This is a genomic window from Lentibacter sp., from assembly GCF_965658795.1.
Lineage (GTDB): Bacteria > Pseudomonadota > Alphaproteobacteria > Rhodobacterales > Rhodobacteraceae > Lentibacter.
In genome coordinates, this window is record NZ_CBFHTG010000010.1 from 1 (window position 1) to 55,967 (window position 55,967).

Here is a 55,967-nt window from a genome sequence, read left to right on the forward strand (position 1 = left end):
ACCGCTTGATACTTTTACGAAGCCGTAATCAGCAGAGCCGTTGCCGTTTACAAGACGCTTGTGAGCAGAAAAAGATACGCCGGCGTCTGTTTCAACTGAAGCATCAGCAACAATGCGAACGCTCTGTGTGAAATCTGTGTCTGCATCTTCAACATTGCGCACACCTGCGTATGCAAAGCCTGAGAATGTTACGTCTGCAGCTGCGACTGATGCAGTTGCCACTAGCGCTGTAGTAGCGAAAAGAATCTTTTTCATGATTTTTCCCTCGATTTTCATGTCATAGGCCCAAGCGGGGAATCCGCGTTGGGTATGAAAAGTGTTTCGCTCCAAACAGGGTCTCATTGCAAGCGCGCCGGGGCGGGGCTTTGGAAAGTGGAAAAAGTTGGTGCACAGATGTCACAGTGCAGCGGGGGCCAGAAAGGCGCCCGAAATAGGCCGTATATATATAGCGCTGTCATAAAGGCTTGCTCAGAGCGTGCTGCTTGGGTAGGACGGTGGCGTAATCGAAGAGTGGAACACACCCTATGCCCAGCCGCGCACTCAGGTTTTTTATCATCCTGCTATTAACCACCACGTTAACTGCCTGTGGCGGTGGAAGCGGTCTGTTTGGCCGTGTTGGCCCCGCAGCCACGCAGCAAGATGACACGGGCAGCACTGTGCGGCGCCCCCTGACGCCCAATGTGGGCGACAATGGAGACGGCTCCACCATTTGGGACGCGTTCCGTGGTGGCAAGACAGAAACGCAGGTGCAGGTGAACCGCTACCTCTGGCAGGCTTCGCTGGATGTGTTGAGCTTTATGCCTGTGCAGTCGATTGATCCGTTTACCGGTGTTATCGTCTTTGGCTATGGCAACCCGCCCGGTGGCGGCACGGCGTATCGCGCCACTGTTTACATTGGCGACCCGGCGCTTGATGCGCGCTCGCTCAATGTGGCGCTGGCCAGCCGTCGCGGCCCTGTGGCCGCCGGAACGCAGCGCGCTGTGGAAGATGCTATTCTGAACCGCGCACGCCAGATGCGGATTGCGGACGGCAAGCTTTAAACCAGCTCTTCGACCCATTTGAGCTGCCGTGGCAGGCAAATATTGGTCAGATCGTAGTTGTCTGTGATGAGCTTGCGCGCCGCGCGGCCCAGCTCTGCGCGCTCCTCTGCGTTGTCGAGCAGGCGTGAGACCTCTTCAACCAGCGCATCTTTGTCAAAGAAGTCTACCAAGCGGCCGTTCACGCCGTGTTTGATGGCTTCTTGCACGGGGGCTGTGTTGCTCGCGACAACTGCGCCTTGCACACTCATGGTTTCAAACAGAGACCAGCTTAGCACGAACGGGTAGGTCAGGTAGATGTGCACGCGGCTGACTTTGAGCAGGGATTGAAACTTGCCGTAGGGGATACGCCCGAGAAAGTGGACGCGGGCCCAGTCTTCATCAGATATCTGGCTGCGCACCTCATCAATAAAGATCTGCTTCCATGTCTGGCCCTTGGGCGGGCGGGCACCGTAGCTCACATCATCGCCGCCGACGACGAGCACACGGGCATTGGGGCGCTCTTTGAGCAGGCGCGGCAGAGCGCGCATAAAGATGTGATAGCCGCGATATGGCTCGAGGTTGCGGTTCACAAAGGTTATCAGCTCGTCCTTGCGGGTGAGCGTTTCGCCTGTGTCGAGTGTGAGCGATGCGTTTTCATCGGGGGTTAGCACGTCGGTGTGGATACCGTCGTGGCAGACCGTAATCTTGTTGCGAAATTCGGACGGGAAGGTGTTGGCCTGAAACTCGGTCGGGCTGATTCCCGCATCGGCAATGTCAAAGTGCTCGTGGTTGTTTACGTTTTTGAGGCGCAGGCGCAGCGCTTCTGTCGGTTTGACCTCGGGTTGGAACTCGGGGTCAAAGCCGGTGTGGGGGTAGTCGGCCTGATGGTAGAGCTCGCAATAGATGGCGAGCTTGGCCTTGGGCCACACATCTTTGAGGAAGAGCGACTCGCCCCAGCCGGGGTGCGCGATGATGAGATCGGGCGTAAAGCCCTGCTCGCGCAGCTCTGAGGCCGCATGATAGCAGGCCTCGGCGCGGGTGACTTTCGTATCGAAATCCACCAGCCACGGGTGCACATTCTGGCCTGCGCGCGCTGTGATCTTGTAGGGCAGAACGCGCACGCCGTTCCAGTTGGTGGGTTTTTCCACCCGCAATGTGAGCGCAACAGTGTCATGACCGAGCTTGGCCAGAGCCGGAGCAAGGTGTTTGAACTGGCCCGGGAAGTTCTGATGGATAAAGAGAATTTTCATATGGTCTGCTCAGCATTGTTTGGCTGTGTTTTGACCAGAGACTATGGCATCTGAACGGCAAGAGGCAGGTTTTTTTGGATAAAATGGTCATTTCAAACAGAAATGGCCAGATGTGCGCACATCTGGCCATGCCCTGTTGGACTTTTTTGCCTTCGACGCAACGGGAGGAGGAGTGCCACGTAGAGAGCTTTTAGTTGCGGTGCACTTCAGAGGGAGGAGAAGAAGAAACACCGTTTGTGAGTTAAGATTTGCCGCAATGCAGCGTGACCTCAAGGTAAAAAATGCTGCACCTGCATATTTCCGTAAATTCGTTACACTGCTGCCAAAAATCTCGGCAAATGCTGCATTTGTAAGCGCTGAATTTTTGGGCTGCTGTCCTGCGCAAGGCATTTGAGGATTTAACCTGCGGCGAAAACCCTTTATCACCGCGCTCAACACCACACATCAGCCGAGAGACACGCCATGAGCCGTTATAACGCCGCCGAGATTGAAGCCAAATGGCAAGAGGCATGGGACAAGGCCGGAATTTTCCGTGCCGAGCGCAAGGAAGGGAAGCCCAAGTACTATGTGCTTGAGATGTTTCCTTACCCGTCGGGCAAGTTGCACATGGGACATGTGCGCAACTACACGATGGGCGACGTGATCGCGCGCTACAAGATATCGACGGGCCACAACGTCTTGCATCCGATGGGCTTTGACGCCTTCGGGATGCCTGCCGAAAACGCCGCGATGGCGATTGGCGGACATCCGAAGACATGGACCTACAACAACATCGACGACATGGTCGAGCAAATGAAGCCTCTCGGCCTCAGCCTGGACTGGGACCGTATGTTTGCCACCTGTGACCCCGAGTATTACGGGCAGCAGCAGGCGCTTTTCCTTGATTTTCTGCAAGAGGGCCTCGTCTACCGCAAGAATGCTGTGGTGAACTGGGATCCCGTGGACATGACGGTGCTGGCCAACGAGCAGGTCGAGCAAGGGCGCGGCTGGCGCTCTGGTGCGCTTGTGGAGCGCAAAGAGCTGACGCAGTGGTTCTTCAAGATCTCGGATATGGCAGATGAGCTTTTGGGCGCGCTCGACGGGCTCGACAACTGGCCTGCCAAAGTGAAGCTGATGCAGGCGAACTGGATCGGCAAGAGCCGCGGTTTGCAGTTTGCGTTTGAGCGGGTGGATGGCGGTGAGCCGATTACGGTTTACACAACCCGCCCTGACACGCTGAATGGTGCGTCTTTTGTGGGTATTTCGCCTGATCACCCCATCGCCAAGGCGATGGAGGGCGATGCGGCTGTTGATGCTTTCCTTGCCGAGGCGCGCAAGGGCGGCACGACCGAAGAAGCCATCGAGACCGCCGAGAAGCTGGGCCTTGATACGGGTATCAAGGTGAAGCACCCGCTGACAGGCGAGGAACTTCCTGTCTGGATCGCCAACTTCATTCTCATGGACTACGGCACAGGCGCGATCTTTGGCTGCCCAGCCCATGACCAGCGCGACCTTGATTTCTGCCGTAAGTATGACTTGCCTGTGGTAGATACCTTCTTTGCTCTTGAGGATGACACGCCCGTTGGCAAAACAGCCTTTGTGCCCACAAAGTCCGAGAAAGTGCGTTGGGTAAACCACTTTGCCGGCCTTGATGTGGCCACGGGTGAAGAGGCGATCAACACGACCATCGACTTTATGGAAGCCAAAGGGCTTGGCGAGGGTGTGACCAAGTTCCGCCTGCGCGACTGGGGGCTGAGCCGCCAGCGCTATTGGGGCTGCCCCATTCCTGTGGTGCATTGTGAGGCTTGCGGCGTTGTGCCCGAGAAGAAGGAAAACCTGCCCGTCGTCTTGCCTGACGATGTGACATTTGATGTGCCGGGCAACCCGCTTGACCGCCACCCGACCTGGCGCGATGTGCCTTGCCCCGCATGTGGCAAGCCCGCCAAACGCGAGACCGACACGATGGACACATTTGTGGACAGCTCATGGTATTTTGCGCGCTTCACAGCGCCGCGTGCCGAGACGCCCACAAATATGGAAGATGCGAAATACTGGATGAATGTTGACCAGTATATCGGCGGTGTGGAACACGCGATTTTGCACCTGCTCTATGCGCGCTTCTTTGCGCGGGCGATGCAGATTTGCGGACATTTGCCAGAAAGCGCGAAAGAGCCGTTTGATGCGCTGTTTACGCAAGGCATGGTGACGCATGCAATTTACAAAACCGAGGGCGCAGACGGGCGGCCTGTGTATCACTACCCAGAGGAAGTGACACTGAAGGACGGCAAAGCGCTGTTGGAAGACGGGCGCGAGGCCGATGTTGTGCCCTCCGCCAAGATGTCAAAATCCAAGAACAACGTGGTGAACCCGCTGAACATTATCGAGGGCTACGGCGCCGATACGGCGCGCTGGTTTGTCTTGTCAGACTCGCCCCCCGAGCGCGATGTGGAGTGGACAGCCTCGGGCGCTGAAGCCGCGCATAAGCACCTTGGCCGTGTCTATCGTATTGCCAGCGAGATTGACGCCGCCGCGACAGGCAGCGAGGCCGATGACACAGCGCTTCTGCGCGAGATGCACAAGGCGATCCATGATGTCACGATGGGTGTTGAAAGCTTTGGCTTTAACGCCGCAATTGCGAAGCTCTATGGCTTTACCAACACGCTGGGCAAGTCAAAGGCGGGTGGCGCAGCCAAGCGCGAAGCCGCGCTGGTGCTGGCGCAGCTGATGAGCCCGATGACACCGCATTTGGCAGAAGCCGTGTGGGAGATGCTGGGCGGCGAAGGCCTCTGTGCGCTGGCGCCTTGGCCTGTGGCTGATGCGGCGATGTTGGTGGAGGATGAGGTGGTGATGCCGATCCAGATCAACGGCAAGCGGCGCGCGGAAATCAGCGTACCCAAGGATATGGACAAAGCCGAGGTTGAAAAACTGGCGCTGGCGCATGAAGCTGTCATCAGAACACTGGACGGGGCGACGCCCAAGAAGGTCATTGTTGTGCCAGGGCGGATTGTGAATGTGGTTGCCTAACCGAAGAGCCTTTTTGCTGAGCGCCTTGGCGCTTGGCGGTTGCGGGTTTACGCCAGTTTATGCGCCCCAGAGCGAGGCGCGGGCGCTGCTGGGCACAATCGATGTTGACCCGCCACGTGACCGCGAGGGCTATTTGCTGGTGCGCCACATTGAAGAACGGATGGGGCGCAGCGCCAACCCGACCTATGCGCTCGCCATCTCGATCGAGCTGACAGACGAGCGTATGGCCATCACGGCTGACAACGTTGCGACGCGGTTCAACCTTGTGGGCAAGGCGACCTATGCCTTGCGCGCGGTTGAGGGTGGCAAGGTTGTCAACAGCGGCACTGTGCAGAGCTTTGTAGGCTACTCGACAACGGGCAGCACAGCGGCAACCCAGACCGCCGAGAAAAACGCCACAGAGCGGCTGATGGTTATCTTGGGTGACAAGATCGTTCAGCGGCTGGCTGTCGCGCAGCTTGAGCCTGCGGCATGAAGCTGGCGGGGCGCGAGGCGACGGGATATTTCAAAAAGCCGGATGCATCTCGCACGGGGCTTTTGATTTATGGCAGTGATGCCATGCGCGTGGCGCTCAAGCGGCAAGAGGTGATCAAGGCGCTGATCGGCCCCAAGGGCGACGAAGAGATGCGGCTTGTGCGGATGCCTGCGGGCGACTTGCGCAAAGACCCTGCGGCCCTGCTGGATGCGGTGAAGGCGGTAAGCTTTTTCCCCGGGCCGCGCGTTGCCTTTGTGGAAGATGCCAACGACACGGCGGCACCCGCTATTCTGGCAGCGCTTGAAGACTGGGCCGCAGGCGATGCGCAGATCATTGTGACAGCGGGGCAGCTCAAGGCGACCTCGAAGATACGCAAGGCCTTTGAAGGCCACCGCAACGCTTATGCTGTGGGGATCTATGATGACCCACCCGGGCGCGACGAGATCGAAGCGATGCTGAAAGAGGGCGGGCTGGCGCAGGTGAGCAGCCATGCCATGACCGACCTTACCGCGCTCAGCCGCGAGCTGGGGCCGGGAGACTTTCGCCAGACCGTCGAAAAGCTCTCGCTCTACAAGCACGGCGACACGAGCGAAGTGAGCAGCGCCGATGTCGAGGCCTGCGCGCCGCAGAGCACCGAGGCTGCGCTGGATGATCTGCTCAATATTGTTGCCGAAGCCAAGATGGGCGACATTCACCCGATTATGACCAAGCTCAAGGCGCAAGGCGTCCAGCCTGTGGGGCTGGTGATTGGTGCAACGCGGCACTTTAAAGCGCTTTACGCGGCGGCGAGTGACCCTGCGGGGGCCAGCCAAGGGATTGCACGGCTGCGCCCGCCGATCTTTGGCCCGCGCCGCGACAGGATGCTGAAACAGGCGCAGGGCTGGGGCGCGGCCAAGCTTGAACAAGCGCTGAGCTATCTCATCGAGACCGACCTGCAACTGCGCAGCGCAGGGCAGACCGCACCGCAGATGGCGCTTGTGGAGCGCACGCTCATCCGCCTCGCAGGGCTTGCGGCGCGGCGTTAGCCGCTGGGCGGGTTGCACCCGCCTTCCAGCGCGTTTGGCTCTTGAAGCTTCTTTCAGTTTGATGTCACTTAACCTGTGAACAAGGGAGAGAAGCCATGTATGAAGTTTTCGGAGGTGTTGCGAGCCGTGCGTTTCGGGTGATTTGGTTGCTGGATGAGATGGGCGTAGAGTTTACCCACCATGATCTGAAGCCCGGCAGTGACGAGATGAGGGCTGTGAACCCTTCGGGCAAGGTGCCTGCGCTGAAGGTGGATGGAGAGCTGATCACAGATTCTTCTGCAATCATGACGTTTCTGGCCGATAAGCACGGGCAGTTTACCTACCCCGCTGGCACGATCGAGCGCGCCAAGCAGGATGCATGGTTTCACCAGATTATTGATGAGGTCGATGCTGTCCTTTGGACGGCTGCGCGCCACTCGTTTATCTTGCCAGAGGAACACCGCGTACCGGCTGTGAAAGACTCGCTGAAGTGGGAGTTCGAGCGGAACATCGGCCGTATTGCCGACCGTATGGAAGGCCCGTATTTGCAAGGTGAAGAGATCACCATTGCCGACTTTTTGCTGCTGCATTGCCTCAACTGGGCGACAGGCGCCAAGTTTGAGCACAGCAGCGCAAAGATGGACGAGTATGCCAAGCGTATTCGGGCGCGTGACGGCTTTAAGGCCGCGCGGGGAAGGCTTGCGGCATGAGCGAGATCCGCGCCGAGATCCGCCTGCCCACTGACGAGCTGCGCGATGATTTGCCGTTTTACACCAAGGTGCTCGGGATGCGGCTGGACGAGATTTTTCCAGCCGATGACCCGCGCGTTGCGGTGCTTTCGGGGCATGGTTTGCGCATTCGCATCGAAAAAGGCGCGCGCGAGCCTGCGGGGACGCTCAGGATTCTGACGACAGACCCTGACGGGTTTGCCGATGGCGTGCGGGAGCTGACCGCGCCCAACGGCACGCGTATCGAAATAGCCGAGCTCAACCCGCCCATGGTTATGCCTGAAACCGAGCATATGTTTGATGTGCGCCGCCTGCGGGACTCAGCCCCTTGGGTGATTGGGCGTGCCGGGATGAACTACCGCGACTTGCTGCCCACACGGCTGGGCGGCGCGATTATTGCCAGCCACATCCGTGTGCCCGGTGGCGGCGATGTGCCTGATATGGTGCATTACCACACCGTCGGGTTCCAGCTCATCTTCTGCTACAAGGGCTGGGTTGATGTGCTCTATGAAGACCAAGGCGATATGATGCGCCTGCACGCGGGTGACTGCGTGATCCAGCCGCCCGAAATCCGCCACCGTGTCTGTCATGCTTCGCCTGATATCGAGGTGATCGAAATTGGCGTGCCAGCCGACCATGTGACGACGATTGACCATGACTTTACCCTGCCCAACGGCGTAGGCGACGCGGCGCGTGAATGGCAGGGCCAGCGCTTTGTGCACCATGTGAAAGACGGCGCTGTTTGGCAGCCCTTCCGCGTGCCGGGCTTTACCTGCCGCGACACGGGGATTGCGGCCGGCACCAAGGGTGTGGCGGGTATTCAGGTTGTGCGGTTTGAGGGCGGTGAGCCGCCTGCGACACGCACGGATGCCGACATTCACTTTACCTTCGTGATGGAGGGCACAATGACGCTTCATGCCGAAGGCCAAGAGCCGCGCGCGCTGCAAGCGGGTGATGCTTTTGTGCTGCCACCGCAGATGGCTGCGCGCTATGCGGACTGCTCGGATGAGCTGGAGCTGCTGGAATGCGCGCTCAGGGGCGACTTTGCGAGCGAGATTGTGGCCTAGTTACACTCAATGAATACAGTAAAAGCGGCGGTGCGCTCGGCGATTTCGGTGGGCGCAAGTGTGTTGTCATCCAGACTTAGTGCAGGCGATACGCCATTTTGTGAGAGGAATAGCTTGGCTATTTCTCCACGCACGGCGAAGTTCACATTTTGAGGCATATCTCCGATGGCGTCAGCGAATTTGAGCACGTCGAGCTTGGAAACGATCACGCCGACGACTTCGCCATCGGCACCCACAAGCGGGCCACCAGAGTTGCCTTGCTGCACGGGTGCTGTGATCTGAAGGCGAGTGGCGTCACCGCCCAGCCCCTTGAGCGAGGAGACTGACCCGCGCGTGACATTGAGGCCGCTGAGCGCGCCACCGTAAGGATAGCCGACAACTGTGACATCGGAGTTGAGGCGCGGAGATGTGGCTGAAAAGACGGCGACAGGCTTGGGCTGCTCAAACGTGGTTTGAAGCAGGGCAAGGTCGAACTCGGGCGAGGCGGCGATGCGCTTTGCGGGCGTGCCATCAATGGTGAAGCTGGTGCAACCGTCGATGACATGATCGTTGGTCAGGACGTGCCCTTTTGAGGAAACAACGAAGCCTGTGCCAGAGCTACCGCCTGATTTGGGTGGCTTTGCCGCGGGCTGAGTGGCGTTATTTGGTTGGGTTTTGCTTTCATCGAGCGCGTCAATTGTCTTGAGGATCACGGCTTCGAGCACGCCGTTCTCTGTCACGGTAATGGGGCGGCCATAGCCTGTTGTTATGCTTGAGGAGACAGCATCAAGCAGTGGCTTGTCTTGCCGTGAGGCAGAGAGCATGACGGTAGACCAGCGCCCATTCACGAGATTGGACCGAGTGTAAAGGTAACTGCCATCGGCAAGCTGTGATGTGGAGATGGCAAAATTTGTTTTGCGCACGGTGTAGGGCTTGCCTGATGCGGCGTGGCGCTTCTGGGTAAAGTCGTGAACGTTTTGTGCTATGTGCTGATCAAGCACGCCGACAGAGTAGGATAAGCTGCTGAGACTATGGCGAAAGTTGATGAAGTTATTGGTCGGCTTATCCGAGACAAGCGTTGTTGATGGCCAGAGATAGGACATGCCAAGCAATTCGGAATGATACATCTGCCAGCCGCTTTTCTCGACCTCGTCAAAGAAGGAAAATGCGAGAGCGGCCATGTGCCAAGGCTCAACACCTGTGTCAAAGTTACGTGCCGAATATCCTTGCATGGCGCTTTGGCTGAGCTTGCCCCAGTCACCATCGAATAGGCCTTTGTAGTGGCCCTGAAAAGCGAGTGCCGCTTGAAGGAAACGTTTGTCGTCACGTGTAAGGGTGCCAGGCTGAAACTGCTGGAACAATAACTTATAGTCTTGTGCAGTGCTTGGCTTTGGCAACACAAGCAAGACCAAGACAGACACAGAAAACAGAAGTGAAAAAATGAGTTTCATCATTGAAGGCCCTTACTTGAGCAAGGTTTGCATAGATGGGATATTGTAGGCAAGCATGATGGTATGGTGCATCCAGCTCTTTTGAACGCTTTACCCGTTTGCCTCTCTGCTTATACAAGCGCTGCAATGACAAGCAGCAGTGAGGGACAAAAGATGACTGCACAGACAGAAAATACGCCAGAAGGCGTGGACTATAAGTTTGGTATCGGCCAGGCGCTTGTGGGCGGACAGATGCTTTTTGTGGCATTTGGCGCTTTGGTGCTTGTGCCTATTTTGACTGGGCTTGACCCAAGTGTTGCATTGTTTACCGCAGGGATCGGCACGCTGATCTTCCAGATTGTGACCAAGGGCCAAGTGCCTGTGTTTCTGGCATCGTCTTTTGCCTTTATCGCGCCCATCATTTTTGCCGTTGGCGAATGGGGTCTGCCTGCCACAACGGGCGCTTTGGCCTGCGCGGGCCTGCTTTATGTGGTGCTGAGCTTTGCCATCCGTATCTTTGGATCAGGCTTTTTGACGCGTCTTTTGCCCCCTGTTGTGGTTGGCCCTGTCATCATGGTGATTGGCCTTTCGCTTGCGCCTGTGGCTGTAAACATGGCGACGGGTCTTGCCGGTGATACGCAGATCATGCCGAAGTCATATGCGCTCCTGCTCGCAGCTGTCGCGCTTGGCGCAACCATGCTCACGGCTATTCTGGGCCGCGGGATCATGCGGATTGTGCCGATTATTGTGGGCGTTGTGGCGGGCTATATTGCGGCTGTTATTCTCGGTTTGGCGACAGGCGAGAGCTACATCAACACCGGCGCCATGAAAGACGCGGCCTGGTTTGCTGTGCCGAACTTCGTGACACCGGAATTCCACTGGGCCGCTATCCTGTTTATGCTGCCTGTGGCGATTGCCCCTGCAATCGAGCACTTTGGCGATATCCTGGCGATCAGCAATGTCACAAAGCGTGACTATATGAAGAAGCCCGGCATTCAGAACACCATGCTTGGTGACGGCCTTGCCACAGCGGCGGCCGGCCTTTTGGGCGGCCCACCCAACACGACCTATTCGGAAGTGACGGGCGCTGTGACGCTGACGCGTGCCTTTAACCCTGCCATCATGACATGGGCCGCGATCTTTGCGATTGTGCTCGCCTTTGTTGGCAAAATCGGGGGGGCTTTGGCGAGCATTCCTATGCCTGTTATGGGCGGGATCATGATCCTGCTGTTCGGGATGATCGCTGTTGTCGGGCTGTCTGTATTGGCCAAGCTGGGCGACGCTTTGAGCGAAGCGCGCAACATGGTGATTGTCTCGACGATCCTTGTGATCGGTCTTGGCGGCATGACCCTTCAGCTGGGCGGTGATTTCACGCTGGCAGGTATTGGTCTTGCGGGTGTGGCTGGTCTGATCCTGAATATGATCTTGCCAAACCCAGACAACGTCTGACGCTCGAAGACAGTATCAAGCACATGCGGGCAGCCTTTGGGCTGCCCGTTTCTGTTTAGCTGCGCGCCTGCTTGCGGGCGGCCCTGTAAGACAAAGGCAGCGACAGCAGGTAGAGGCAGTTGGCCACGATCAGCGTGGGCCAAGGGTAAACGATCACACACATCACCAGCAGCATGGCCGCCACAACGGCAAACGGCAGGTGGCTGCGCTTGATTGTGGCGTGTTTGATCGAAAACGTTGGCACTGTGCTCACAGCAAGCAAACCAACACCAATGATGTAGACTGCGCGTACGATGGGCAGATCGGTCTCGCGAAAGCCGTAGAGGTGCATGAACACAGGCATCAGCGCCAAACAGGCCAGCGCGGGCGCGGGCACGCCAACGAAGTGGTCGTCTTGCTTGAGCGTCACCTCGGCGCTGCGCATCGACAGGTTGAAGCGCGCCAGCCTCAGCGCGCAACAGACCGCCAGAACCAGCGTCGCGAGGAAGCCAAGGCTCGCATAGTCGCTGCCGATGTAGAGCGTGTTGTACAGCAGCACGCCGGGCACGATGCCGAAGTTGAAAAAGTCGGCCAGCGTATCAAGCTCGGCGCCAAAGGGGCTGGCGCTGTCAAGAAACCGAGCCAGCTTGCCATCCGCCGCATCCAGAAAGACCGCAAGCAGCACAAAATAGAGCGCCAGCTCGATATGGCCCTCAAGGCTCATCCGCAGGGCAGACATGCCTGCACAGATGGAAAACGCTGTCACCACACTTGGCACAATGTGGCGCAGCTTGATCTCTTTGGGGGCGTTCATATTGCAAATCCAATGCGCTGGCTGTCGGCGTGAAAGAGGGGAATTTCAGCAAAAACGCCTGAGCCTCTTTTGCCTGTCTTGAGCATATTCATGTCTAGGCTTTCAATTCTGATAAAGAGAGGCGGCGCACATTGTGCCGCCTTTGGCTCATAGCACTCCGCAGCGCCTTGTCCCAGTGTGGAGTGGTTTGGTCAAGACAGCAAAGAGAATGGCGACCCCGGCAGGATTCGAACCTGCAACCTGCCCCTTAGGAGGGGGCTGCTCTATCCAGTTGAGCCACGGAGCCACTGGGCTTGTCTTTAACGGCTCCGGGTAGGGCTGTCAGCCCCAAAGGGTTGACGGAGCGCGCGGGGCGCTCCGCCATGTGGTGGCGGTCTTAGAAGTGGCTGCTACCGACAATGCCCCCAACGATTTCGGTCCGGTTTTGCAGCAGGTCAGGCGCAAGGTGCGCGTAGCGCTGTGTCATCTGCACCGAGCTGTGGCCCAGAAGCGTTTGCACCTCATAAAGGCTGACGCCTTGGTTGATGAGCAGGCTTGCGAAGGTGTGGCGCAAATCGTGAATTCGCAGATCGCTGAGCCCAGCCAAATCACGCGCGACAAACCATGACGCGTAAAAGCTCTGGTAGGCCGTGCGCGTGGTTGGGTTGGTGAAGAGAAAATCATCGGCTTCACTCGGCAACATAAGCATATCTGCTTTTTTGCGAACGTCAGACAGAACTTCGAGGGCCGCATTGCTGAGCACAATACGCCGCGAGCGGCCGTTTTTACTGCGCGGCACTGTCCAGATACGCTTCTCGAAGTTGACATCACACCAGCGCGCCAAGCGCGCCTCGCCTTTGCGTGCGCCCGTGAGAAGCAGGAAGCGCACGAAAAGGTAGAGAAACGGATGTTGGTTGGCGCGGCAGGCCGAAAGCAGGCGCTCGATCTCGTCAGCGCTCAGAAAGCGCTGTGTGTGGTCGCCGATAGAGAGGCGCTTGAGATTTTCCTGTTGCGGATTGTGGGCGGGCAGATAGCCCCAATGGCGCGCGAGGCTGAGCATTCTGTTAACCAAGTGTATGTGCTTGTTAACCGTGCTGCGCTGGTAACCGTTAACAACTTGCTCCCGTACCCAGACATCTAGGATGGGGTTGAGCAGCTCATCAAGCTGGTAGCGCCCGAGCTTCTCGCGCAGGTGTTTGTTGTAGATGCTCCAGTCGTGATGGGGTTGTTTTTTGGTGGCTTTGGCATGGGGAAAATACAGGTCATCAAAGAACTGATTTAGCGTCAGCTTGACTCCCGTGCTACTCTTTTCAAGGTCGGGCCCTGTGGGCCTGTTAAAGAACGATATCATCAATGCTCCTTCTGCCGTTTTAAGGGCAGTGCGCGTATTTTATAGGTCATGTCGCTGGAAGAAGTCCTAGCAACGTGGTTGCATACAATATTCCCACTTTACTAATAACGCGCTAACAGTAGTCTTTTCGCTACCACAGCTCTCGTCGCAACTGCTTCAGTTGCCGCAGCTGATGTAACGTTCGGCGGCTACGGTCGTTTTGGTATCGCGTACACAAGCGACGATGGCACAGGCAGCAGCTCAACAGACGTAACTTCACGTCTCCGTCTGAACGTTGACGTTTCAGCAGAATCAGACGCTGGCGTTACATTCGGTGCACGCGCACGCATGCAATCAGCTGAAGGCTCAGCTCTTAACGGCTTCAACGGCATCCGTTTTTACGCAAAAACAGGTGGCCTCGAAGTTGGCGTTGGCAACATCATCGGCGCTCTCGAAGCAATGCCTGGCCAGTACCCAGTAGACATGGGCCTCACAGGCCTTGGCTATGACTACACAGTTTACGGTGTTGGCGGTGCAGACGCGTACTCATCAACAGGTAACGGCGCTTCAGGCTCAAACGGCGTTGAAGTTATGTACTCAGCTGGCGACCTGTCAGCTCACATCTCGGCTTCAGACACAAACAGCCGCGTTGCCCTTTACGGCGCATACGCATTCAGCGGCTGGACAGTTGCTCTTGGTTACCAAGACTCAAACGCAGCAACAGATGTTGAGTACACAGCGACTGTTGGCGGCACAATCGGCCCAGTATCAGTAGGCCTTGCCTATGCTGAAACAAACGCTGGCGTTGACCGTATCGTTCTGTCAGGCGGCATGGACGTAGGCGCAGCAACAAACGTTGAAGCTTACTACGCCGACGAAGATGGCGCAGCTGACGACAGCTTCGGCATCGACTTCAACCACGACCTCGGTGGCGGCACATCGCTCCGCGGTGGTATCGTGCAGCAGTTCGACGGCGAAACATACGCTGACTTCGGTGTACGTTTTAACTTCTAATTTTAGAAGCTGAACATCCACTAAGTTAAGGGCAGGCCTCGCGCCTGCCCTTTTCTTTTGTGCGCACCTGTTGTTATTTGCTGCCAACAAAGGAGCGTCCCATGTCCCTCACCGAAATCAAATCCCGCATCGCCAAAGCCGAGGCCGCCGCCGGGCGCCCCGCTGGCTCCGTCACGCTGATCGCCGTAAGCAAGGTGCAACCCGACGCGCGCGTCGAAGCTGTGCTCAAAGAGGGGCACCGCACCTTTGGGGAAAACCGCGTTCAAGAGGCCGCTGGCAAGTGGCCCGGCTTCCGCGAAAGCTACCCCGATACAGAGGTGCATCTTCTCGGCCCGCTGCAAACCAACAAGGTGCGTCAGGCCTTCGATTTGTGCGAATTTATCCACACACTTGATCGCATGAAATTAGCGACTACCATCGCTCGAATTGCACAGGAAACGGGGCGCTGCCCGGGGCTTTTTGTGCAGGTAAACACAGGTGAAGAGCCCCAAAAAGCGGGCGTACTTCCCGCAGATACAGATGCTTTCATCGCCGAGTGCGCCAAGCTTGACCTCCCCGTCGCAGGCCTCATGTGCATCCCGCCCGTCGATGAAGAGCCCAGCCTACACTTCGCACTCCTCGCGAAAATGGCCGCACGCAACGGGCTCACAGGCCTCTCCATGGGCATGAGCGGCGACTTTGAAAGCGCCATTGCGCTTGGTGCCACCCATGTGCGCGTCGGCTCTGCCATCTTCGGCGCGCGCGCCTACGAGCTTTAAGCCTGCCTGCATCAAGGCATTTGTGGCCATCGCCATGGTTTCCCGCCTCGTTTCAGTGGGCGCGTCCGCCCGGGTTTTGCACTGGCCCAAGTTGCGTGCTTGGGCTTTGGAATTATTTTTCACCCATAAACCCTAAGAACGGGTTAAGCTCCTGTGGTTTTTCGCGAGTCACTCAAGGAGTAGCCCATGCGCCCCATCACAACCCTTATCGCCGCCTTCGCCCTCACCGCGAGCGCCGCCCAGGCCGAGATGTCGCTTAGCTTCAATGGCTGGGGCAACATCCCCTCCTGCACCACAGGCAGGCCCAACACCGTGGGCAACCCCGCCTTCACGCTCAAAGGCGTTCCCGCGGGCACAACCCGCATTCACCTCAGGCTCAAAGATCTTGACGTCCCAAGCTACAACCACGGCGGCGGTAAGGTCAAAATGAGCAGCGACGGAACAATCCCGGCAGGCACCTTCAAATACAAAAGCCCCTGCCCGCCCTCAGGCCGCCACACCTACGAATGGACAGCCACCGCCAAAAAGGGCGGCAAAACCCTCGCCACAGCGAAAGCCGCCAGACAATACCCCTAAAAATCAGGCGCATCTGGCTCTTTCTTTTTGCCTCAAATATCCCGGGGGTAGGATTCAAAAGCCATAGGGCTTTTGAATCTAGGGGGCTGGCCCCCGCCGCCGCGCTTGGGCGCAGCCTAAGCGCCATCCCTCAGCGCACAATCAGCCGCGCGCCATAGGCGACGCGCGCCGCAATCCAGTGCAGATCATCCCGCGCAAAAGCCACACAGCCCTCGGTCGGGTAGCCCGCACGCCGCCACTGATGCAAAAAAATAGCCGAGCCTTTGCCCGCAGTTGCCGATGGCCAGTTCCAATCTGTCACCAGAAACAGGTCATACAGCGGGTCGGCGCGGCGCATTTGCTCGTGGCTGCCCGCATAGGGCGCGCGCACATGGTGGTTGTAAGCCACATCGCCGCTCTCGTCGCTCCAGAGATCGCGCGGCCCGATCGCCCGCGCCCAGCTGCGCGGCTGAACAATGCGATCAGCCCGATAATACATCCCGAGAATACGGTGTTTACCCAAAGGCGTCGCTCCGTCGCCTTCGCGCTTATCGGCCCGAATACCGCCTTTGCCAATCACACAAGGAAATTTACGCCCCATAAAGCGCAGCCCCGTGGGCGTCAGCACAAGGTCGGCCACACTCACAGCAAATGCCCCGATTTGGCCGCCTTCACCTTGAGGTAATCATGGTTATGCGCCGTCTCGCCCACAACAAGCGGCACGCGCTCAACCACAGTCACACCTGTCTTTTCCATCATGTCGATCTTGGCAGGGTTGTTTGTCATCAAACGGGTCGCGCCAAAGCCCAGCTCTTTCAGAATAGCCGAGCCAACCCGAAAATCGCGCTCATCGTCTTCAAAGCCAAGGCGGTGGTTGGCCTCAACCGTGTCAAAGCCCTGATCTTGCAAAGAATAGGCCCGCATCTTGTTGGCAAGCCCGATCCCGCGCCCCTCCTGATTGAGGTAGAGCAAGATACCCGCGCCCTCAGCGCCCATCTGCGCCAAAGCCCCGCGCAGCTGTGGCCCGCAATCACACTTGAGAGAGCCCATCAGATCGCCCGTAAAACAAGCCGAATGCAGCCGCGCCAGCACAGGTTTTGAGCGGTCGGGGCGCCCAATCTCTATGGCATAATGCTCTTCGCTGCCATCCTCGGGGCGAAACACGTGCAGCCGCGTGTTTTCGGCCACCGTAATCGGCACCCGCGCCGCAACGATCTCTTGCAGCTCTGCGCTCACCTCTAGCGCCAAGCGCGCCGCGTCCGCGTCCACCACCGTCAGCTGCTCGGCACGGGCAAGCGCGAGGGGGTCGGCGACCTCGGCCACCAAAGCTGCGGGCAAAAGCCGTGCCACCTTGCACAGCGTCAGCGCAAGGCGGTGCAGGGCCGCGCCACCCGTGCGCACGCTCTCAAGCGGGCCTTTCATAGGGTAGCGCAAGTCATCCTTGGGGTCGGCCACAGCCAGCACCCACCGCATATCAGCGCCCTCAGGCAGCACAATCCGCGCAACATCGCCGTCATAGGCCCGCGCTTTCAGCGTTTCGGCGCGCCGTGCCGTAATCGCCAACACAGGGCCAAGGCCAGCGGCCCGCAATGCGCTCAGGCGTGTCTCATCGGCTGTCTCGGCCGCCATAACAAGCGCCGCACCCTCCGCACTGGTAAACACCACAGGCACGCCAATGCGCAGATCAGCCCGCGCGCGTGCCAAAGTCTCGTTTATGTCCGGGCCAAGTCTCATGCGCTACCTTTACGCAAACAAATTACAGAATTGAAACAAAAACACCGCCCACTACACGAGCGCGTGAAACTTTGCCACAAAACTTGTCACCGCCGTGATCGGCCCTACTTTGAACACAAGCAACACTTGGAGGCCCCCATGGCGCAACTCAGAAAAATACTGCTTGTCGATGATGATGACGACCTGCGCGAAGCGCTCAGCGAACAACTCGTCATGACAGAAGACTTTGACGTGTTTGAAGCCGACAGCGGCGCCACAGCCATGCAAAAGACAAAGGAGGGGCTCTATGATCTCATCATCCTTGATGTCGGCCTCCCCGACACCGACGGCCGCGAGCTCTGCCGCCTCATGCGCAAACAAGGCGTAAAAGCCCCCGTGCTCATGCTCACTGGCCACGACAGCGACGCCGATACAATCCTCGGCCTCGACGCTGGCGCAAATGACTATGTGACAAAGCCGTTCAAGTTCCCCGTGCTTCTGGCCCGTATCCGCGCCCAGCTGCGCCAACACGAGCAGAGCGAGGATGCTGTTTTCACCCTCGGGCCGTATACGTTCAAACCGTCTATGAAAATGTTGCTCACAGAAGACGAGAAAAAAATACGTCTGACGGAAAAAGAGACCAACATTCTCAAGTTTCTCTACCGCTCGACCGACGGTGTGGTGCCGCGTGATGTGCTCTTGCACGAGGTTTGGGGCTACAATGCAGGCGTCACAACCCACACATTGGAAACCCACATCTACAGATTGCGTCAGAAGATAGAACCCGACCCCTCGAATGCGCGCCTGCTCGTGACCGAGTCGGGAGGATATCGCTTGGTATCCTAAGATACCAAGGGGACTTGATCTGCATCAAAGATGCATGCGAAACACGATTATACAAGTTAACTATCCCGTCGCATATGCGGGTCATCATATGCACCTCCCTGTTGGACTTCGGCCGAGCTTCGCGCTCGGCCTTTTTTTTCAAATGGCCACGCCAAAGAGCGTTCCGACAGCCGCGGTCACCGACATTGCCAAAACCCCCCAGAGCACCACACGCAGCACGGCTGGCCGCGTTGGGGCACCACCCACAAAGGCGCCGGCTGCGCCAAGCACAGCCAACGCCAGCACTGTCACCGCCAGAACAATATGGATAATAAAATCCACAGGTGACAAAACCGCCGCCACAAGCGGAATACCCCCAGCAACCGTGAACGTCAGACCCGAGGTCAAAGCCGCCTGCATGGGCCGCGCGCTCAAAGCCTCACTCAGCCCCAGCTCGTCGCGCACATGTGCGCCCAGCGCATCATGATCTGTCAGCTCGTGGGCCACAAGTTGCGCTGTCTCATCGCTCAAACCGCGCGCACGATAAATCGTGGCAAGCTCCTGAATTTCCCTCTCAGGATTGGCCTTGATCAACGCTTTCTCACGCGCAATATCGGCGCGCTCCGTATCAGATTGTGAAGATACTGAGACATATTCACCCGCAGCCATCGACATGGCTCCAGCGGTCAGCCCCGCAAAACCCGCAATCAGAACAGCCCGCGCCGAAGGGTCTGCCGCAGCAACGCCGACAATCAGCGCAGATATCGAGACAATACCATCGTTTGCGCCCAAGACAGCCGCCCTGAGCCAGCCTGTTCGCCCGACAAAATGTGGCTCTTCGGGGTGTGCATGTGAAAGATATTCCAAGGCCAAACTCCAACGTGTGCTGACCCTTTTCTAAGCCTCGGTGCAACGAAGCACAAACGCGGTTTTCGCCCCCTCGGCCATATGCTACCCAGATCGAGGTTTATATCAGGAGCGCAGCCATGTCTTTTACCCTTGCCACTTGGAACATCAACTCCGTGCGCCTGCGCGAGCCAATCGTGCTGAAGCTTCTCCAAGAAGAGGCCCCCGATGTGCTTTGCCTGCAAGAGTGCAAAAGCCCCGTTGATAAGATCCCCCTCGAGGGCTTCCGCGCGCTTGGCTACGAGCACATGGTTGCCCGTGGCCAAAAGGGTTACAACGGCGTCGCGATCCTGAGCAAAATTCCTATGGTCGAAGCAGGTGCCGAAGACTACGCCCAGCTCGGCCACGCCCGCCACATCGCAGGCAAGCTTGAGAACGGCGTGACCATTCACAACTTCTATGTCCCTGCGGGGGGAGATGTCGCCGACCGTGAGGTCAACGAGAAATTCGGCCAGAAGCTCGACTACCTCTCCCAGATGCGCGATGCCTTCCATGCCGAGCGCCCCGAAAAGGCGATCCTTGTGGGCGACTTGAACATCGCGCCCCGCGAAGATGATGTCTGGGATCACAAGAAGCTTCTGAAAGTCGTGAGCCACACGCCCGTCGAGGTCGAAGCCCTCGCCCAGACCCAGGACGCGGGCGCTTGGGTTGATATCACACGTCAGGATATCCCCGAAGGCCTGCTCTATTCGTGGTGGTCCTACCGTGCCAAAGATTGGGACGAAGCCGACAAAGGCCGCCGCCTCGACCATGTCTGGGCCACCCCCGACATCTCAAACGCGGCCCATTCCTCCCGCGTCCTGCGCGCCGCCCGCGGCTGGGAAAAGCCGTCAGACCACGCGCCGGTGTTTGCCACGTTTGATGTTTAGGCGTGTTCAACGGCGGCTGTGAGAGACTTAGCTGCCGTTCGCTAAGCCGTGCATCGCCAGACCGTGGGATCGTGATCTGACGGAATTTCGGCTTGATCCCGTGCAAGGCTAAGACCAAACGTCCCGTTTGGCCTCAAAGCCGACATACAATCACCGCTGATCCCGAACATCGCGCTTTGTCAGCGCTCACGACGCCCCACCCCCTTGCAAGCGAGGCGCGCATCCCTCACATAAAGAGTAACACATATTTCTCCGAAGGAGCCTCCGATGGACCTCAATCTCACACCCGCCGCGCCCGCCGCTGCCGACCTTATCTTTGACGCAACCGAAGCCACCTTCATGAAAGACGTGGTCGAGGCCTCCATGGAAACACCCGTCATCGTCGACTTCTGGGCGCCATGGTGCGGCCCCTGCAAAACCCTCGGCCCCATGCTCGAAGAGGCTGTCACCAAGGCCAAGGGTGCCGTCAAAATGGCCAAGGTCGATGTCGACCAGGAGCAGCGCCTCGCGCAGATGCTCGCCCAGCAGGGCCTGCCCATCCAGTCGATCCCTACAGTTGTCGGCTTCTATCAGGGCCGCCCCGTCGATATGTTCCAGGGCGCAGTGCCCGCCTCCGAGCTGGACGCCTTCGTAAAGCGCGTGGTCGATGCAGCCGGTGGCGACGCGTCGGGCGGGCTTGATGAGGCTGTCGCTGCTGCCGAAGAAATGCTCACCGATGGCGCAGCCGCCGATGCCGCACAAACCTTCGCCGCCATCCTTGAAGAAGAGCCCAACCACGCCGCAGCCTACGGTGGCCTCGTGCGCAGCTACATTGCGCAGGGTGACCTCTCAGGGGCCGAAGCCACGCTCAACGGCGCCCCCGCCGAAATCAGCGCAGCACCCGAGCTTGAGGCCGCACATGCCCAGCTCGAGCTGGCCAAGCAAGCAGCCAATGCTGGCCCCGTGGCCGAGCTTCAGGCCGCCTCCGAGGCAAACCCCGATGACCACCAGGCGCGCTTTGACTACGCCAATGCCCTGCAAGCAGCAGGCGAGGTTGAAGAGGCCGTGGCCCAGCTTCTCGAGCTTTTCCGCCGCGACCGCGAGTGGAACGATGGCGCAGCCAAGGCACAGCTCTTCACACTGTTTGATGCCCTTCCCCCCCAAGACCCGATCGCGCTGGCAGGCCGCCGCAAGCTCGGCTCCATGATCCTGATCTGAGGCACATTATGCGCAAGTTCAAAGACCTTCCCAGCGTCATTCCGGTCTTCCCGCTTCCGGGTGCGCTGCTCTTGCCGCGCTCCAACATGCCGCTGCATATCTTTGAGCCGCGCTATCTCACCATGCTTGATGACGCGCTCAAAACACCCGAGCGCCTCATTGGCATGGTTCAGCCCGATACAGGCCCCCACAGCGCCGATAACGCCCTCATGACAATCGGCTCCGCAGGCCGCATCACCCAGTTCAACGAAACCGACGATGGCCGCTACATGATCACCCTTACAGGTGTCTCGCGGTTCAGAATTACCTCTCAGGTAGAAGGCTTCGCGCCCTACCGCCGCGCCGAAGTCAGCTGGGAGGGGTTTGCCGCCGATATGGGCCCCGAAGAGCACGACCCGGCCTTTGACCGCAGCAAGTTTCTGGCGCTTCTGGGCCGGTACTTCAGCTCGAAAAGCCTCAACACCGACTGGGACACACTGGAAGACGCCGACGACGAGCTGCTCATCAACTCGCTCTCGATGCTGCTCGACTTTGCCCCCGAAGACAAACAGGCGCTCCTTGAGGCGCCCTCTCTCTCCACCCGTCGCGAAACCCTCGTGACCCTGATCGAATTCGCCCTGCACAGCGGCGGCGATGGCGAGGATATACTCCAATGAGTGACACACCTACATTTGACCGCCACATGCTTGAAGCGCTCGTCTGCCCCGTGGGCCAAGGGCGGCTGGAATACGATGCCGAAGCGCAAGAGCTGATCAGCAAATCAGCCAACCTCGCCTACCCCATCCGCGATGGCATCCCCGTTATGCTCTTTGACGAAGCCCGCAAGCTGGAAGACTAAGAGCAACAAAGCCGCGCACAGCAAGCACCCGCCGCCCTACTTAAAGGGCCGCCAAGCCCCGCCAAAGCTGAAGTGCCGCTTGGCTGCGCGGCCAAACTCGGGCGCTTGGCGCAGCTCTTTGGCCACCTCGCCTGCAATCGCGCGGCGCAGCTTGCGCGGAGCCGATTTATACTGCACCGAAAGCGCCTGCATCAGCCGCTCCCGTGTCAGCTCGGTGTGTACGCCAGCTCTCTGATAGGCCTCAAACACGCCCGCAACGGCCTCCGCGCCCTCAAGCTCGACAAGCGCAGTCACATAAGCGCCCACGTAAGGCAGCTGGCCCTCGATCGCCTCATCAAGCCCTGTTTTTACAAGCGCACCAAGGGCCGCATCCTGCGAAAGCCCCGCCAGCAAAACGCGGATGGGCATCAAAGCTTCATCTCCCGTTTCCAGCGCGGCCCCCAGACCGTCAATCTTGGGCAACCGCAGCGCCCTGAGCGCCGCATAGGGCGCGCGGTCAAGCTCGCGCAGCGCAATATCACGGATCGCCGGATGCGTGTCATTCACCCGTTTTGCAAAGAATTCGAGCCTGTCCTGCTCATCGCCCAACAGCCAGACAGATTGCTTTTCAGCCACCTGCTCAACAAGGCGGCGGTAGCCTGCATCCAGCACCACAATCTCAAGCCAAGGCCCGTAAGAGCCATCGCGCGCCAAAAGCACAGTGGCCTCGGGCTGGCCCGCAAGCGCACGACGCACCGCATCTGACACCTCAATCGGCACATCGCCAACATCAGGGCCAAGCAAGGTCTCCAAAGCGGTGTAGCCACGTGGCCCAGCGCCAGAGGGGCGCGCAACAACCACCTGCTCGGTGCCGAGAAACAGGTCAACAAATGTCGGGTTGGGCGTATAGCCGTGAAAGGCGCAAGCCGCCGCGCTCTGCACGCCGCCCAGCCAAAGGGCTGCGCTCAACACCACGCCCAGACCTCTGCTTGCCGTCTTCATGCTTCGCCTCGCTCTCTGCCAGTGCCGCCATTTCACAGCCCAATATATGCCGCACAGAGCCCGCGCGCTATGGGCAACCCACCATGTTACAAATCTTCGCTTAAAGCCTGCCGACACCACCGCGCGCTGCCTTAACACTGGCCCGAAGCCACCAAAACCTGTTCAGCCGGTGCACAGGTGGTGCACGCTTTGTGCACGGGTTTCACCCCCCTGCCGTGAGGGCCGCAAAAACGCGTTAACCTTTGGTTCTCACGTTTTCATGAGGTCGGGCAAATCACCGTTCAAACCGGCGGCTTCGCGCATAAATCCGCGCTTCAGGCCGGGCATCGCGTTGATCAGCCCCATGCCAAGGTCACGCCCCGCGCGCAGCAGCGGATTGTCGTTTGAAAACAGCTTGTTGGTCAGGTCGGTGCTGGCGGCCAAGCTGGCCGTGTCAAACCTGCGCCAGCCTTGGTAGCGCTCCAGCACCAAAGCGCTGGCAAAGTCTTCGCCGCGCTGCTCGGCATGGTCGATCACATGGGCCAAAGCCGCCACATCGCGCAGCCCCGCATTAAGGCCCTGCCCCGCAATAGGGTGTAGCCCGTGCGCCGCATCGCCGACCAGCACAAGCCTTTGATCTGTAAAGGAATTCGCGATGGTCAGCTTGAGCGGATAGGCATAGCGCTGCCCCGCCAGTTTGATCTCGCCCAAAAAGTCGCCAAAGCGCGGACGCAGCACTTGCAGATAGTCTTCATCCCTCAGCGCATTGATGCCATCGGCCCGCGCTGTCCGCTCTGACCAGACAATAGAGCTACGGTTGCCGACAAGCGGCAAAATAGCCAGCGGCCCCTCGGGCATAAAAAATTGATGGGCAATGCCATTATGGGGCAATTCATGCTCGATCGCACAGACAAGCGCCGTCTGGCCATAGTCCCAGCCTGTCCGCCTGATTCGGGCGCGCTCAGCCGTGCCCGAGGTGCGCCCGTCGGCCCCCACAATCAGCCGTGTCGAATGCACATCGCCCGAGGCCAAAGTCAGCCACGCGCCACTCTCGTTTGTCTCTTGAGAAACAACCTTGCCTTCAACCGTTTCAATCAGCTCATGCGCGGCAACCGCCTCAAGCAAAGCGCGCCTCAGGTGGCGGTCTTCAAGCATATGGCCCATCGGGCCTTCTTCCAGCTCACCGCGCTCGAAATGCAGGAAAAACGGCGCTGGCCCTTGCCCTGCGCGCCCGTCACTCGCCTTGATTTCAAGCATAGGCTGGGCCTGCTCGGACACCTTGTTCCAAAGGCCCAAACGCGCCAAAAGCCGCACAGAGGCCATCGCCAATGCATAGGAGCGCCCGTCAAAAGCGGCGGCTTTGCGCAGCGCTTCTGGCTGGGCATCAATGAGGCTCACACGCCGCCCGCGCGCGGCCAAAGCCAGCGCCAAAACAGGGCCGTTGAGCCCCCCACCTACGATTGCGATATCACTGTCATATGTCATAGCCCGCACTATGCCAGCCCACGCGGGATTGTCCATGCAGCAGAACGCCGCTACCCTAGCCACAACACGCAAAATCGGGGGCATAGAATGCAAGACTGGCTAACAATGAGCATGGCTGACTTGGGCCGGGGCATCGCCGCAGGCGAGATTGATCCCATTGATTTAACTGAAAAATATCTCACAGCCATCAAAGCCCACCCCTTTGGCCCCCGCATCTACGCACGCCTCACCGAAGCGCGCGCAAGAGCCGAAGCCAAGGCCGCCTCTAAGCGCGCAAAACAAGGCCTGCGCCGCGGTCCGCTCGATGGCGTGCCTATCAGCTGGAAAGACCTCTTTGACACCGCAGGCACCGCCACAGAAGCAGGCTCAGCCCTGCTCAAAGACCGCGTACCAGACCGCGACGCATGGGTGCTCGCCAACGCCACCAAAGCAGGGCTTATCTGCCTTGGCAAAACCCATATGAGCGAGCTCGCCTTTTCTGGCCTCGGCCTCAATCCCGTTACCGAAACACCCCCCTGCGTCAGCGATGAGGCCGCCGTTTCTGGCGGTTCATCCTCTGGCGCGGCCGCCTCAGTCGCCTTCAATCTGGCCCCCTGCGGGATCGGCTCTGACACAGGCGGCTCCGTGCGCATCCCCGCCGCCTGGAACGATCTTGTCGGCCTCAAAACAACGGCTGGCCGCATCCCCCTCACAGGGGTTGTGCCCTTGGCCGCAAAGTTTGACACTATCGGCCCGCTCTGCCGCACCGTTGAAGATGCCGCCCTCATGCTTGCCGCGCTCGAAGGCGGCCAAGCTGCTGATCTTAAAGGCGCTTCTCTCAAGGGGTTGCGCCTTGCCGTGCTTGACACGGTCGCCTTTGACGACATCCGCGAAGCCCCCAAAACAGCCTTTGAAACAGCGCTCCAGCAGCTCGAAAAGGCAGGGGCCGAGATCATCTACATCCAAGCGCCCGAGGTTGCCGAGATCATGCCACTCTCGCCCATTCTCTTCACGTCCGAAGCCTACGGAACGTGGAAATCCGAAATTGAGGCCGCACCAGACAAGATGTTCCCCGAAATCCTCGCGCGCTTTCGCTCAGGGGCCTCGCACACCGCTGCAGACTATGTCGCGGCGTGGCACAGTGTCGAGCGCGCCCGCGCAACATGGGCTGCCCGCGTCGCTGGCTTTGACGCCGTTCTGGCCCCCACTGCGCCGATCTTGCCGCCCAATGCCGCGCGTCTGCTCACCGATAGCGACTATTACATCACAGAAAACCTGCTCGCCCTGCGCAACACCCGCATCGGCAACTTGCTTGGCCTGCCGGTCATAACCCTGCCCACAAGCACACCCGCCTGTGGAATTCAGCTTGTGGGCGCGGCTTTTGGCGAGGAAAAGCTGCTCCGCGTGGCTGCCGCCGCAGAGGCCGCCATGTCCTAAATGCCACAAACTGCCTGAATCCACACAGTTTTTCTGGACGCGGCGGCCTTGCTTCAGTAATTTGGGGTCAAACGGGGCGCCAATGACCCCGAAATTGAGGCAGTCTGAATATGTTTCCCGAGCGGTTCTCGAACCTTCCGGCCTATGCGTTCCCGCGTTTGCGCGCGCTGTTGGATCATCATCCAGCAGGCGGTGAGCCTGTACATATGACAATCGGCGAGCCCAAACACCCCTTCCCCGCATGGGTTGGTGAAGAGTTGGCGGCCAATGTCCAAGGCTTCAACCGCTACCCGCCCAATGACGGCAGCGAAGCGCTCCTCACATCCATTTCAGGCTGGCTCAAACGCCGCTTCAACATCACAGCGGCTGCAGACACGCAGATCCTTGCGCTCAACGGCACCCGCGAGGGCCTCTACAACGCATGCATGGCGCTCATCCCTGAAGCACTGCAAGGCGAACGCCCCAATATCCTGATGCCGAACCCGTTCTATCAGGTCTATGCAGTGGGTGCTGTCTCCGTTGGCGCACGGCCGATTTTTGCCGCAGCAACCGAGGCCACAGGCTTTCTGCCCGACTATGCAGGGCTGCCCACCGATATCCTCAAGAAAACGGCTGCAGCCTTCATTTGCTCCCCAAGCAACCCGCAAGGTGCCATCGCCACCCGCGCTTATCTGCGCGAGCTTATCGCTTTGGGCGAACAGTTTGATTTTCAGATTTTCGCCGATGAGTGCTACTCGGAAATCTACCGCAACGACCCGCCCCCCAGCGCGCTGGATGTGGCCGCCGAAATGGGCGCAAGCCCAGAGCGTGTTGTGATTTTCCATTCGCTCTCCAAGCGGTCAAACCTTCCGGGCCTGCGCTCCGGGTTTGTTGCGGGTGGGCCAGAGAGCATTCGCCGCCTCAAACAGCTGCGCAATTATGCGGGCGCGCCACTCCCCACACCGCTTCAGGCCGTGGCTGCACGCGCTTGGGATGATGAGGCACATGTGGCTGAGAACCGCGCGCTCTATCAGGAAAAATACGAAATCGCCGACAAACTCATGGCTGATTTTACAGGTTACCAAGGCCCCGAAGGCGGCTTTTTTCTCTGGCTTCCTGTGGAAGACGGTGAAGACGCCGCGCTAAAGCTCTGGCGCGAGACGGGCGTACGCGTGCTTCCGGGCGCTTACCTGAGCCGCGACGCCGACGGGCGCAACCCGGGCAAGAATTACATCAGGGTCGCCATGGTGGCCCCAAAAGAAGAAATGCAGCAGGGGCTTCTGGCCCTCAAAAGCTGCTTACAAAGCTGAGGACGAGGGAACATGGCATATCAGACACGCGGACGCGATCCGCTACTCGATAGCAACATGGCAGAAGCCATTGAAAAGCGCGGCAAAGAGCTGATCGGCATCGGGCTGATCGTGGCGGCTCTGGCCGCGGCTGCGATGGTCTTTTCCTACAATCCCAATGACCCGTCGTGGCTTTCGGCCACAGACGCCCCCGTCCAAAACTGGATGGGCGGGATCGGCGCTGCGATAGCGGCCCCCCTCTTCATGATCATTGGCTGGGGCAGCCTCGGCATCGCCGCCGCGCTGCTGGCATGGGGCACACGCTTTGCCCTTCACTACGGTGCAGACCGCGCCGTTGGCCGCCTGATCTTTGCGCCCATCTGGCTTGCGCTGCTGTCGATCTATGCCTCAACACTCGTGCCCGGCGAAACATGGACGCATTCTTTCGGCCTTGGCGGCCTGTTTGGTGACACAGTGCTTGGCAGCGCCCTCAGCATTCTGCCTGTCGGTGCCACCTTCGGCCTCAAAGTTCTGTCTTTGCTTCTTGGCGCGGCCATGCTGGCCTTTGGCCTCTTTATCCTCGGATTCACGCGCCCCGAGCTGCGCTATATCGGCCGCTTTCTGCTGATTGGTACAATCATGGCCTACGCCCTCGCCATGAACCTGCTTGGCAAGACAGCTACGGGTGCGGTCTCGGCCGCGCAGTCGATGCAAGAGCGCAACCGCCTGCGCCGTGAACAGCGCGCCATCGCGCGCGCCGAAGCGGCCGAATGGACCGCAATTCAAGACGCCCAGTCGCTTGAAGCAGACCCCTACGCGCAACCACATTACAACGAGCCAACACCCTCAGAGGCCCCCGAAGCAAAGCCAAGCCTGCGCTCTCTGATGCCCAATCTGATCCGCCGCGCCGAACCTGTGGCAGCAGAGCACGCGCTCGAGCCCGAGCTTGTGGAAATGCAGCCAAACTTTGGCGCAGCAGGCGAGCCAGAAGCGCCAAGCGATGACCGCATCAAAGCCAAGATCGCGGATGTCATCAAGTCGCGCGTGCGTCAGATCCCGTCCATGCAATCCGCCCATGCTGCGCCTCTCACCAAAGGCCGTGGCCATGGCCCGGCACCGCTTATTGCCAACACAACACCCCAGCCGCTCACCCGCGCAGAGCCACCCCTGACCGGGGCTGCTGCTGTTGAGCTGCCGCCAGAGCCACAGCTCACAAACAGCTATTCAGCCGCGGGCTACGCTGCCCCCGTTGAAGCGCCTGCACCCGAAGCGCCTTACCTTGAAGAGACCGAAGTTTTCGAAGAGGTTCTGCCCCTTGCAGAGGCCCCTGCCCCACTGAGCTACAGCATCCCCACAGCCGAGCCAAAAAAGGTTGTGCAGCACGCGCCCAAAAAGCCGGTGCAAACATCAGCCCGCGCACAAGCCGAAGCGCAGCCCGCTTTCACGTTTGATGACAAGCGCCCCGCCTATGAGCTGCCGCCTCTCTCCTTGCTGGCCGATCCGGTTCACATCGAGCGCCACCACCTTTCCGATGAGGCGCTGGAAGAAAACGCCCGCATGCTTGAGTCTGTCCTTGACGACTATGGCGTCAAAGGCGAGATCGTCTCTGTGCGCCCCGGCCCCGTTGTGACGATGTATGAGCTGGAGCCTGCTCCCGGCCTCAAAGCCTCCCGCGTGATCGGCCTCGCCGATGACATCGCCCGCTCCATGGCGGCCCTGTCGGCCCGCGTCAGCACGGTCCCTGGCCGCTCGGTCATCGGCATCGAACTGCCCAATGACAACCGCGAGATGGTCGGCTTCCGCGAGATCCTCTCGGGGCGCGAATACGGCGATGGCAACCACAAGTTGCCGCTCGCTTTGGGCAAAGACATCGGCGGTGACCCCATCGTGGCCAACCTCGCCAAAATGCCCCACCTGCTCATCGCGGGCACAACCGGCTCGGGCAAGTCCGTCGCCATCAACACCATGATCCTTTCGTTGCTCTACAAGCTCACGCCTGAAGACTGCCGCATGATCATGATTGACCCCAAGATGCTCGAACTTTCCGTTTATGACGGCATTCCACACCTGCTCTCTCCTGTTGTGACCGACCCGAAGAAAGCCGTGGTCGCCCTCAAATGGACCGTCGGCGAAATGGAAGAGCGCTACCGCAAAATGTCCAAAATGGGCGTGCGCAACATCGACGGCTACAACTCCCGCGTGGCTGACGCCCTCGCCAAAGGCGAAATGTTCTCTCGCACGGTCCAGACAGGCTTTGACGACGACACAGGCGAGCCCGTGTTCGAAACAGAGCAAATGAAGCCCGAGAAAATGCCCTATATCGTTGTCATCGTTGACGAGATGGCCGACCTCATGATGGTCGCAGGCAAAGAGATCGAAGCTTGCATCCAGCGCCTCGCCCAAATGGCGCGCGCCTCTGGCATTCACATCATCATGGCCACACAGCGCCCCTCTGTTGACGTGATCACCGGCACAATCAAAGCCAACTTCCCCACGCGGATCAGCTTCCAAGTGACAAGCAAGATCGACAGCCGCACCATTCTTGGTGAAATGGGTGCCGAGCAACTGCTTGGCATGGGTGACATGCTTTACATGGCAGGCGGTGCCAAAATCACCCGTTGCCACGGTCCGTTTGTCTCCGATGAAGAAGTCGAAGAGATCGTCAACCACCTCAAGGCTTATGGCCCGCCCGAATATGTCTCTGGTGTTGTGCAGGGCCCGCCCGATGACAACGCAGGCGATATCGATGCAGTGCTTGGCCTCGGCGGCAACACGGATGGTGAAGACGCCCTCTACGATCAGGCCGTGGCCATCGTGATCAAAGACCGCAAGTGCAGCACGTCTTATATCCAGCGCAAGCTGTCCATCGGCTACAACAAAGCCGCAAAGCTCGTGGAACAGATGGAAGAAGAAGGCCTCATCTCGGCCGCAAACCATGTGGGCAAGCGTGAAATCCTCGTGCCCGAGCAACACTGATCTGCGCTTTCGGCAGGTTTCTGCCTCAAAATCTCCAAGAACACCGGCTTGTTATCGCTTAACAGTCGGTGTTTTCGTATTCTAACCCCATATCAAACGTGCAAACACACATCGGGATACTTAGGTAACGGTTATGAAGCTCAAACATATTTTCCTCGCGCCCGTACTGGCGCTCGCTCTTACAAGCCCGGCCATGGCAGAAAAGCTCTCGCTTGCGGCCCTATCCCAATATCTCAACGCGATGAAGACTGCTCAGGGCACCTTCACACAGATCAATGAAGACGGAACAATCGCCACAGGCACGATCTACATCAAGCGCCCGGGCAAAATCCGCTTCGAGTATAACCCGCCCGAAGAAACGCTCGTACTGGCCAGCGCAAATACCGTGGCGATCTTTGATCCCAAAACCAATCAGGGCCCCGAGAGCTATCCACTCGGCAAAACCCCCCTGTCGATCATCCTTGCCCGCAATGTTGACCTCGCGCGCGCCAATATGATTGTGGGGCACAGCTATGACGGCACCGCCACGACCATCACAGCACAAGACCCTGCACACCCCGAATACGGCAACATCCAACTGAAATTCACGGGTGACCCCGTCGAGCTGCGCCAATGGGTCATCAACGATCAGGGCGGATCAAGCACAACGGTGTCTTTGGGCGCGCTCACCAAAGGTGGCAGCCTGCCAAACAGACTTTTTGACATCGCCCTCAACACAAAAGAGCGCGGGCGTTAAGCGCCCGCCACCCGTTCAGCGCAAGCGGCGGCAGCTCGCAAGCTGTGCTTTATACATTTCCGAGCGCTGGCCAACCTCACCCGCAACACGCATCAGCCAAGCTTTCTGGCGGTACGTGCCACGCGCAAAGCCTGTGTGCCCGTCATGATAGGCCAAATATTGGTTGCGCGCGTCATGAAGCGAAACCCCGTTCCGCTCCCGGGTGATATTCATGTAATAGCCCATGAAATCTGTCGCATCGCGAATGTTGTTGCGCTTCGCCATGCGCTTGTTTTCTTTCTGCTGGTACTCTTTCCAAGTCGCATCAAGCGCTTGCGAATACCCAAAGGCGCTCGATTGGCGGCCAACAGGAATCACACCAAGCGAATACTGAAATGGCGTTCGCGCATCAGATTTGAATTTGCTCTCTTGGTAAATGGTGGCCATCTGCACATGCACAGGCACGCCCCATTTACGCTCTGCCGCCTTAAAGGCACGGAAGTATGTCGGGCGCTCTTTGAGGATTGCACAGGCATTATCAAGGTTGCGCGGCGCGCTTGTCCCTCTCGGGCTGCCACAGGCCGCCAAAGTTGCCACAATCATAAAAGCGCAAAGGATTCTGCTCATCTGCCCCTCGCTTATTTGTTTTTTTCAAACATAGCGCATCCGCCAAAAAATCTAAATCAATTTCCCGTGCCTCAAGCGCTTTTCTGCCCGTATTGACCTGTAAAACACAGCACTGTTGGAAAGCCCGTCACACAGTGTTTCCAGCAAAAACGCGCTCAAAAATAGACAGACCCCCATTGAAAGCGTTAAGCTGCTCAGATAGGGGCAATTCTTATGATGATACGCAAACGTGCCAAATACCACCTCGGGCAAGTCGTCCGCCACAAGAAGCACCCCTTCCGCGGGGTAGTCTTTGACGTGGACCCACAGTTCTCCAATACCGACGAATGGTACGAAGCAATCCCCGAAGACAGCCGCCCCAAAAAAGAGCAGCCCTTCTATCATCTGCTGGCCGAAAATGATCAGAGCTACTACGTCGCTTATGTCTCCGAGCAAAATCTCGTCGCAGACTATTCAGGCGAGCCCGTTGATCACCCGGACATCCCCGATCTCTTCGGCCCGTTCCGCGACGGCCAGTACCCGCTTCAGTTCCAAATGAACTGACACGGTCAAAAGCCGGTCAAACTTTCTTTTTGCTAAAAATATCCCAGGGGGTCTGGGGGACAGCGTCCCCCAGCGGGTCGGTGTGTGCAAAGCAAACGCCGATCAGCCCTACTCCACGGGGCGCCCGTCTTTCTTCCAGGCCCCGAAGCCACCCTCCATCTCGGCGACATTTTCAGCACCCATGTCCTGTAGCGCCTTCGTCGCCAGAGCCGAGCGCCACGCCCCCGCACAGAACAGGATAATCTTCTTCTCCGTGACAAACGCCTCTTTGTGGTAGGGGCTGGCAGGATCAAACCAGAACTCCAGCATCCCCCGCGGCGCATGCATCGCACCGGGGAAACGCCCTTCGCGCTCAAGCTCGCGAGGGTCGCGAATGTCCACCACAAGCGCCTCTCCCGCTTCGGCAAGCCGCCAGACCTCGTCGCGGCTCAGCGTCTCAATCTCTTCTTTTGCCCGCATCACGAGCTCTTTCACAGGTGTAATTGCCATGCTCAATACCCCAGCGCCGCGCCGTCTTTGCGCGGATCAGATGCCCCCTCGAGCACACCATCTGCGCGGATGCGGATCGCCTGCGCCCCGCCCAAAGGCCCGTCAGGAACAACAATCTTATGTCCCAGTGCCGCCAGCTCGGTGCGCACCGCTTCGCTATAGCCTTTTTCGACTTTCAGCTCACCGCCGTCGGCAAAGCACCGTGGCGCATCAATCGCGCTCTGCGCGTCCATGCCGTAATCCTGCATGTTGGTCACAAACCGTGCGTGGCCACAGGGCTGATAGGCGCCACCCATCACACCGAATGGCATCACAGCGCGCCCGTTCTCGGCCAGCATCCCGGGGATGATGGTGTGCATCGGGCGCTTGCCGCCACCATAAGCGTTGGGGTGCGCCGCATCGAGCGTGAAACCCGCGCCACGGTTTTGCAGCAGAATGCCGAATTTTTCACTGGCAATACCAGAGCCAAAGCCATGGAAAATAGAGTAGATAAAGCTCACAGCCATACGGTCCTTGTCCACCACCGTGATGTAAACCGTGTCCTTATGTACGGCTTCGCTCAGAGGCGCGGCCGCGTCCATCGCGTGTTTGGGGTCAATCAGCCCCGCCAGCTTCTTGGCCGTATCCATGCTCAGCATATGCGCGAGCCGCTTCGTCATATCAGGATCGGCAATGAAGCGGTTGCGCGCGTCATAGGCAAGCTTCGTTGCCTCTGCCTCGATATGCGCCCGCATCGCGCCAAACGGCTCCATGCTTGCAAGGTCAAACTGGCTCAAAATATTGAGCATGAGATTCGCCGTTGCGCCCTGCCCGTTGGGCGGGTGCTCACAAAGGTCCACCCCTTTGTAATGGCTCTGTACAGGCTCGGTGTAAAAGCTGGTTGCCCCCGCAAAGTCGCTCAGCTCGTGGACACCGCCCAACTCTTGAAGTGCCGCCACCATATCCTCGGCCACTTCGCCCTCATAAAAGCCCTTGCGCCCGTCTTTGGCCACGCGCCGTAGCGCCTCGGCCTGCGCGGGTGAGCGAAACATCTGCCCCACCTCACCCGGCTTGCCATCAATCAAGTAATGCGTTTTGCCATGCCCCTGCAGCGCCTTGGCCGCTTCGGGCCAGTCAAAGGCCACACGCGGCGCAACAGGCACACCCTCTTCCGCATAGCGGATCGCAGGGGCAAGGATCGCGTCAAGCCCGAGCTTGCCATAGTCCTCAGACAAACGGCAAAAGCCGTCCATCGCGGTCGGGATGGTCACCGCCTCGGGCCCGTTGAGCGGCACTGTCTTTTCTCCACGTGCGCGCAGCGCCTCGATATCCGCTGCCGCTGGCGCCGTACCTGATCCGTTCAGCGCGCGGATCGCACCGCCTTCTTTGTCTTGAAAGAGGACAAAACAGTCCCCGCCGATCCCTGTCATCTGCGGCTCACAAATGCCCAGCAGGACCGCACCGGCGATGGCCGCATCCATAGCGTTGCCGCCCCGCTCCATGATATCAACAGCCACTTTGGCCGCCAAAGGATGCGATGTGGCGCACATGCCATTGCTCGCCAAGACGGGCGAACGCCCCGGAAAATGAAAGTCGCGCATAATTTTGGTCACCCCTGTTTCGCTTTGCCAAAAGAGTAAGCGCCACAAAGACCAATGCCAATGCAGTTTTGATAATTTGCGATTTGGGGGGGAGGTAAGTGCCTCGACGCCGCGCACTGGGTGGGGGCTGTTAACACGCGACGCCGAGGGAAGCCATATGCAGCTACGAAACTAGGTATGACGTCTGAATCAGGCGAATCTTCGTGCCGAATGCGGCAATTTCAAGAAATTTGGCCACAGCAAGCCGAAGCAGTTCAAGGGATCACCCCTGACCGTCACAGAAGATCGAGAAGGCAAGCTCGTTGCGCCCCTCGGTGCGCTTGTAGGCCAGATCACTGGCGATGTGGTGGACAAGATACCAGCCAAAGCCGCCCTCAGGCATCTCCTCAAGCGTTCCATCCAGAGCTGGCAGTCGCCCCTCTGGCAAGCGCGCACGCGGCAGCGCCTCACCCTCATCCAACACATGAAAGCGCAGGGCATGCCCCGCGCGGTGCAGACAGACGGCAATCCGTCCACTGCGGCCTGCGCCATATGCATGTTCGACAATATTGTTAAGCACTTCGCCCAGCACAACTTCGGCAGACCCTATGTCGTCAGCGCTTAGCTCCATCTCGCGAAGCGTCTTCGTGAGCTCGCAAAGCGCTTTGCGCACTTCTTCCTCCCCACTGGGAAACTCGAAGCACACATCGGCACTGCTCTGTCGCCTAAGGAGCGTCATCTGCCCATCCTCGCCGAAGCTCAGCCCACTTTGTAGAGCCGCGAAACATCTTCAACCCGCTCATGAATTGTAAAGATCGAGTCCATCCGCGTCAGGCGAAAGACCTTATCAACAGTCGGTGTCAGCTCCGCCAGATCAAGGCGCTTGGTCGTGCCCATCAACTTCATGACCGCCACAACAGCGCCCAGACCACTTGAGTCAATAAAATTGACAGCAGATAGATCCAGAACAACGTGGCTAGACCTCGCCTCACCCGTTATCTCCCGCAGCGAATCCTTGAATTTAAGCGCCGCAGCCGCGTCTATCCGCTCTGCCAGAACCTTTACAAACAAGAGATCACCCGTCTCGGTGCAGCTAAATTCCATCTCGCTCTCCGTTATCGTAGAAATACGCCTTTGATCACAAACACTAGACGGCAATCCTTTCTATTCGGTATTCAGGCCCCAACGGAGGAGACTATTTCATGAAAAAGGTAATGATCGCAGGCGCGGCGCGCACCCCTATGGGCGGCTTTCAAGGTGTGTTTGATGGCGTCCCCGCCTCCACACTGGGTGGCGCAGCCATTCGCGCAGCGCTGGCCAACGCTGGTGCAACAACTGTCGATGAAGTGCTCATGGGCTGTGTCTTGCCCGCAGGCCAGGGCCAGGCACCCGCGCGCCAAGCGGGTTTTGCCGGGGGGCTGGGCGAAGATGTGCCCGCCACCACCGTCAACAAAATGTGCGGCTCTGGCATGAAGACCACTATGATGGGCGCAGATCAGATTGCTCTTGGCCACGCCGACACCATGATCACAGGCGGCATGGAATCCATGTCAAACGCGCCCTACCTGCTAGAAAAAATGCGCTCTGGCGCCCGCATCGGCCACCAGAAAGTCGTTGACCATATGTTTCTGGACGGCCTTGAAGACGCCTATGACAAAGGCCGCCTGATGGGCACCTTTGCAGAAGACTGCGCCGAAAAGTACCAATTTACGCGTGAAGCCCAAGACGACTACGCAATCGGCTCACTCAACGGCGCGCTTGAGGCCATTCGCTCTGGCGCATTTGATGGTGAAGTCGCCTCTGTGACGCTCACAAGCCGCAAAGGCGAGGTGGTCATCTCTGAAGATGAACAGCCCGCCAAAGCCCGCCCGGAAAAGATCCCGACACTGAAGCCTGCCTTCCGCGAGGGTGGTACAGTCACAGCCGCCAATGCCTCATCCATCTCCGATGGAGCCGCCGCGCTGGTGCTTGCCTCAGAAGAGGCAGCCAAGGCACAGGGCCTGACAGTCCGCGCCGAGATCATCGGCCATGCAAGCCACGCCCAAGCCCCAGGATGGTTTGCAACAGCGCCCATCCCCGCCGCACAAAAGCTGCTGAAAAACATCGGCTGGAGCGTCGAAGATGTAGACCTCTGGGAAGTCAACGAAGCCTTCGCAGTCGTGCCGATGGCCTTCATGCACGAAATGGGCATCTCCCGTGACAAGATAAACGTCAACGGCGGCGCCTGTGCGCTCGGCCATCCCATCGGCGCATCAGGCACACGAATCATCGTGACACTGCTCAACGCTCTGGAAAAACGCGGCCTCAAGCGCGGCATCGCCGCAATCTGCATCGGCGGCGGCGAAGGCACAGCCATAGCGATCGAACGCGTCTAAGCGTCTTTGGGCCAAAACACCTCAGGGTGCGGGGCAATGCCCCGCGCCGTCCTATGCACGAAAGCAAACAGATGACTGTAGACTATGGCACACTCGCCAAAACCATCCTGAGCCTCGCCGAAGGCGAAACCGACGCGGTCGCGCTGATGGCCACTCTCGCCTGTGAGATCCACCATGCCGATGACCGCTTCGACTGGACCGGGTTTTACCGCGTAACAGCCCCGGGCATGCTCAAGATCGGCCCTTACCAAGGCGGGCACGGGTGCCTCTCCATCCCCTTCACACGCGGCGTTTGCGGCGCAGCCGCGCGCAGCCGAACGGTGCAGCTGGTCGATGATGTCGAGGCTTTCGAAGGCCACATCGCCTGCGCCTCCAGCACACGTTCCGAGCTGGTGCTGCCCGTGTTCAACGCCGTGGGTGATGTCATCGCTGTCCTTGATATCGACAGTGACAAACCCGCAGCCTTTACCCAAGACGATGCCAACGCGCTTGAGGCGATCCTCTTTGAGGTTTTCGCAAAGCAAGACAGCGCAGAGCTTGCGGCGACCTGACGCTCTCAAAACTTGGCCAACATCGCTGTGAAAAAATGCTTTGAAATTTCACAGAACTGAGCCATCGTGAAATTGTAGGCCAAAATTTCACGAGAGTCGGATGAACCAAACTGCACACGCCGTTCAGACCCTAGGTGCCGATCTGCGCGCCCTGCGCAAAGCCCGCGGGCTGACGCTGAGCGATATGGCCGAGCAGCTCGGGCGCTCTGTTGGCTGGCTCAGTCAGGTCGAGCGTGACATGTCCGAACCGTCTATCAACGACTTGCGCCACATCGCAAAGTCGCTTGGCGTGTCAGTCTCCATGCTCTTCAGCCACGCTCCTGCTCCCGCTGATGAAGCGGGCTATGTGGTGCGCAAAGGCGCGCGCAGGCCCATAGGATCTGGCGAAGCAGGGCTCGTTGAAGAGCTTCTCTCCCCTGATCTCACCGATGATTTCGAGATGGTGCACTCTACGTTCGCGCCACACTCCCGCATCGGCGAGGCCGTCACCCGCCCCACACAAGAGGTCGGCTATCTGCTCGCAGGCAAGCTTGATCTTGTTATCAGCGGAACCCGCTTCACCATCGAACCGGGCGACAGCTTCCGCATTCGCGGCGAGCCGTTTGAATGGATCAACCCCTACGACACACCCGCCGTGGCCATCTGGGTCATCGCGCCACCCGTATATTAAGGCAGTGAATTGATATGAGCTTTGAAGCCTGGAGTATTTTCGCCGTTTTCTGGCTGGTGTTTGTCACCACCCCGGGGCCAAACGCGGTAAACTGCATCCAGACAGGAATGCAGCGCGGCTTCTTGCGCAGCTTGCCCGCCGTTGCCGCGATCCTGTGCCAAGCCTCGCTCTTTCTGGCGCTCTCGGCCTTTGGCATCACAGCGCTTGTCGCCGCATCGCCCACTGCCTTTCTCGTGCTCAAGTTTGTTGGAGCCGGCTTCCTTGTCTATCTCGGCTTGCGCGCAATCCTCATGGCCCATCTGCCTATCAAAGCGGCGACCCAAACAAGCCAGTCGCTGTTTTTCCGCTCTTTCATGATTGCCACGATCAACCCGAAATCAGTGGCTGGCTACCTTGCCGCCTTCAGCCAGTTTGTTGACCCGACCACCCCGATCGCTACGCAAATGTGGGCTATAGTGCCCACAGCGCTCACACTGACCACCCTCAGCTACTGCACCTATACCGCCCTCGGGGCAGGCCTCGGCAAGCTCGCCCTCGGCGCTGTCTTCAATGCGTGGTTCCGCCGTGTGATGGGCCTCTGCTTCATCGCCTATGGCCTTGCGCTCGGCGGCTACACGGGGCGGCCCTCATGAAAGCAGCCCAAAACAAACACAGGGTTCCGCCATGTTAGAGACACTTCTGGCCATGGATCCTGCACTCATCCTCGCCTTCACAGGCGCTGGTGTTTTGCTCAATCTCACGCCCGGCTCGGATGTCGCATTCGCCATGGCCTCCGGCATCTCGGGCGGCCCGCGCACAGGGGTTGCAGCCGCACTCGGCATCACTTTGGGCGGCCTCACCCATGTTATGTTTGCCGTCCTCGGCATCTCGGCAGCGCTCATGGCGATCCCGCATGCCTATGATTCCATCCGCTACATCGGCGCGGCCTATCTCATCTTTCTGGCGGTCAAGACATGGCGCGCGCCTTCAGCGCTTGAAAAAGCCGTCGGGGCCAAAAGACTCTTTTCTGCGCTCAAGCGCGGCTACCTCACAAACCTGCTCAACCCGAAGGTTGCGCTGTTCATCCTTGCCTTCCTGCCACAGTTCACACGCCCCGAGGCAGGACCAATCTGGCAGCAGATCCTGCTTCTCGGCCTCCTCTTCAACGCCACAGGCTTTGTCATCACCAGCGCCTATGGCCTCACAGCGGGCTTTGCAGGCAATCACCTCGCCCGTCTGGGCGGCACGCTCAACAAAATCACTGCTATCGTTTTCGGCGGCTTAGCGGCACGCCTCATCTGGGAGTAAACACCATGTCTGATTTTCCAAGCAAAGCCCGTGTCGTTGTCATAGGTGGCGGCGTGGTCGGCGCATCCGTGCTCTACCACCTTGGCCTCAAAGGCTGGACAGATTGTGTGCTGCTCGAGAAGAACGAACTGACCGCAGGCAGCACATGGCACGCCGCAGGCAATGTGCCCACCTTCAGCACCTCCTGGTCCATCATGAACATGCAGCGTTATTCCACCGAGCTTTACGCCCGCCTAGGCGATGAGGTGGATTACCCGATGAACTACCACCAGTCAGGCTCCATCCGCCTCGCCCATACCAAAGAGCGTATGCAAGAGTTCGAGCGCGCCGCCTCCATGGGCCGCTACCAAGGCATCCAGATGGAAATCTGGACACCAGCCCAAGCCAAAGAGCGCTACCCCTTCCTTGAAACCCACGATCTGATGGGCGTGCTCTATGACCCGACAGATGGCGACATTGACCCGGCCCAACTCACCCAAGCCCTCGCCAAAGGCGCGCGCGACATGGGCCAGAAAATCCTGCGTTTCACCCCTGCCACGGGCGTGACGCAACAGGCTGACAAGTCTTGGGTCGTCCATACCGAGAAAGGCGATATCGCCGCTGACTATGTCGTCAACGCGGCAGGCTACTATGCCCAACGCGTCGGTGAATGGTTCAAGCCTTATGGCGGGCGCACTGTGCCGATGATGGTGATGGAGCACCAATATCTGCTCACCGAGCAGATCCCCGAAATCGAGGCTTGGTCAAAAGAACACGGTGGCAAGCTGCCCCTGATCCGCGATGTTGATGTCTCCTACTACCTGCGTCAGGAAAAAGGCGGCTACAACCTCGGCCCATATGAGCCAAACTGCAAAGCCCACTGGGTCGATCCGAGCGACCCCATGCCAGACGATTTCTCTTTCCAGCTCTGGCAAGAAGACATCGACCGCATAGAAGATATCGTCACCGATGCCATGGAACGCGTCCCGCTCATGGCCACATCGGGCATCTCGAGTGTGATCAACGGCCCCATCCCCTACGCGCCCGACGGCCTCCCGCTCATCGGCCCTATGCCGGGTGTCGCAAATGCCTTTGAAGCTTGTGTCTTTACCTTCGGCATCGCCCAAGGCGGCGGCGCGGGCAAGGTCATGGCCGAATGGATCGTCGATGGGGCAACCGAATGGGATATGTGGGCCGTCGATCCGCGCCGCTACACCGACTATACCGATCAGGACTATTGCAACCTCAAGGGTATGGAAGTCTACGGCAACGAATACGCCATGCACTTCCCGTGGCACCGCTGGCCCGCCGCCCCCGACCGCAAGCTCAGCCCGCTCCACAGCCGCCTGAAAAGCGCAGGCGCACAAATGGGTGCCTACAACGGCTGGGAGCGCGCCAACTGGTTCGCCCAAGAGGGCGACGACACCTCAGAAGCCAGCACCCACACATGGAACCGCACAGGCCCATGGGAGCCACGCATCCGCGAAGAGTGCGAGGCCGTCCGCGACCATTGCGGGATACTGGCCATCTCGGGCTTCAGCCGCCTCGCCGTCGAAGGCAAAGGCGCGCGGGCGCATGTTGATAGCCTGACCTGCTCGCGCCTGCCCAATGCAGGCCGCGTCGGCCTTGCCTATTTCGCCGATCCCCGCGGCCGCATCCTGACAGAAATGTCCGTGATCCCGCGCGATGACGACAACATCTGGCTGATCACCGCTGGCGTGGCCCAGTGGCACGACCGCGACGTCCTGCGCCACAACCTGCCCGAAGGCTTGCAAGTGCAGGATCGCAGCGACAAATACGAGTGCCTGCTGGTCACTGGCCCCAAATCCCGCGAGATCCTCGCCCCCCTGACAAACGCCGACATGGCGCTGCCATGGCTCTCCGCACAGGAGGCCGAAGTCTGCGGCAAACCCTGCATGTTGCTCCGCGTCTCCTTCGCAGGCGAGCTCGGCTGGGAAGTCCACTGCCTGAATGACGACGCCCCCGAAATCTGGGAGGCCATCACAGGCGCAGGCGCCAAGCCGTTCGGCATGTGGGCGCTCAACTCACTGCGCCTTGAGAAGGGCTACCGCGCGTGGAAGGGCGATCTTTCAACAGACTACTCCCTCTTTGAAGGTGGCCTTGACCGCTTTGTAAAACTCGACAAGCCCCAAGACTTCCCCGGCAAAGCCGCCCTTCTCGCCGAGCAGCAACATGGCAGCCAAAAGCGCTTCGTCACCCTCATTGTCGAGGCCGGCGAAGCCGACGCGCCCTATATGTCCTGCATCTATTCGGGCGGCGACATTGTGGGCGAAACCACATCTGGCGGCTGGGGCTACCGTGTCGGAAAATCTATCGCTTTGGGCATGGTTAGAGCCGATCTGGCCACCGCTGGCACAGAGCTGGAAGTCGACATATACGGAACCCGCCACAAAGCCGTGGTGCAAGCTGACACGCCCCTTTGGGACGCCACAAATGAAAGACTCCGCGCATGACCGAAATCACCCTCCTTGACGGCTCCATCGGCCAGGAAATCGTCAAGCGCTCCGGCAGCAAGCCCACGCCACTCTGGTCGACCGCCGTGATGATGGAGCAGCCCGAAGTGGTGCGCGCCGTGCACCTTGAATACTTCAAAGCAGGCGCGACCATCGCCTCAACCAATACCTATGCAGTGCACGTTGACCGCTTGGCGCGCGTCGGCCTTGAAGAGCAGCACAAAACACTGCTCGACACCGCCATGGCCGAAGCCCTCGCGGCCCGCTCCGAGCACGGGTCAGGGCGTGTTGCCGTCACACTCGGCCCCCTCGGCGCAAGCTACCGCCCGGATCTTGCCCCACCGCTCGAAGAGGCGCGCGCAGCTTTCAGCACAATCGTGACAGCCCTCGCACCCCGCGCCGATCTCTTCATCATCGAGACGGTCTCATCCCTCCACGATGCCCGCGGCGCATTGTCAGGATGCGCCGCGACAGACAAACCCGTCTGGCTTTCCGTTACCATAAATGACGACGACGGCACCAAGCTGCGCTCAGGCGAATCCGTCTCTGATCTGGCCCAAATCGTCGCCGAATTTGCCCCCGCCGCACTGCTCGTCAACTGCTCCCGCCCCGAGGCCGTGGCCGCCGCACTTGACCTGATCGCGCCTATGGGACTGCCCTTTGGCGCTTACGCCAACGGCTTCACACGTATCAGCGAAGGCTTCCTCAAAGAGGCCCCCACGGTTGACGCCCTACAAGAGCGCCAAGACCTTGGCCCCGAAGCCTACGCCGCTTTCGCCATGAGCTGGGTCGCCCAGGGCGCAACCATCGTGGGCGGCTGCTGCGAGGTTGGCCCCGCCCATATCAAAGAACTTGCCCACCAGCTCAAAGCCGCAGGCCACATCATCGTCTAACCTTTCTTTTTGCCTCAAATATCCCGGGGGTGCGGGGGCTGGCCCCCGCCGATCTGCCCAAAGCGCCCGACCAGTCTTGGAGTCAATCATATGCCAACTCTCCCCACCAAAGCCCGTGTCGTCATAATCGGGGGCGGCATCATCGGCTGTTCGGTGGCCTATCACCTCACCAAACTCGGCTGGAAAGACGTTGTCCTGCTTGAGCGCAAACAGCTCACCTCAGGCACAACATGGCACGCCGCAGGCCTCATCGCCCAGCTGCGTGCTACCGCCAACATGACCAAGCTCGCGAAGTACTCCCAAGAGCTCTACGGCAACCTTGAAGAAGAAACAGGCGTTGCCACAGGCTTCAAACGCGTCGGCTCCATCACCGCCGCCCTCACAGGCGAGCGGCTGGAAGAGCTGCACCGCTCCGCCGCCATGGCCCGCGCCTTTGGGGTCGCTGTTGAAGAGATCAGCCCAACCGAGATCAAAGAGCGCTACGCGCATCTCAACATCGACGGCGTCACAGGCGGCGTCTATCTCCCGCTCGACGGTCAGGGCGACCCGGGCAATATCGCCCTCGCCCTCGCCAAAGGTGCACGCCAGCACGACGCTCTCATTCAGGAGCGCGTAAACGTCACTCACCTTGCCAAAAAAGGCCGCCGCATCACCTCTGTCAGCTGGCAGGGCGAAGACGGAACCGCAGGCGAAATCACCGCTGATATGGTCGTCAACTGCGCAGGTATGTGGGGCCACGAAGTTGGCCGCATGGCGGGCGTCAACGTCCCGCTTCATGCCTGCGAGCATTTCTACATCGTCTCCGAGCCCATCACTGGCCTCACCCAGCTTCCCGTGCTGCGCGTGCCCGATGAATGCGCCTACTACAAAGAAGACGCAGGCAAGCTCATGCTCGGCGCGTTCGAGCCGCGTGCGAAGCCTTGGGGCATGGGCGGCATCGCCGACAGTTTCGAGTTTGACCAGCTTCAGGAAGATTTCGACCACTTCGAGCCGATCCTCGAAATGGCCATCAACCGTATGCCGATGCTGGGCGAGGCAGGCATTCACACCTTTTTCAACGGCCCCGAAAGCTTCACCCCTGACAACGCCTATCACCTCGGCCTTGCGCCCGAGATGGACAACGTCTGGGTCGCCGCTGGCTTCAACTCCATAGGCATCCAGTCGGCTGGTGGCGCCGGCATGGCGCTTGCCGCCTGGATGGACACAGGCAGCAAACCGTTTGATCTGGGAGATGTCGATATCTCCCGCATGCAGCCTTTTCAGGGCAACAAACACTACCTGTTTGAGCGCTCAAAAGAGGCGCTTGGCCTCCTCTATGCCGACCACTTCCCCTATCTGCAAAAAGCCACAGCCCGTGGTATCCGCCGCACACCGTTTCACGATCAGCTCCTCGCCCAAGGCGCTGTCATGGGCGAAATCGCAGGCTGGGAGCGCGCCAACTGGTTCGCCCGCGAGGGCCAGAAAGCCGAGTATGAATACACTTGGCAGCGCCAGAACTGGTTTGAAAACCGCGCCGCAGAGCACGCCGCCATCCGCGAGAATATCGGCATGTACGATATGTCGAGCTTCGGCAAACTGCGTGTTGAAGGCCCGGATGCCGAAGCCTTCCTCAACCGCGTCTGTGGCGCAAACATGTCTGTGCCCGCAGGCAAGATCGTCTACACCCAGTTCCTCAATGCCAAAGGCGGTATCGAGGCCGATGTGACCGTCACCCGCCTGTCCGAAACGGCTTATCTCGTCGTCACACCGGCGGCTACGCGGCTGGCGGATGAAACATGGCTGCGCCGCCACTTGGGCGGCGACATGGCCATCATCACCGATGTCACAGCTGGCGAAGGCGTTCTCGCTGTCATGGGCCCCAACGCCCGCGCGCTTCTGCAAGCCGTCTCCCCAAATGACTTCTCAAACGAGGCCAACCCCTTCGGAACGGCACAAGAGATCGAGCTTGGCATGGGCTTGGCGCGTGTCCACCGCGTCTCCTATGTGGGTGAGCTGGGTTGGGAGGTCTATATCGGCTCTGATATGGCCCAACACGCCTTTGAAACGCTTTTCACCGCGGGGCAAAGCCTCGGCCTCAAACTCTGCGGGATGCATGCCATGGACAGCTGCCGCATCGAAAAGGCCTTCCGCCACTTCGGCCACGACATCACCTCGGAAGACAACGTGGTCGATGCAGGCCTCAGCTTTGCTGTTGATCTGAAGAAGGATGACTTTATCGGCAAATCCGCCGTTTTGGCCCGCAAGGAAACCGGCCCAAAAGCCCGCATGGTCCAGTTTCTGCTGCAAGACAGCGCGCCGCTTCTCTACCACAACGAACCTATCCTGCGGGATGGCGAGATCGTCGGCTACCTTTCGTCTGGTGGCTACGGCCACACCCTCGGCGCAGCGGTCGGCCTCGGCTATGTCCCATGCGAGGGCCAAAGCGCTGCCGATGTGCTCGCCTCAAGCTACGAAATCGACGTGAAAGGCACCCGCGTTAAAGCCACAGCCTCGCTCAAGCCAATGTATGACGCGAAGTCAGAGAAGGTGCGCGCCTGACACGGCTTCTGGTTTTGGATACCTAAGGCGCAATATCGGCCCCCACCCAGCCCCGTGGCCCATGCAAGGGGTTGGGCGAGGGGTTAGGACTGAGCCATGGGGCTGGCATCTCCACAAGAACCGCCCTAATCAGGCAGGGAAGAGGAGACACCATGCCAGAGAACCGCGACACACCCCAAGGCCTCGCCTTTGCGCTCACCGCCTATATTCTCTGGGGGTTTCTGCCGCTTTACATGAAGCTCCTCAGCCATATCCCCCCGGCAGAAGTCGTCGCACACCGTGTTATCTGGTCACTGCCCATCGCAGCCACCCTGCTCATCCTTCTGGGCCGCACGAATGATATCAAAACGGCTCTAACAAACCCCAAAATGCTTGCCATGGGCTGCGTCACCGCCGCGCTCATCTCGGTCAACTGGGGCTTTTACGTCTGGGCTATCACAACAGGCCATGCGCTTGATGCGGCCCTTGGCTACTACATCAACCCGCTGTTTTCCGTCTTTCTCGGGGCCGTGCTACTGGGCGAAAAGCTCAACAAGCTCCAGCTCGCCGCCCTCGCGCTGGCCGCTCTCGCCGTCATCATCCTCACGGTTGAAGCGGGCAAGCTGCCTTGGGTCGCCATAGCGCTCTTTGTCACGTGGGGCTTTTATGCTCTGGCCAAAAAGTCCCTTCCCATTGGCCCAAATCAGGGCTTCCTGCTGGAAGTCCTCATCCTCACGCCCCCCGCTCTCGCCTATCTTGTCTGGCTCGGGCCAACAGGCAACTTCCTCGGCACAACCTATGATACATGGCTGCTCCTCGGCTGTGGTGTGGTCACGGCTGTACCACTCCTCATCTATGCCAATGGCGCAAAGCTCCTGCGCCTCAGCACCATCGCGATTTTACAATACATCGCGCCCACAATGATCTTTCTCATCGGGGTGTTTGTCTTCAAAGAGCCTTTCGGCGGCGCGCGTATGGTCGCCTTCCCGATGATCTGGATGGCGCTGGTGCTCTACTCGATTGCTATCTTCCGCAATATGAAAAGCGCCCGTAAGCTGGCACGCGAAACAGCCAGCAAAACAGCGACAACACCATGACAAAAACACTCCTCACCATCGGACAGGGCTATACAGCCAACGCGCTCACACGCCGTCTCGCCCCCGAAGGGTGGCAGCTTTTCGGAACCACCCGCTCCGCCGAGAAATGCGCCGCCATCAAGGCGCAGGGTGTCACGCCGCTGGTATGGCCAGAAGGCGACATAAGCGCAGCCCTGGAGCAAGCCACACATCTGCTCATATCCGTTTCACCCAGTGACAATGGCGACCCGTTCTTGGCAAAATACGGCTCTAACCTTGCCCAACTCGCCCCAAATCTCGAGTGGGTCGGCTATCTCTCCACAACAGGCGTCTACGGAGACCACTCAGGCGCATGGGTGACAGAAGATACACCGCTCACCCCAAGCAGCCGCCGCGGGCTCATGCGCGTAGAAGCCGAAGAGCAGTGGCGCGGCACAGGCCTGCCCGTCCATATCTTCCGCCTCGCAGGGATCTATGGCCCCGGTCGCGGCCCCTTCAAACGCCTGCGCGACGGCACCGCCCAACGCATCATCAAAGAGGGGCAGGTCTTTTCGCGCACCCATGTCGAAGACATCGCCCAAGTGCTGCTCGCCTCGATCAACCAGCCCGCACCCGGCACCGCCTACAACGTCTGCGACGACATGCCAGCACCGCCCCAAGACGTGCTCACCCACGCCGCCGAACTGCTGGGCATGGCCCCGCCGCCCGAGGTCGCCTTTGAAGAGGCCGAGCTTTCCCCGATGGCGCGCAGCTTTTACGGCGAGAGCAAACGCGTGAGCAACACACGCATCAAGGAAGACCTTGGCGTGTCCTTGCTCTACCCTGACTATATGACAGGCCTCAAAGCCATTCTCGCCGCCGAGACCGCCGAATAATCCTTGCCTTTCAGCCCACAGAGCCTACCTAACGCTAAACGCTAAGTCACGAGGCCCGAATGTCCCTGCGCGCAACACTCGCCAAACTTGTTGATCACCCCAGAACCGCAACGGTCATCACTGGCGTGATCATCTTCAACGCGATCATTCTGGGCCTTGAAACCTCGCAAAGCGCGATGGCCAACTACGGGACACTTATCAAAGCGCTCGACACGATCTGCCTCACCATCTTCGTGGCCGAACTGCTGGCAAAGCTCCTCGCCCATGGCACCCGCTTTTTCCGCTCGGGTTGGAACATATTTGATTTCGTGATCATCGCCATCTCGCTTGTGCCCGCGGGCCAGGGCTTCTCCGCCATGCGCGCGCTGCGTATCCTGCGGGTGCTCAGGGTCATCTCGGTGGCACCGTCGCTGCGCCGCGTGGTCGAAGGCCTCATCACGGCCATGCCGGGCATGGGCTCGGTCTTCATGCTGATGGGGCTGATCTTCTACATCGGCGCCGTCATCGCCACCAAGCTCTTCTCCGAAAACTTCCCCGAATGGTTCGGTAGCTTGGGCGCATCGGCCTACACGCTCTTTCAGATCATGACGCTTGAAAGCTGGTCAATGGGCATCGTGCGCCCCGTGATGGAAGTCTACCCGCTCGCGTGGGCCTTCTTCCTGCCGTTCATCCTTGTGACAACCTTCGCAGTGGTCAACCTGCTGGTCGGCCTCGTGGTCAACTCCATGCAAGACGCCCACCACACCGAAGACGTCGCCAACACCGACGCCTACCGCGACGATGTCAAAGCACGGTTGGACGGGATCGAAAAGAAACTCGATGCATTGGCGAGCGAACGGAAGGGTTAAGCCTTATCGCTCTGGAAAATAGTCTTCATCAATGGAGTGGATTACATATTGAGCACGCGCTCGAACCCCAACTCCATGCTGCACCATCAACCTTGAAAGCATCGCGCCATCAATCAGCACAATACGCTGCTGAACACGGCTGATGTAATCTTGAGCTTCCCGAGAAAACCCCGAAGTCGTCACAAAGACACCCTTAGTAGCACTTTCGCCAGTCAACGATCCGACAAATTTTTGAATATCAGGCCGCCCAACCTTATTGGCTGGATCGTATCGTTTAGCCTGCACGTAAACAGCATCAAGCCCAAGTGCGTCTTCATTGATCACCCCGTCAATACCGCCGTCGCCAGATTTTCCAATACTTTTACCCATTGCTGGGTCTCCGCCACCATAGCCCATAGCAACCAGCAGATCGACAATCAGTTGCTCAAACTGTGCTGGCGAAACAGATAGCACCGCTTCCAATAGCTCGTTCCTCAAAAGCGCTTCTATTTCGCGATGACTCTTCGCCATCAAGTCTTCAGGCGTTGCCGCGTCACTTGATTTGTCGGCCTGTTGCGGGCTGCTTAGGCCGCCATCTTTCGTTGGAGCCGACCGTTGAAGAAATTCTAAGAACGGCTCGTAGTTTCTAAGGAAAGCAGAATTTAGCTCTTCAGGCGGATTTGCCAGCAAAGCCTCGCCATCCATAGTCAAACGATAATGGCCCCGCTTGATTGCTTCAACAAGACCAGCTTGAGACATATAATTACGAGCCCAATGCGCCCTGTTTGCGAGAAGTGTTTGCTTTCCGCTTGGCAATAGCTCTTCAAACTCATCCTGCGTCAGTCCAAACTCTAACCTCAGCGGCTCAAGACAGCTTGGAATGGTTTCGTGCCCTTTGGCAATTAGCTCTAATACGGGCAACATGAGCGTCTGGTAACCTGGAACTGGCATAATAATACTTCACTTCAAATAAAAACTAAGCCCGCTTCACCTGAGCGACACCCAGTACATCCAGCACTTTCGCGACAATATGCTCGGCCTGAAGCCCCGCTTCAGCATACATCTCCGCAGGCGAGCCTTGGTCGATAAACCAGTCAGGCAAAACCATGGAGCGGAACTTGAGGCCCGCGTCAAACGCGCCCTCTTCGGCCAGAAGCTGCGCAACATGCGAGCCAAACCCGCCCACAGCGCCCTCTTCCAGCGTGATGAGCACTTCGTGATCACGCGCCAGCTTCAAGATCATGTCGCGGTCCAGCGGCTTGGCAAAACGCGCATCCGCAACAGTCGCTTCAATGCCCTTGGCTGCAAGCTGCTCGGCGGCCTTTTCGGCCTCGGCCAGACGCGTGCCAAAGCTGAGCAGCGCCACGCGGTTGCCCTCGCGCACAATGCGGCCCTTACCGATCTCAAGCGCCACGCCGCGCGCAGGCAGCTCAACGCCCACACCCTCCCCACGAGGATAGCGGAAGGCAATCGGCCCGCTGTCATGCGCCGCCGCTGTGGCCACCATATGCTTCAGCTCGGCCTCATCCGCCGCCGCCATCACAACCATGTTGGGCAGGTTCGCAAGATAAGCAATGTCATAGCTCCCCGCGTGGGTCGCACCATCGGCGCCAACAAGCCCCGCACGGTCGATCGCAAAGCGCACAGGCAGGTTTTGCAACGCCACATCATGAACAATCTGGTCATAGCCGCGCTGCAAAAAGGTTGAATACATCGTGCAAAACGGCTTCATACCGCCCGCCGCCAAAGCGCCGCAAAAGGTCACACCATGTTGCTCGGCAATACTTACATCAAAGCAGCGCGAGGGGTAGCGCTCGGCCATCAAATCAAGCCCCGTGCCGCTCGGCATCGCTGCCGTCACAGCACAAATCTTGTCATCTTCAGCCGCCAGCGCAACCAGCTCGTCACCAAAGACAGCCGTGTAGCTCGGCGCATTGCTTGGCGTTTTTACCTGCTTGCCGGTGATCACATCAAACTTCGCCGTTGCATGGCCCTTGTCGTCACGCGCCTCGGCAGGGGCATAGCCCTTGCCCTTCTTCGTGATCGCATGAATGAGGATCGGCCCCGTGGCCCGTGCCTTGACCGTGCGCAACAGCGAGAGCAGCTGATCCATGTCGTGGCCATCAATCGGCCCGATGTAGCTAAAGCCCAGCTCCTCAAAGAGCGTGCCGCCCACCGTCATGCCCTTGAGCATCTCCTTGGCGCGCTTGGCACCCTCTTGAAAGAACGGAGGCATCAGGCTCACCGCGCCCTTGGCGGCGGCTTTCAGCTCTTGAAACGGCTCTTCCGCATAGAGGCGGCTGAGGTAGCTCGAAAGCGCACCCACGGGCGGCGCAATGCTCATCTCGTTGTCGTTCAGAATCACGATCAAGCGTTTGCCGAGGTGGCCTGCGTTGTTCATCGCCTCAAAGGCCATGCCCGCGCTCATCGCGCCATCGCCGATCACGGCAATCGCATCGCCCAGGCCTTCGGGGCAGTTACCGCCCAGGTCGCGCGCCACGGCAAAGCCCAGCGCCGCACTGATCGAGGTGGAGGAATGTGCCGCGCCAAAGCAGTCATAGGGGCTTTCGGAGCGCTTGGTGAAGCCACTCAGCCCACCGCGTTTGCGCAGCGTGCGAATCCGGTCGCGCCGCCCTGTCAGGATCTTGTGGGGGTAGCTCTGGTGGCTCACATCCCAGATGATCTTGTCTTTGGGCGCATCAAACACCGCATGCAGCGCAACAGTCAGCTCGACCACACCCAAGCCAGCCCCCAAGTGCCCACCCGTCTCGCTCACCGCGCTGATCGTCTCGGCGCGCAGCTCGCCAGAGAGCTGCACAAGCTCGGCATCGCTCAGCCGCTTCATATCGGCGGGGCTGGCCACTTGGTCTAGCAGCGGGGTGTTGGGGCGGTCATTCATGGTCACCCTTTCGGGGCTGTTACTTACGCCGCGAGATAACGAAGCGCGCCGCCTCTCGCAAGCATTCGGCATCATCTTGATAGATAGATAAGGCCTCACAAGCCTCTTCTACAAGGTTAACAGCCTGACCTTTTGCCGCATCAAGGCCCAGAAGTGACACAAAAGTCGCCTTCCCAGCATCTTCATCCTTGCCCACGGCCTTGCCCGTCTCGGCCGCGTCCCCTTCCACATCCAGCACATCATCCCAGATCTGGAAAGCAAGGCCGAGCCTGTCACCATATGTCTCTAATCCAGCGCAACTGGCCCCCGCCATGACAGCGCCCGCCGTGGCCGACCAGCGGATCAGCGCGCCTGTCTTGCCGCGTTGCACCGCCTCGATCTGGCTCAAATCAAACGGCGCTTCGCTTGTTTCAGCTGCAATATCCATCATCTGCCCGCCGACCATCCCGGCGTGGCCACTGGCCACAGCCAGCCCGCGCAAAAGCGCCAGTGCATTGGGCATATCGTCTTGCGCAAGCAGCTCAAAGGCTTTGGCTTGCAGCGCATCGCCCGCCAAGACAGCGGTGTGCTCATCCCACTTCTTATGCACGGTCGGCTTGCCACGGCGCAGGTCGTCGTCGTCCATACAGGGCAAATCATCGTGAATAAGCGAATACGCGTGGATACACTCCACAGCCAGCGCCGCTGGCTCGGCAGCATCAAAGCTCTGTCCATGCAGCCGCGCTGATTCGATCACAAGAAAAGCCCGCAGCGCTTTTCCGCCCTCAAGCGCATAGAGCATAGCGAGCAAAAGCTGCGCCTCGGGCAGCGACTTGGCCGCCATAAAGTAGCGCATCGGCGCATCTTGCATCAGGCTTTGCGCCCGCTTCAGAGCCGCGTCAAAGCCCAATGGCTCAATCAACATCAAGTGGCTTGATCCCTGTGGGGTTGCCTTCGCCATCCAGCGTGATCGCGGCAACTTTCTCTTCCGCTTCCTTGAGCTTGCCTTCGCAATGCTTCTTCAGCACCGCGCCGCGCTCATAGAGCTTGATCGAGTCTTCCAGCGGCACATCGCCCCGCTCCAGCTGGCCCACAACTTTCTCCAGCTCCGCCATCGCGGCTTCAAAGCTCATCTCTGCAACAGGTGTATCGCTCATGCGTCTCTCCAGCTCATTTTTTGCGACCATACAGGCGCAGCGAAAAGGGTTCAATTCGTATCCTGCCCCGCGTAAGCTTCGCCTATGTCCAAGGTTGAGATCAGCAATATCCAGCTTTACCCCGAAGAGGCCCTCGCCGCTTTGGACAGGCTGGAACATGTCGCGGCCCAAGCCCTCGGCGCGCGCGCTTTCACAGTTGAGAAAGCGCTACACCTTGTGCCCGAGCGCCACGCCGTCTTCCGCGGCACGCTCGAGGGCGCTGAGGTGGTCTTTCGCCTCGCACTGTCCGCCAAAGCGCGCGACGCCTCGGTACAGGAGTGGGCCGAGCTGGCCCGCACATGGCCCTACATGAGCGCAGCTCCGCTCACCGTGCAACAACCGCTCTTTCACAGCGCCGATAGCGGCCTCACCATCACATCGCGCGCCAAAGGCGAGGGGCTTCTCACAGCGCTCTGGCGCATGGAGCCTGCGGCACGACACGCGCCCATAGCCCTCGCGGCTGACTGGCTGCACAAGTTCACCGCCCCCAGCATTGAAACCCGCGCACCCAACCGCCGCCCATGGCGCATCTGGGCCGAGAAAGCAGCCGAAAAGCAGCCGCACGAGGCCCTCCGCCAAGCCGAAGCGCAGGTACTGCAAAAGATGAAAAAGCTCTATCGCCAGATCGATTTTCCCGAATGGCGCGTAGCCCTCGCCCATGGCGATTTTCACCTCAACAACCTGCTTTGGGATGGCCAGATCCTCACAGGGATCGACCTTGGCGCAACCAACCATGCCCCGCTCTACAAAGACATCGCCCGCGCGCTCGTCCATATGGCGCGGCGCGGTATGCTGCCCTCGGGCGCGCGCCGCTTCGGCGTTGATGCGCAAGCCTTTGAGACATTCAGCGCCCGCTTTGAGCTGTCAGAAGACGAGACGCACGGTTTCCTGCCCTACTTCATCGCCTTTGAAACGCTCATAAAAGTCGAGCACCCAGAGATGCCCCAAGCGCGGCTTGATCATGCGTTGGAGATGTCAGAAGCGCTGGTCAGTGATCTCAAGCAAATCACCTGAATTTCCTGCGCAGGTTTGATCGAAGTCAGCGTCAAAAACACATTCTGCCTTTACAATGTATGACGTGGACACATCGGGTTCACGCAACTGCTAAAGGAGACTGAAACGAAAACGCTCAAAATTCTGGCCCTTACCGCCGCCCTTGCCACACCCGCTGCCGCAGCCGATCTTGTCGGATCGCCCATCGTAAGCGACGGCAACACAGCAATCGGCCTCTCCACAGTGCAGGGGGTCAACAAAGTCAACATCTGCCAGACTGATTACTGGATCAACGATTCCAACTCCTACACCATCTACAAGAGCATCCTGCCACGGCTCGAAAACAACGGCGGCTATGTCTACTATCACACCACAGATGCAGGAAAACGCTTCTACTCCTGCGGTTGGGGCCGCTACAGCCATATGCACGGCAAAATCCAGTAAAGCCGCTTACGCGCCCGCCTTGGCCTTCAGCTCGTAAAGCGCCGCAAGCGCCTCACGCGGGGTCATTTCGTCGGGGTATATCCCGGCCAAAGCGCCTTCAACTTCGCTCGCCTTGGCCTTTACAGGCTGAGGCGCAGGGGCCGCGCTAAACAGCGGCAAATCATCAATAACCGCCTTGTTAGAGCCTTCCCGCTCACCCTTTTCCAAAGCATCCAGCACAACACGCGCCCGCGCGATCACGTTTTCGGGCAGCCCCGCCAGCTTGGCGACCTGCACACCATATGAGCGGTCGGCCACGCCTTTGCGCACCTCATGAAGAAAGATGATATCGCCCTCCCACTCCTTGACCATCACAGTGGCGTTGGAGCAGCGCGCCAGCTTGTCAGACAGCTGCGTCATCTCGTGGTAATGCGTGGCAAACAGCGCGCGGCACTTGTTGCTCTCGTGCAAATGCTCAAGCGTCGCCCAGGCAATCGAGAGGCCATCATAGGTTGCCGTGCCGCGCCCGATCTCATCCAGAATCACAAGCGCACGGTCGTCTGCCTGGTTGAGAATAGCGGCGGTTTCGACCATCTCGACCATGAAGGTCGAGCGCCCCCTGGCCAGATCGTCACTCGCGCCCACGCGGCTGAAAAGCTGGCTCACAATCCCCACACGCGCCGCCGCCGCAGGCACATAACTCCCCATCTGCGCCAGCACAGCAATCAGCGCATTCTGCCGCAAAAATGTCGACTTACCCGCCATGTTCGGCCCCGTCAGCAGCCAGAGCTGGTCATCTTCCGCCAGCGCGCAGTCATTTGGCACAAAGCTCGCGCCGCCCTGCCTGCGCAACGCCTGCTCCACAACAGGGTGGCGCCCCTGCTCAATCTCCAGTGCGCGGCTGTCGTCCACCGCAGGGCGCGCCCAGTCTTCCTCGCGCGCAATGGCGGCCAACCCAAGCGCCACATCAATCTCGGCAAGCGCAGCCGTGGCCGCAAAGACAGCCTCCTGCGCCTCCAGAATAGCGCGGCGCAGCTCGCCAAATATGCGCAGCTCAATCTCGGTCGCGCGGCCTCCCGCGTTCAAGATCCGCGTTTCCATCTCGCTCAGCTCGGGCGTGGTAAAGCGCACTTGGTTCGCAGTTGTCTGGCGGTGCTTGAAGCGCTCGTTCAGCGGTGCACTCAGCATTTTCTCGGCGTGGGTCGAGGTCACTTCGATAAAATACCCCAGCACATTGTTGTGCTTGATCTTGAGCGCGCTGATGCCCGTATCGGCAGCATACTCCGCTTGCATCTTGGCAATCACGCTGCGCCCTTCGTCGCGCAAGGCGCGGCTGGCGTCGAGCTCTTCGTCATAGCCCGCCGCCACAAAGCCACCATCGCGCGCAAAAAGCGGCGGCTCCGCCACGAGGGCCGCATCCAGCAAGCGCACCAAAGCGTCATGCCCCAAGAGCTTTTGGCCCGCTGCGGCCAACACATCGGGCAGAGCAAGTTGGGCCATGTTAGAGCCTATTTCTTCCGCTTTCGCGAGGCCATTGCGTATACTCGCCAAGTCACGCGGCCCGCCGCGCTCAAGCCCGAGACGCGACAAGGCGCGCTCCATATCAGGCACATGGCGCAGCCGCTCGCGCGTTTCGCTCAAGAAATGCGTGTCGCTCAAAGCAAAGCCAACAGCCTCCAACCGCTCTGCGATCTCGCTCACATCGCAAGACGGTGCGCTCACACGCCGCTCCAGAAGCCGCGCCCCTTGCGCTGTGAGCGTGCGGTCAACCGCCGCCAGAAGCGAGCCGGCCCGCGCGCCCTGCATAGAGCGCGTCAGCTCAAGATTGCGCCGTGTCGCCGCATCGATCTGCATAACCCGCCCCGCCACTTCGCGGACGGGCTTGGCCAAAAGCGGCAGCTTCCCTTTCTGGGTGATCTCCAGATAATCGAGCACAGCGCCCAGCGCCGATACTTCCGCGCGGCCAAACTGGCCAAAGGCCTCCAGCGTCTCGACCTCGAAGAAATCACAGAGCCGCTTCACAGCCCCCTCGCTGTCAAAGCTGGCCTTGCCCAACTCGCTCACAGCCACGCCCTGCTCTTCGGCTATCTCGGCCAGCTCGCCAAACTGCGCATCGGCAAAAACGATCTCGCTAGGCGAAAGTCGCGCAAGCTCTGGCCCAAGCCGCACACGGCTCAGCTCCATCACCCTGAAGTCACCTGTCGACATATCAAGCCAGGCCAGCCCCGCCTCATCACGTATCTCGACATAGGCCGCCAGAAAGTTGTTGCGCCGCGCCTCAAGCAAGCTGTCTTCCGTCAGTGTCCCCGGGGTCACCAGCCGCACAACATCGCGCCGCACAACAGATTTATAGCCGCGTTTCTTGGCCTCTTCAGGGCTTTCAAGCTGCTCGCAGACAGCCACACGAAAGCCCTTGCGAATGAGCGTCAGCAGATAGTTCTCCGCCGCATGATGCGGCACGCCACACATCGGGATGTCGTCACCATCATGTTTGCCACGCTTGGTGAGCGCGATATCAAGCGCCTCGGCCGCTGCCACAGCATCATCAAAGAACATCTCGTAAAAGTCGCCCATGCGGTAAAACAAAAGCGCCTCGGGGTAATTCCCCTTAATCTCGAGATATTGCGCCATCATTGGCGTTAAAGCTGGCTTGGCAGCGCTCACAGTTGCATCCCCCCGAATGGTTGGCGCCAAACTAACCACGCCACGCGCGGCGCGAAAGGCGAAAGTCGTG

General features: G+C 59.3%; 53 protein-coding genes, 1 tRNA gene and 1 pseudogene. 34 read left to right on the forward strand and 21 right to left on the reverse strand.

The annotated features are described in order from the left end of the window. Positions 1–255 (reverse strand): porin (locus ACTG3X_RS08695; protein ID WP_439110863.1); only part of this gene is annotated, 255 nt, incomplete at its 3' end. Between the two features lie 269 nt (positions 256–524). Between ACTG3X_RS08695 and ACTG3X_RS08700 the strand changes: the two genes are divergently transcribed. Continuing rightward, positions 525–1,040 carry a DUF3576 domain-containing protein gene (locus ACTG3X_RS08700; protein WP_439110864.1) on the forward strand — a complete coding sequence of 172 codons (516 nt, stop codon included), beginning with the start codon at positions 525–527 and terminating at the stop codon, positions 1,038–1,040. Here ACTG3X_RS08700 and ACTG3X_RS08705 read toward each other — a convergent pair. After that, positions 1,037–2,269 (reverse strand): glycosyltransferase family 4 protein, encoded by a 1,233-nt coding sequence (locus ACTG3X_RS08705; RefSeq protein ID WP_439110865.1) that lies wholly within the window; start codon positions 2,267–2,269, stop codon positions 1,037–1,039. The two genes, ACTG3X_RS08700 and ACTG3X_RS08705, sit on opposite strands and share 4 nt — an antisense overlap. 256 nt (positions 2,270–2,525) lie before the next feature. Here ACTG3X_RS08705 and ACTG3X_RS08710 point away from each other — a divergent pair, with 256 nt between their 5' ends. The 6 genes from ACTG3X_RS08710 (at position 2,526) to ACTG3X_RS08735 (ending at position 8,546) form a co-directional block, all read left to right on the forward strand. Further along, positions 2,526–2,663 (forward strand): hypothetical protein, encoded by a 138-nt coding sequence (locus ACTG3X_RS08710; protein ID WP_439110866.1) that lies wholly within the window; start codon positions 2,526–2,528, stop codon positions 2,661–2,663. A 68-nt stretch (positions 2,664–2,731) separates the two neighbouring features. Continuing rightward, positions 2,732–5,272 carry a leucine--tRNA ligase gene (gene leuS, locus ACTG3X_RS08715; protein ID WP_439110867.1) on the forward strand — a complete coding sequence of 847 codons (2,541 nt, stop codon included), beginning with the start codon at positions 2,732–2,734 and terminating at the stop codon, positions 5,270–5,272. Continuing rightward, on the forward strand, positions 5,259–5,747 hold the full coding sequence (gene lptE / locus ACTG3X_RS08720; protein WP_439110868.1) for an LPS assembly lipoprotein LptE: 489 nt from the start codon (positions 5,259–5,261) through the stop codon (positions 5,745–5,747). The genes leuS and lptE overlap by 14 nt, the downstream gene beginning before the upstream one ends. Further along, positions 5,744–6,772, forward strand: a complete 1,029-nt coding sequence (gene holA / locus ACTG3X_RS08725; protein ID WP_439110869.1) for a DNA polymerase III subunit delta — start codon at positions 5,744–5,746, stop codon at positions 6,770–6,772. The genes lptE and holA overlap by 4 nt, the downstream gene beginning before the upstream one ends. 95 nt (positions 6,773–6,867) lie before the next feature. Further along, a complete protein-coding gene (locus ACTG3X_RS08730) occupies positions 6,868–7,461 on the forward strand; it encodes a glutathione S-transferase family protein (RefSeq protein WP_439110870.1) in 594 nt (197 codons plus the stop codon). Then, positions 7,458–8,546, forward strand: a complete 1,089-nt coding sequence (locus tag ACTG3X_RS08735; RefSeq protein ID WP_439110871.1) for a cupin domain-containing protein — start codon at positions 7,458–7,460, stop codon at positions 8,544–8,546. Before ACTG3X_RS08730 ends, ACTG3X_RS08735 begins: the two co-directional genes overlap by 4 nt. Here ACTG3X_RS08735 and ACTG3X_RS08740 read toward each other — a convergent pair. Further along, on the reverse strand, positions 8,543–9,976 hold the full coding sequence (locus tag ACTG3X_RS08740; protein WP_439110872.1) for a S1C family serine protease: 1,434 nt from the start codon (positions 9,974–9,976) through the stop codon (positions 8,543–8,545). The genes ACTG3X_RS08735 and ACTG3X_RS08740 overlap by 4 nt on opposite strands. Before the next feature lie 153 nt (positions 9,977–10,129). Between ACTG3X_RS08740 and ACTG3X_RS08745 the strand changes: the two genes are divergently transcribed. After that, the gene (locus tag ACTG3X_RS08745) at positions 10,130–11,404 is read left to right on the forward strand and encodes a uracil-xanthine permease family protein (protein ID WP_439110873.1); all 1,275 of its coding nucleotides are present in this window, start codon (positions 10,130–10,132) and stop codon (positions 11,402–11,404) included. Between the two features lie 55 nt (positions 11,405–11,459). On the opposite strand, the gene ACTG3X_RS08750 is transcribed toward ACTG3X_RS08745, so the two are convergent. The 3 genes from ACTG3X_RS08750 to ACTG3X_RS08760 form a co-directional block, all read right to left on the reverse strand. Next, on the reverse strand, positions 11,460–12,197 hold the full coding sequence (locus ACTG3X_RS08750; protein ID WP_439110874.1) for a CDP-alcohol phosphatidyltransferase family protein: 738 nt from the start codon (positions 12,195–12,197) through the stop codon (positions 11,460–11,462). Between the two features lie 209 nt (positions 12,198–12,406). Beyond that, positions 12,407–12,483 (reverse strand) — tRNA-Arg (locus ACTG3X_RS08755). Positions 12,484–12,573: 90 nt separating this feature from the next. Then, complete coding sequence (locus ACTG3X_RS08760) at positions 12,574–13,527, reverse strand: tyrosine-type recombinase/integrase (RefSeq protein ID WP_439110875.1); 954 nt, start codon at positions 13,525–13,527, stop codon at positions 12,574–12,576. Between the two features lie 141 nt (positions 13,528–13,668). Here ACTG3X_RS08760 and ACTG3X_RS08765 point away from each other — a divergent pair. The 3 genes and pseudogenes from ACTG3X_RS08765 to ACTG3X_RS08775 form a co-directional block, all read left to right on the forward strand. After that, positions 13,669–14,520, forward strand: a pseudogene (locus tag ACTG3X_RS08765) (porin); the annotation flags it as partial. 101 nt (positions 14,521–14,621) lie between these two features. Further along, entirely contained in the window at positions 14,622–15,278 is a 657-nt protein-coding gene (locus ACTG3X_RS08770; RefSeq protein ID WP_439110876.1) for a YggS family pyridoxal phosphate-dependent enzyme, read from the forward strand. A 186-nt stretch (positions 15,279–15,464) separates the two neighbouring features. Further along, positions 15,465–15,854, forward strand: a complete 390-nt coding sequence (locus ACTG3X_RS08775) for a hypothetical protein (protein ID WP_439110877.1) — start codon at positions 15,465–15,467, stop codon at positions 15,852–15,854. Positions 15,855–15,984: 130 nt separating this feature from the next. On the opposite strand, the gene ACTG3X_RS08780 is transcribed toward ACTG3X_RS08775, so the two are convergent. Together ACTG3X_RS08780 and ribA are read right to left on the reverse strand one after the other, a co-directional pair. After that, entirely contained in the window at positions 15,985–16,479 is a 495-nt protein-coding gene (locus ACTG3X_RS08780) for a L,D-transpeptidase family protein (protein WP_439110878.1), read from the reverse strand. Next, entirely contained in the window at positions 16,476–17,567 is a 1,092-nt protein-coding gene (ribA, locus tag ACTG3X_RS08785; protein WP_439110879.1) for a GTP cyclohydrolase II, read from the reverse strand. The genes ACTG3X_RS08780 and ribA overlap by 4 nt, the downstream gene beginning before the upstream one ends. A 138-nt stretch (positions 17,568–17,705) precedes the next feature. Between ribA and ACTG3X_RS08790 the strand changes: the two genes are divergently transcribed. Then, positions 17,706–18,392, forward strand: coding sequence for a response regulator transcription factor (locus ACTG3X_RS08790; protein WP_439110880.1), 687 nt, complete (start codon positions 17,706–17,708; stop codon positions 18,390–18,392). A gap of 138 nt (positions 18,393–18,530) precedes the next feature. On the opposite strand, the gene ACTG3X_RS08795 is transcribed toward ACTG3X_RS08790, so the two are convergent. Beyond that, positions 18,531–19,244, reverse strand: a complete 714-nt coding sequence (locus ACTG3X_RS08795; protein WP_439110881.1) for a VIT1/CCC1 transporter family protein — start codon at positions 19,242–19,244, stop codon at positions 18,531–18,533. Positions 19,245–19,357: 113 nt separating this feature from the next. Here ACTG3X_RS08795 and ACTG3X_RS08800 point away from each other — a divergent pair, with 113 nt between their 5' ends. The 4 genes from ACTG3X_RS08800 to ACTG3X_RS08815 all read left to right on the forward strand — a co-directional run bounded on the left by ACTG3X_RS08800 (position 19,358) and on the right by ACTG3X_RS08815 (position 22,181). Continuing rightward, positions 19,358–20,146 carry an exodeoxyribonuclease III gene (locus tag ACTG3X_RS08800; RefSeq protein ID WP_439110882.1) on the forward strand — a complete coding sequence of 263 codons (789 nt, stop codon included), beginning with the start codon at positions 19,358–19,360 and terminating at the stop codon, positions 20,144–20,146. A gap of 267 nt (positions 20,147–20,413) precedes the next feature. Then, positions 20,414–21,343 carry a tetratricopeptide repeat protein gene (locus tag ACTG3X_RS08805; protein WP_439110883.1) on the forward strand — a complete coding sequence of 310 codons (930 nt, stop codon included), beginning with the start codon at positions 20,414–20,416 and terminating at the stop codon, positions 21,341–21,343. A gap of 8 nt (positions 21,344–21,351) precedes the next feature. Continuing rightward, on the forward strand, positions 21,352–21,999 hold the full coding sequence (locus tag ACTG3X_RS08810; protein WP_439110884.1) for an LON peptidase substrate-binding domain-containing protein: 648 nt from the start codon (positions 21,352–21,354) through the stop codon (positions 21,997–21,999). Further along, positions 21,996–22,181 carry a Trm112 family protein gene (locus tag ACTG3X_RS08815; RefSeq protein ID WP_439110885.1) on the forward strand — a complete coding sequence of 62 codons (186 nt, stop codon included), beginning with the start codon at positions 21,996–21,998 and terminating at the stop codon, positions 22,179–22,181. The genes ACTG3X_RS08810 and ACTG3X_RS08815 overlap by 4 nt, the downstream gene beginning before the upstream one ends. A 36-nt stretch (positions 22,182–22,217) precedes the next feature. Here the strand turns inward: ACTG3X_RS08815 and ACTG3X_RS08820 are convergent, their stop codons facing one another. Both ACTG3X_RS08820 and ACTG3X_RS08825 read right to left on the reverse strand, forming a co-directional pair. Further along, on the reverse strand, positions 22,218–23,162 hold the full coding sequence (locus ACTG3X_RS08820) for a hypothetical protein (RefSeq protein WP_439110886.1): 945 nt from the start codon (positions 23,160–23,162) through the stop codon (positions 22,218–22,220). A gap of 249 nt (positions 23,163–23,411) precedes the next feature. Beyond that, complete coding sequence (locus tag ACTG3X_RS08825) at positions 23,412–24,662, reverse strand: UbiH/UbiF/VisC/COQ6 family ubiquinone biosynthesis hydroxylase (RefSeq protein WP_439110887.1); 1,251 nt, start codon at positions 24,660–24,662, stop codon at positions 23,412–23,414. Between the two features lie 51 nt (positions 24,663–24,713). Between ACTG3X_RS08825 and ACTG3X_RS08830 the strand changes: the two genes are divergently transcribed. From ACTG3X_RS08830 to ACTG3X_RS08845, 4 genes are all read left to right on the forward strand, one after another. Further along, positions 24,714–26,042, forward strand: coding sequence for an amidase (locus tag ACTG3X_RS08830; RefSeq protein ID WP_439110888.1), 1,329 nt, complete (start codon positions 24,714–24,716; stop codon positions 26,040–26,042). 110 nt (positions 26,043–26,152) lie between these two features. Continuing rightward, positions 26,153–27,331 carry an aminotransferase class I/II-fold pyridoxal phosphate-dependent enzyme gene (locus ACTG3X_RS08835; protein ID WP_439110889.1) on the forward strand — a complete coding sequence of 393 codons (1,179 nt, stop codon included), beginning with the start codon at positions 26,153–26,155 and terminating at the stop codon, positions 27,329–27,331. A gap of 12 nt (positions 27,332–27,343) precedes the next feature. Further along, the gene (locus ACTG3X_RS08840) at positions 27,344–30,286 is read left to right on the forward strand and encodes a DNA translocase FtsK 4TM domain-containing protein (RefSeq protein ID WP_439110890.1); all 2,943 of its coding nucleotides are present in this window, start codon (positions 27,344–27,346) and stop codon (positions 30,284–30,286) included. Positions 30,287–30,419: 133 nt separating this feature from the next. Then, entirely contained in the window at positions 30,420–31,022 is a 603-nt protein-coding gene (locus ACTG3X_RS08845; protein WP_439110891.1) for a LolA family protein, read from the forward strand. A 15-nt stretch (positions 31,023–31,037) separates the two neighbouring features. On the opposite strand, the gene ACTG3X_RS08850 is transcribed toward ACTG3X_RS08845, so the two are convergent. Further along, complete coding sequence (locus ACTG3X_RS08850; protein ID WP_439110892.1) at positions 31,038–31,628, reverse strand: transglycosylase SLT domain-containing protein; 591 nt, start codon at positions 31,626–31,628, stop codon at positions 31,038–31,040. A 216-nt stretch (positions 31,629–31,844) separates the two neighbouring features. Here ACTG3X_RS08850 and hspQ point away from each other — a divergent pair, with 216 nt between their 5' ends. Next, positions 31,845–32,171 carry a heat shock protein HspQ gene (gene hspQ, locus ACTG3X_RS08855; protein WP_439110973.1) on the forward strand — a complete coding sequence of 109 codons (327 nt, stop codon included), beginning with the start codon at positions 31,845–31,847 and terminating at the stop codon, positions 32,169–32,171. Positions 32,172–32,279: 108 nt separating this feature from the next. Here the strand turns inward: hspQ and ACTG3X_RS08860 are convergent, their stop codons facing one another. From ACTG3X_RS08860 to ACTG3X_RS08875, 4 genes are all read right to left on the reverse strand, one after another. Continuing rightward, the gene (locus ACTG3X_RS08860) at positions 32,280–32,660 is read right to left on the reverse strand and encodes a rhodanese-like domain-containing protein (protein WP_439110893.1); all 381 of its coding nucleotides are present in this window, start codon (positions 32,658–32,660) and stop codon (positions 32,280–32,282) included. Positions 32,661–32,662: 2 nt separating this feature from the next. Next, positions 32,663–34,240: a gamma-glutamyltransferase family protein gene (locus ACTG3X_RS08865; protein ID WP_439110974.1), complete on the reverse strand. Its 1,578-nt coding sequence runs from the start codon at positions 34,238–34,240 to the stop codon at positions 32,663–32,665. A gap of 262 nt (positions 34,241–34,502) precedes the next feature. Continuing rightward, positions 34,503–34,958 (reverse strand): ATP-binding protein, encoded by a 456-nt coding sequence (locus ACTG3X_RS08870; protein WP_439110894.1) that lies wholly within the window; start codon positions 34,956–34,958, stop codon positions 34,503–34,505. A 20-nt stretch (positions 34,959–34,978) separates the two neighbouring features. Beyond that, positions 34,979–35,323: an STAS domain-containing protein gene (locus tag ACTG3X_RS08875; protein ID WP_439110895.1), complete on the reverse strand. Its 345-nt coding sequence runs from the start codon at positions 35,321–35,323 to the stop codon at positions 34,979–34,981. Positions 35,324–35,421: 98 nt separating this feature from the next. Between ACTG3X_RS08875 and ACTG3X_RS08880 the strand changes: the two genes are divergently transcribed. The 11 genes from ACTG3X_RS08880 (at position 35,422) to ACTG3X_RS08930 (ending at position 47,764) form a co-directional block, all read left to right on the forward strand. Beyond that, entirely contained in the window at positions 35,422–36,594 is a 1,173-nt protein-coding gene (locus tag ACTG3X_RS08880; protein ID WP_439110896.1) for a thiolase family protein, read from the forward strand. Between the two features lie 71 nt (positions 36,595–36,665). Next, positions 36,666–37,145, forward strand: coding sequence for a GAF domain-containing protein (locus ACTG3X_RS08885; protein WP_439110897.1), 480 nt, complete (start codon positions 36,666–36,668; stop codon positions 37,143–37,145). A 100-nt stretch (positions 37,146–37,245) separates the two neighbouring features. Further along, positions 37,246–37,815 carry a helix-turn-helix domain-containing protein gene (locus tag ACTG3X_RS08890; protein ID WP_439110898.1) on the forward strand — a complete coding sequence of 190 codons (570 nt, stop codon included), beginning with the start codon at positions 37,246–37,248 and terminating at the stop codon, positions 37,813–37,815. Between the two features lie 14 nt (positions 37,816–37,829). Further along, positions 37,830–38,447 carry a LysE family translocator gene (locus tag ACTG3X_RS08895; protein ID WP_439110899.1) on the forward strand — a complete coding sequence of 206 codons (618 nt, stop codon included), beginning with the start codon at positions 37,830–37,832 and terminating at the stop codon, positions 38,445–38,447. A 31-nt stretch (positions 38,448–38,478) separates the two neighbouring features. Then, on the forward strand, positions 38,479–39,102 hold the full coding sequence (locus ACTG3X_RS08900) for a LysE family translocator (RefSeq protein WP_439110900.1): 624 nt from the start codon (positions 38,479–38,481) through the stop codon (positions 39,100–39,102). A gap of 5 nt (positions 39,103–39,107) precedes the next feature. Beyond that, entirely contained in the window at positions 39,108–41,555 is a 2,448-nt protein-coding gene (locus ACTG3X_RS08905) for a GcvT family protein (protein ID WP_439110901.1), read from the forward strand. Beyond that, on the forward strand, positions 41,552–42,448 hold the full coding sequence (locus ACTG3X_RS08910; RefSeq protein ID WP_439110902.1) for a homocysteine S-methyltransferase family protein: 897 nt from the start codon (positions 41,552–41,554) through the stop codon (positions 42,446–42,448). The genes ACTG3X_RS08905 and ACTG3X_RS08910 overlap by 4 nt, the downstream gene beginning before the upstream one ends. 90 nt (positions 42,449–42,538) lie before the next feature. After that, positions 42,539–44,986 (forward strand): GcvT family protein, encoded by a 2,448-nt coding sequence (locus ACTG3X_RS08915; RefSeq protein WP_439110903.1) that lies wholly within the window; start codon positions 42,539–42,541, stop codon positions 44,984–44,986. 152 nt (positions 44,987–45,138) lie between these two features. Beyond that, complete coding sequence (gene rarD, locus ACTG3X_RS08920; RefSeq protein WP_439110904.1) at positions 45,139–46,062, forward strand: EamA family transporter RarD; 924 nt, start codon at positions 45,139–45,141, stop codon at positions 46,060–46,062. After that, the gene (locus ACTG3X_RS08925) at positions 46,059–46,916 is read left to right on the forward strand and encodes an SDR family oxidoreductase (protein WP_439110905.1); all 858 of its coding nucleotides are present in this window, start codon (positions 46,059–46,061) and stop codon (positions 46,914–46,916) included. Before rarD ends, ACTG3X_RS08925 begins: the two co-directional genes overlap by 4 nt. 59 nt (positions 46,917–46,975) lie before the next feature. After that, entirely contained in the window at positions 46,976–47,764 is a 789-nt protein-coding gene (locus ACTG3X_RS08930; RefSeq protein ID WP_439110906.1) for an ion transporter, read from the forward strand. Between the two features lie 3 nt (positions 47,765–47,767). Here ACTG3X_RS08930 and ACTG3X_RS08935 read toward each other — a convergent pair whose 3' ends face one another. From ACTG3X_RS08935 to ACTG3X_RS08950, 4 genes are read right to left on the reverse strand one after another with little or no spacing between them, the layout of a single operon-like run. Then, entirely contained in the window at positions 47,768–48,694 is a 927-nt protein-coding gene (locus ACTG3X_RS08935) for a restriction endonuclease (protein WP_439110907.1), read from the reverse strand. A 25-nt stretch (positions 48,695–48,719) separates the two neighbouring features. Further along, the gene (gene dxs, locus ACTG3X_RS08940) at positions 48,720–50,642 is read right to left on the reverse strand and encodes a 1-deoxy-D-xylulose-5-phosphate synthase (protein WP_439110908.1); all 1,923 of its coding nucleotides are present in this window, start codon (positions 50,640–50,642) and stop codon (positions 48,720–48,722) included. Positions 50,643–50,661: 19 nt separating this feature from the next. Then, on the reverse strand, positions 50,662–51,546 hold the full coding sequence (locus ACTG3X_RS08945) for a polyprenyl synthetase family protein (RefSeq protein ID WP_439110909.1): 885 nt from the start codon (positions 51,544–51,546) through the stop codon (positions 50,662–50,664). After that, positions 51,536–51,778 carry an exodeoxyribonuclease VII small subunit gene (locus ACTG3X_RS08950; protein WP_439110910.1) on the reverse strand — a complete coding sequence of 81 codons (243 nt, stop codon included), beginning with the start codon at positions 51,776–51,778 and terminating at the stop codon, positions 51,536–51,538. Before ACTG3X_RS08950 ends, ACTG3X_RS08945 begins: the two co-directional genes overlap by 11 nt. Before the next feature lie 84 nt (positions 51,779–51,862). Here ACTG3X_RS08950 and ACTG3X_RS08955 point away from each other — a divergent pair, with 84 nt between their 5' ends. Continuing rightward, positions 51,863–52,831 (forward strand): phosphotransferase, encoded by a 969-nt coding sequence (locus ACTG3X_RS08955; RefSeq protein WP_439110911.1) that lies wholly within the window; start codon positions 51,863–51,865, stop codon positions 52,829–52,831. 222 nt (positions 52,832–53,053) lie between these two features. Continuing rightward, the gene (locus tag ACTG3X_RS08960) at positions 53,054–53,254 is read left to right on the forward strand and encodes a hypothetical protein (protein ID WP_439110912.1); all 201 of its coding nucleotides are present in this window, start codon (positions 53,054–53,056) and stop codon (positions 53,252–53,254) included. A gap of 6 nt (positions 53,255–53,260) precedes the next feature. Here the strand turns inward: ACTG3X_RS08960 and mutS are convergent, their stop codons facing one another. Next, entirely contained in the window at positions 53,261–55,867 is a 2,607-nt protein-coding gene (gene mutS, locus ACTG3X_RS08965; RefSeq protein ID WP_439110975.1) for a DNA mismatch repair protein MutS, read from the reverse strand. Positions 55,868–55,967: the final 100 nt, after the last annotated feature.

What these genes read in the sequence shown, in the direction of transcription:
- ACTG3X_RS08700 (WP_439110864.1), top strand. Translation starts at nt 525, where the DNA reads ATGCCCAGCCGCGCACTCAGGTTTTTTATCATCCTGCTATTAACCACC.
- ACTG3X_RS08705 (WP_439110865.1), bottom strand. Translation starts at nt 2,269, where the DNA reads ATGAAAATTCTCTTTATCCATCAGAACTTCCCGGGCCAGTTCAAACAC.
- ACTG3X_RS08710 (WP_439110866.1), top strand. Translation starts at nt 2,526, where the DNA reads ATGCAGCGTGACCTCAAGGTAAAAAATGCTGCACCTGCATATTTCCGT.
- leuS (WP_439110867.1), top strand. Translation starts at nt 2,732, where the DNA reads ATGAGCCGTTATAACGCCGCCGAGATTGAAGCCAAATGGCAAGAGGCA.
- lptE (WP_439110868.1), top strand. Translation starts at nt 5,259, where the DNA reads ATGTGGTTGCCTAACCGAAGAGCCTTTTTGCTGAGCGCCTTGGCGCTT.
- holA (WP_439110869.1), top strand. Translation starts at nt 5,744, where the DNA reads ATGAAGCTGGCGGGGCGCGAGGCGACGGGATATTTCAAAAAGCCGGAT.
- ACTG3X_RS08730 (WP_439110870.1), top strand. Translation starts at nt 6,868, where the DNA reads ATGTATGAAGTTTTCGGAGGTGTTGCGAGCCGTGCGTTTCGGGTGATT.
- ACTG3X_RS08735 (WP_439110871.1), top strand. Translation starts at nt 7,458, where the DNA reads ATGAGCGAGATCCGCGCCGAGATCCGCCTGCCCACTGACGAGCTGCGC.
- ACTG3X_RS08740 (WP_439110872.1), bottom strand. Translation starts at nt 9,976, where the DNA reads ATGAAACTCATTTTTTCACTTCTGTTTTCTGTGTCTGTCTTGGTCTTG.
- ACTG3X_RS08745 (WP_439110873.1), top strand. Translation starts at nt 10,130, where the DNA reads ATGACTGCACAGACAGAAAATACGCCAGAAGGCGTGGACTATAAGTTT.
- ACTG3X_RS08750 (WP_439110874.1), bottom strand. Translation starts at nt 12,197, where the DNA reads ATGAACGCCCCCAAAGAGATCAAGCTGCGCCACATTGTGCCAAGTGTG.
- ACTG3X_RS08760 (WP_439110875.1), bottom strand. Translation starts at nt 13,527, where the DNA reads ATGATATCGTTCTTTAACAGGCCCACAGGGCCCGACCTTGAAAAGAGT.
- ACTG3X_RS08770 (WP_439110876.1), top strand. Translation starts at nt 14,622, where the DNA reads ATGTCCCTCACCGAAATCAAATCCCGCATCGCCAAAGCCGAGGCCGCC.
- ACTG3X_RS08775 (WP_439110877.1), top strand. Translation starts at nt 15,465, where the DNA reads ATGCGCCCCATCACAACCCTTATCGCCGCCTTCGCCCTCACCGCGAGC.
- ribA (WP_439110879.1), bottom strand. Translation starts at nt 17,567, where the DNA reads ATGAGACTTGGCCCGGACATAAACGAGACTTTGGCACGCGCGCGGGCT.
- ACTG3X_RS08790 (WP_439110880.1), top strand. Translation starts at nt 17,706, where the DNA reads ATGGCGCAACTCAGAAAAATACTGCTTGTCGATGATGATGACGACCTG.
- ACTG3X_RS08800 (WP_439110882.1), top strand. Translation starts at nt 19,358, where the DNA reads ATGTCTTTTACCCTTGCCACTTGGAACATCAACTCCGTGCGCCTGCGC.
- ACTG3X_RS08805 (WP_439110883.1), top strand. Translation starts at nt 20,414, where the DNA reads ATGGACCTCAATCTCACACCCGCCGCGCCCGCCGCTGCCGACCTTATC.
- ACTG3X_RS08810 (WP_439110884.1), top strand. Translation starts at nt 21,352, where the DNA reads ATGCGCAAGTTCAAAGACCTTCCCAGCGTCATTCCGGTCTTCCCGCTT.
- ACTG3X_RS08815 (WP_439110885.1), top strand. Translation starts at nt 21,996, where the DNA reads ATGAGTGACACACCTACATTTGACCGCCACATGCTTGAAGCGCTCGTC.
- ACTG3X_RS08820 (WP_439110886.1), bottom strand. Translation starts at nt 23,162, where the DNA reads ATGAAGACGGCAAGCAGAGGTCTGGGCGTGGTGTTGAGCGCAGCCCTT.
- ACTG3X_RS08825 (WP_439110887.1), bottom strand. Translation starts at nt 24,662, where the DNA reads ATGGACAATCCCGCGTGGGCTGGCATAGTGCGGGCTATGACATATGAC.
- ACTG3X_RS08830 (WP_439110888.1), top strand. Translation starts at nt 24,714, where the DNA reads ATGCAAGACTGGCTAACAATGAGCATGGCTGACTTGGGCCGGGGCATC.
- ACTG3X_RS08835 (WP_439110889.1), top strand. Translation starts at nt 26,153, where the DNA reads ATGTTTCCCGAGCGGTTCTCGAACCTTCCGGCCTATGCGTTCCCGCGT.
- ACTG3X_RS08840 (WP_439110890.1), top strand. Translation starts at nt 27,344, where the DNA reads ATGGCATATCAGACACGCGGACGCGATCCGCTACTCGATAGCAACATG.
- ACTG3X_RS08845 (WP_439110891.1), top strand. Translation starts at nt 30,420, where the DNA reads ATGAAGCTCAAACATATTTTCCTCGCGCCCGTACTGGCGCTCGCTCTT.
- ACTG3X_RS08850 (WP_439110892.1), bottom strand. Translation starts at nt 31,628, where the DNA reads ATGAGCAGAATCCTTTGCGCTTTTATGATTGTGGCAACTTTGGCGGCC.
- hspQ (WP_439110973.1), top strand. Translation starts at nt 31,845, where the DNA reads ATGATACGCAAACGTGCCAAATACCACCTCGGGCAAGTCGTCCGCCAC.
- ACTG3X_RS08860 (WP_439110893.1), bottom strand. Translation starts at nt 32,660, where the DNA reads ATGGCAATTACACCTGTGAAAGAGCTCGTGATGCGGGCAAAAGAAGAG.
- ACTG3X_RS08865 (WP_439110974.1), bottom strand. Translation starts at nt 34,240, where the DNA reads ATGCGCGACTTTCATTTTCCGGGGCGTTCGCCCGTCTTGGCGAGCAAT.
- ACTG3X_RS08870 (WP_439110894.1), bottom strand. Translation starts at nt 34,958, where the DNA reads ATGACGCTCCTTAGGCGACAGAGCAGTGCCGATGTGTGCTTCGAGTTT.
- ACTG3X_RS08875 (WP_439110895.1), bottom strand. Translation starts at nt 35,323, where the DNA reads ATGGAATTTAGCTGCACCGAGACGGGTGATCTCTTGTTTGTAAAGGTT.
- ACTG3X_RS08880 (WP_439110896.1), top strand. Translation starts at nt 35,422, where the DNA reads ATGAAAAAGGTAATGATCGCAGGCGCGGCGCGCACCCCTATGGGCGGC.
- ACTG3X_RS08885 (WP_439110897.1), top strand. Translation starts at nt 36,666, where the DNA reads ATGACTGTAGACTATGGCACACTCGCCAAAACCATCCTGAGCCTCGCC.
- ACTG3X_RS08890 (WP_439110898.1), top strand. Translation starts at nt 37,246, where the DNA reads ATGAACCAAACTGCACACGCCGTTCAGACCCTAGGTGCCGATCTGCGC.
- ACTG3X_RS08895 (WP_439110899.1), top strand. Translation starts at nt 37,830, where the DNA reads ATGAGCTTTGAAGCCTGGAGTATTTTCGCCGTTTTCTGGCTGGTGTTT.
- ACTG3X_RS08900 (WP_439110900.1), top strand. Translation starts at nt 38,479, where the DNA reads ATGTTAGAGACACTTCTGGCCATGGATCCTGCACTCATCCTCGCCTTC.
- ACTG3X_RS08905 (WP_439110901.1), top strand. Translation starts at nt 39,108, where the DNA reads ATGTCTGATTTTCCAAGCAAAGCCCGTGTCGTTGTCATAGGTGGCGGC.
- ACTG3X_RS08910 (WP_439110902.1), top strand. Translation starts at nt 41,552, where the DNA reads ATGACCGAAATCACCCTCCTTGACGGCTCCATCGGCCAGGAAATCGTC.
- ACTG3X_RS08915 (WP_439110903.1), top strand. Translation starts at nt 42,539, where the DNA reads ATGCCAACTCTCCCCACCAAAGCCCGTGTCGTCATAATCGGGGGCGGC.
- rarD (WP_439110904.1), top strand. Translation starts at nt 45,139, where the DNA reads ATGCCAGAGAACCGCGACACACCCCAAGGCCTCGCCTTTGCGCTCACC.
- ACTG3X_RS08925 (WP_439110905.1), top strand. Translation starts at nt 46,059, where the DNA reads ATGACAAAAACACTCCTCACCATCGGACAGGGCTATACAGCCAACGCG.
- ACTG3X_RS08930 (WP_439110906.1), top strand. Translation starts at nt 46,976, where the DNA reads ATGTCCCTGCGCGCAACACTCGCCAAACTTGTTGATCACCCCAGAACC.
- ACTG3X_RS08935 (WP_439110907.1), bottom strand. Translation starts at nt 48,694, where the DNA reads ATGCCAGTTCCAGGTTACCAGACGCTCATGTTGCCCGTATTAGAGCTA.
- dxs (WP_439110908.1), bottom strand. Translation starts at nt 50,642, where the DNA reads ATGAATGACCGCCCCAACACCCCGCTGCTAGACCAAGTGGCCAGCCCC.
- ACTG3X_RS08945 (WP_439110909.1), bottom strand. Translation starts at nt 51,546, where the DNA reads ATGTTGATTGAGCCATTGGGCTTTGACGCGGCTCTGAAGCGGGCGCAA.
- ACTG3X_RS08950 (WP_439110910.1), bottom strand. Translation starts at nt 51,778, where the DNA reads ATGAGCGATACACCTGTTGCAGAGATGAGCTTTGAAGCCGCGATGGCG.
- ACTG3X_RS08955 (WP_439110911.1), top strand. Translation starts at nt 51,863, where the DNA reads ATGTCCAAGGTTGAGATCAGCAATATCCAGCTTTACCCCGAAGAGGCC.
- mutS (WP_439110975.1), bottom strand. Translation starts at nt 55,867, where the DNA reads ATGATGGCGCAATATCTCGAGATTAAGGGGAATTACCCCGAGGCGCTT.